The sequence below is a fragment of the Streptomyces puniciscabiei genome, assembly GCF_006715785.1.
Lineage (GTDB): Bacteria > Actinomycetota > Actinomycetes > Streptomycetales > Streptomycetaceae > Streptomyces > Streptomyces puniciscabiei.
Genome location: NZ_VFNX01000004.1, coordinates 57672 through 115342, shown reverse-complemented (window position 1 = coordinate 115342; position 57671 = coordinate 57672). Strand labels below are relative to the sequence as shown.

Here is a 57671-nt window from a genome sequence, read left to right as displayed (position 1 = left end):
ACCCGGCGAGCGTGGCCGTCGGTGATCTGCTCCTGCTCATGCTGTCGGTGAGCGACAACGCCGCGGCGGACACCCTGCTCGACCTGGTGCCGGTGGCGGACGTCGACGAGCGGCTGCGCGCCTGGGGATGCGGAGAGATCCGGATGCGGCACCGGATGAACCACATGTACGAGTGCGCCGCCGGTGCCGCCGGCAACGACTTCTCGCTCGCGCTGGAACTGGCGCTGCGGGACGAGCGGGCCGGCCGGTACACCATCGCGACCCTGGATCCGGCGCACGCCAACGCCGGGTCGGCGGCGGCGCTCGTCGATCTTCTGCGGCGGGTGTGGTGCGACGAGGTCTCCACCCCGACGGCGACGGCGGAGTTGCGCCGGCTGATGGGGCTGCAGGTCTTCACACACCGGCTGGCGAGCGAACTGCGGGCGGACTCGCTGCGCTGGAGCGGCAAGACCGGGACGTTTCTGCATCTGCGGCACGAGATCGGTGTGGTCGAGGCGGATTCCGGCCACCGGGTGGCCATGGCCGCGCTCACCCTTGCCGGGCGTCGGGCGGGGCTCGCCCCGGACATCGACCTCGCGATCGGGATCGCGGGGCGGGAGGCGTTCGAGGCGCTGCGGAGGTGAAGTCGCCGTGCGCGGCAGCGCCGTCGGGGTGGAGGTCGTGGGGCATCCGCGGGTACGTCGTGGCAGCTGCCCGCGCCCACGCGGCGCCAGCCGCACATCGGACAGAGCCCCGCGCCCCCTCGCGGGGCGGTCCGGGTCGCAGTCCGCGTCCCGGCCGCCCAGTGGTCACCTGCCGGTCAGGAAGGCTTCGCCGCCGAGACCGCGGTCGCGGCGACGGTGTTGTCGCACTCGGCGAACTCGCCGTCGTTCAGGGCGACTTGGTGCGCGCCGGCGCCGGGCAGGCCGACCACGAGCGTCGGGAAGACGGCGGGCTTCGCGCCGGACTTGCAGTAGCCGTCGCCCTCGCCCTGTACCTGGTGGAAGGTCAGCTTCACCCACGCCTTGCCGCCCGGCGCGAGGCGTACGGGGAAGGCGGTGCCCGTGGGGGTCACCTTCAGGGGGAGGTTGTGCTCGGGGGAACCGTTGCCCGCTCCGGCCACCGACGGATGCCCCCGCAGGACGCAGGCGTGCCCGGAGACGTTGGTGAACTCGACTATCGCCGCGCCCGTGCCGGTGCCCTCCGGACGGTTGGCCGCCTGGTAGGCCTTCGCCTCCACGGCCGACACCGAGCAGGCCGGCGCCGTACCGGCCGAGGTGGCGGACGCAGGAGAGGCCGGGGTGCTCGGGGCGGTCGACGTGCCGCCGCCGGAGGACCCCGGGGCCGACGGGGCCGTACTGGCGGGGCTCGTGGTGGCGGGGGCGGTGCGGGAGGGGGTGGCGGAGGCCGGTGCCGGGGAGGAGGTCTTGGCCGTCCCGTCGCCGTTGTCCGGCCCGCACGCCGTCAGTGACAGCGCGGCGGCGATCACGGCCGTAGCCGATGCGGCGAGGCGGATGGTGTTGCGGTGGTGCATGAGGTCCCCCGATTCCGGTGGTCGGACCGGCTCCGTGCCGGTGCTCGCCGAGGGAGACAGAGCCGGGAGACCTCGGGTTTCCGCTGTGGATCGTCTGTGACGGTTGTGGATCTCCTGTGACGTTCCGGTGACAGAAGGCCCGGCCCCCGCCCCACGACGAGGGCGTCCGGCTCGACCCGTGCGGGCCGGGCCGGACGCCCTCACAGCCCTACTCAGACCAGGTCGAACCGGTCCAGGTTCATGACCTTGTCCCACGCGGCGACGAAGTCCTGCACGAACTTCTCCTTCGCGTCGTCGCTGGCGTAGACCTCGGCGAGGGCGCGCAGCTCGGAGTTGGAGCCGAAGACCAGGTCGGCGCGGCTGCCGGCCCACTTCAGCTCGCCCGTGACGGCGTCCCGGCCCTCGAACGTGGTCTGGTCCTCGGAGGTCGACTTCCAGGCCGTGCCCATGTCGAGCAGGTTGACGAAGAAGTCGTTGGTGAGGACGCCGGGCGTCTTGGTGAGGACGCCGAGCTGCGACTGCTGGTGGTTGGCGCCGAGGACGCGCAGACCACCCACGAGCACCGTCATCTCGGGGGCGCTCAGGGTCAGCAGGTTCGCCTTGTCGACCAGCAGGTACTCGGCCGGCAGGCGGTTGCCCTTGCCGAGGTAGTTGCGGAAGCCGTCCGCGGTGGGCTCCAGCGCCTCGAAGGACTCGGCGTCGGTGTGCTCCTCGGTCGCGTCCACACGGCCCGGGGTGAAGGGCACCCGCACCTCGAAACCGCCTTCCTTGGCGGCCTTCTCGACCGCGGCGACACCGCCGAGGACGATCAGGTCGGCCAGGGAGACCTTCTTGGCGCCGGAGGAGGCGTTGAAGTTCTGCTGGATGCCCTCGAGGGTGCGCAGCACCTGGGCCAGCTCGTCGGGCTCGTTGACCTCCCAGCCGCGCTGCGGCTGCAGCCGGATGCGGGCGCCGTTGGCACCGCCGCGCTTGTCGCTGCCACGGAAGGTGGAGGCGGACGCCCATGCGGTGGTGACCAGTTGCGAGACGGAGAGACCGGAGTCGAGCAGCTTGGTCTTCAGGGCCGCGATGTCGGCCTCGTCGATCAGCTCGCCCTCGCGCTCCGGCAGCGGGTCCTGCCAGATCAGGGTCTCCTCCGGGACCTCCGGGCCGAGGTACAGCGACTTCGGGCCCATGTCACGGTGGGTGAGCTTGTACCAGGCGCGGGCGAAGGCGTCGGCGAACTCCTGCGGGTTCTCGTGGAACCGGCGCGAGATCGGCTCGTAGATCGGGTCGAAGCGCAGCGCCAGGTCGGTCGTGAGCATGGTGGGCAGGCGCTTCTTCGACGGGTCCTGCGGGTCGGGGACGATCGCCTCGGCGTCCTTGGCCACCCACTGCTTGGCGCCGGCCGGGGACTCGGTCAGCTCCCACTCGTAGCCGAAGAGGATGTCGAAGAAGCCGTTGTCCCACTGGGTCGGCGTGGCGGTCCAGGTCACCTCCAGGCCGGAGGTGATGGCGTCCGCTCCCTTGCCGGTGCCGTACGTGCTCTTCCAGCCGAGTCCCTGCTGCTCGAGGCCGGCGGCCTCGGGGTCGGCACCGACCGCGTCGGCGGGGCCGGCGCCGTGGGTCTTGCCGAAGGTGTGGCCACCGGCGATGAGGGCGACGGTCTCCTCGTCGTTCATGGCCATGCGGCCGAAGGTCTCACGGATGTCGCGGGCCGCGGCCAGCGGGTCCGGGTTGCCGTTCGGGCCCTCGGGGTTGACGTAGATGAGGCCCATCTGTACGGCGCCGAGCGGGTTCTCCAGCTCACGGTCGCCGGTGTAGCGCTTGTCGTCCAGCCAGGTGGTCTCGGGACCCCAGTAGACGTCCTCCTCCGGCTCCCAGACGTCCGCGCGGCCGCCGCCGAAGCCGAAGGTGTCGAAGCCCATGGTCTCCAGCGCCACGTTGCCGGCGAGGATCATCAGGTCGGCCCAGGAGATCTTCTGGCCGTACTTCTTCTTCACCGGCCACAGCAGGCGGCGGGCCTTGTCCAGGTTGGCGTTGTCCGGCCAGCTGTTCAGCGGCGCGAAGCGCTGCTGGCCGGCGCCGGCGCCGCCGCGGCCGTCGCTGACGCGGTAGGTGCCCGCGCTGTGCCAGGCCATACGGATGATCAGCGGGCCGTAGTGGCCGAAGTCGGCCGGCCACCAGTCCTGGGAGGTCGTGAGCACCTCGGCGATGTCCCGCTTCACGGCCGGAAGGTCGAGGCTCTGGAACGCCTCGGCGTAGTCGAACTCCTCACCCAGCGGGTTCGTCGCGGGCGGGTTCTTGGCAAGGATCTTCAGGTTGAGCCGCTCCGGCCACCACTGGCGGTTGCCACCTCCCTGGGTGGGGTGCAGGGCCCGGTCATGGGCGACGGGGCAGCCGCCGCTCGCCCCCTCCGCCTTCGCGTCTGTGACGATCGCGTCGTGGTTCTCAGTCATGGCAATCCTTCCGAACTGTGCGGAACTCGGTGCTCAGGAACTGCGGCCGGTGGAACAGTCGGGGCACAGGCCCCAGTAGACGACCTCGGCCTCGTCGATGGCGAAGCCGCGGTCGTCGGATGCGGTCAGGCAGGGCGCGTCGCCGACCGCGCAGTCGACGTCGGCGACGGCACCGCAGGACCGGCACACGATGTGGTGGTGGTTGTCCCCCACGCGTCCCTCGTACCGGGCCGGGTGACCGGCCGGCTCGATACGGCGGAGGAGACCCGCCGCGGTGAGGGCGTGAAGGGCCTCGTAGACGGCTTGCAGGGAGATGTGGCCCACGCGGTCGCGCACCCCGGAGGCGATCGCCTCGACGCCGAGGTGGTCGCCCGCCCGGACGGTCTCCAGCAGCGCGACGCGGGCTGCCGTCACGCGCAGGCCGGCACCGCGCAGCTCCTCGGCGGTGGTCGGGGGCGGGGAGGCGGTCATGAGGGCGAACCTACCGTCACAAACACGAGTGATTCAAGAAAACGAACCATGCAATTTTGGTCGCGTCCCGGCGGCCGCCGTTCACCTCCGCGTCCGCCTCGGCGCCCGCCCGGGTGTTTGCGCTCGTCCCTGCCGTCGCATGGCCCCGCCTCCCGTGCACGCGACGCCGCCCTGCGCGGCGGGCGGGGCGTGGGGTGGGCCGGGAGCATGCCCGCATCATGCGGCCCGGTATCGGCGACGGGGGCGCGCCAAGCCGGACAGCCCTCCGAACGGGTGAGCCGGAACGCACGCGGACCGGCGTACATCCGTCGGCGGTAGGGGTTGCGGCCCCGCCCTCACCGGACGCCGGTCACGGGCGAGGGACACCGACGCGACGCACGCCCCTGCGTTTCCGATGCCCACCCGGTCACGTCGATGGCCGGGGAGATCATCGCGGTCGCCCGCCGGGTCAGTGGCCGGGCCGACGGCCGGGCCGGGCGTGACCGTAGCGGCGGGCCAGGGCATGGAACGCCTCCTTGGGCTCCCAGTGCCAGCCCGAGCAGGGGTCGTCCGGGCGGTCCTTGATGGCCTTGGTGATGGCGTAGCTCGCCATGTCGAGGTCGTGGCGCGGATCGCCCGGGCGGTGCGGGGCGTCGGGGGTCACGAACTCGAAGGCCATCGCCGCGTAGAGGCCCATCCGGGAGAAGACGTCCAGGAGCCGCATCAGGTACGCCGCCTGGGTGCGCTCGCTGCGGACCAGGTCGCCCTTGATCTCCGGGGGCTGCTTGTCGCGGTCGACGACGTCCCAGCCCATGCCGGCGGTCCTGGGCGCCCCGACGTAGGCGCAGGTGCCGAACTCGGTGACGGCCAGCGGCTTGCCCCACCGCAGATGGCGGCTCAGCTCCCTGATGTAGCCGGACGCGTGGGGGAAGTACGAGTAGTAGTCGATGCCCACGATGTCGAAGAGGCGCCAGTCGACCTCGTCGTCCTGGGCGGCGGCGTAGCTCAGCCGGCCGTGGAAGACGGACCGGCCGACCGCGGCCGCCTTCGCCGTGAACCGGTCCAGACGCCGCTGCACCGCGACGGGGTCCACCGTGCCGTCGTTCAGGTTCCGGATGCGTTCGAAGACGGTGTCCCCGGGGACGATCCCGGGCACGAACAGCCAGAACTCGCAGCCCACACTGAGCTCCACGGCCGCCCCGTGCCGGCGCAGCCGCTCCGCGAACCGGCCGGTCTCGGCCAGGTGTTCCAGGATGTCGCCCTCCGGGACGTCGCCGAGGGTCGGTTGCAGCCAGACGCGCAGTCCCCGTTCGGCCGCCTCGGCAGCCGTGGCCGTGAGCCGTTCGACGCCGTCCCCCGTCACATCGACGGTGTCGGCGTGCAGTTCGTCGCGGATGACCCGGATGTCCTCCCGCATCCGGGCCGCACTGAACGCCGTACCCGGTGTCTCCCCCGCACCCACCGTGTACACGACCCCGTGGTGGCGCAGCGCGCCCCGCGCGCCATGTGTCCGGCGTGAGCTCCCCCGCGCGGTGTGCGGCTGCGCGGCGCGGGCCTCCCCCGACGGCAGCACGGCCGCGCCGAGCCCCGCGGACGCCAGGCCGACCAGGAACTGTGCGCGCTTGATCCCCTCGGTCCTCTGCATACGGCCACCCTGCCGGGCCCGGCCGCACCGGCGCCGTCCGCCGCCGGTCTACACGGCGGGGCCGAAGGGCGGGAATCCGGCGCCGATGGGTGGAGCTGCGGCGCCGAAAGTCGCACCGGTCCTCCCGTGCCCCGCCTCAGTCGCCCCGCTGTGATCAACCGACCCGGATGAAAGCCGCCATAAGGCACATAAACGCCCTGGGCTGAGAAACTCGGACCACGTCACCCAGTGGCCGTCGAGAGGGACGCCGGTGGACCTGGACACCGTCGCCGACGAGCTGTACGGGCTGCGGCCGGAGGAGTTCGTCGCCGCCCGTGACCGCCGCGCCCTGGACGCCCGCAAGGCCGGTGATCAGGCCCTCGCCAAGGAGATCGGTGCGTTGCGGCGACCGAGTCTGGCCGCATGGGCCGGCAATCTGCTCGTGCGCCGGCAGCCGGAGGAGGTCCAGCCGCTCCTGGACCTCGGCGAGTCGCTGCGCCGGGCACATCGCGAACTGGACGGTCCGCAGCTGCGCAAGCTCGTCCGCCGCCAGAGCGAGGTGATCGGCGCGCTCGGGCGCCAGGCGCGGCGGCTGGCGGCCGAGGCCGGGCGTCCCGTGGGTGAGGCGGTCCAGCGAGAGGTCGAGGAGACGCTGCACGCCGTTCTCGCCGATCCGGAGGCCGCCCGGGAGTGGGCGGCAGGGCGGCTCGTGAAGCCGCTCAGCGCCAGGTTCGGGTTTCCCGAGGCGGACGAGGCCGTCCTCGATCTCCGCCCTGCCGCCCCGGCGGCGGCCAGGGCGAAGAGCCGCGACGAAGGGCCGCCCGGCGGGCGCGGGGCGGAGCGGAAGCGGGGCGAGGCCCACGAGCGCGAGGACGAGCTGGCACACCGGCGCCGGCTCAATGAGGTCCGCAGGGCCGCCCGGGACGCGGAGCGGGACCTGCACGCCCGCGAGGCGGAGGCCGGGGCCGCCGGCCGGGAGGCCGAGGAGGCCCGCGACCGGCTGGCCGAGGCGGAAGAGCGCGTGCGTGAGCTGCGCGCGCGGCTGCGCGACGCCGAGGAGGAGCAGCAGCGGTCCCGTGACGACGAGCGGGAGGCACGGGACCGGGCCCGGCAGGCCGACCACGCCGCCCGGGAGGCCCGGCGCCACGCCGAGGCGGCCGCGGCCGAGGCGAGCGCGGCCGAGGCCGACCGGCCGGCCGGCCCCCGCGCCGGGCGCGCCTCCCCGGGCCTGGCGCGCCGGCGGTGACCGCACGGCAGCACGACGGACGGCTGACCCACGACGGAGGCGAGGAGCCATGGCGAGACCCATCTGGACCGGTGTCCTGACCTTCGGGCTGGTCACCCTGCCCGTGGGGCTGTACACCGCCACCGAGGACCACACCGTGCACTTCCACCAGCTTCAGCGCGGCACCTCGGACCGGATCCGCAACAAGCGGGTCAACGAGCGCACCGGCAAGGAGGTCGACACCGACCGGATCGTCAAGGGCTACGAGATCGACGAGGGTGAGTACGTCGTCGTGGAGCCGGAGGAGCTGGAGCAGATCGCGCCCGGGCGGTCGAAGGTGATCGACCTGGCCGGGTTCGTCGATCTGCACCAGATCGAACCGGTGTACTTCGCCCGCACCTACTACGTCGGCCCGCGCGGCAAGGAGTACGTGAAGGTCTACGAGCTGATGCGGGCGGCACTGGACCGCGCGGACAAGGCCGGGATCGCCACGCTCACCATGCGCGGCAAGGAGTATCTGACCGCGTTGCGTGCGCAGCCCCGCGTCCTCGTCCTGCACACCCTGCACTGGGCCGACGAGGTGCGCGACCCCGCCGACGTGGTGCCCGAGCTGCCGGAGCGGCGCACGAAGAGCGACAGCAGGGAGTTGCGGACGGCCGAGCAGCTGATCGACGCCCTCACCATCGACTGGGACCCCACCGAGTACCACGACACCTACGAGGAACGCGTCAAGAGGCTTGTGGCCGCGAAGCGCGAGGGCGAGGAGGTCGTCGGCGAACCCCAGCCGCCGGAGGCGACCAATGTCATCGACCTCATGGACGCGCTCAGCCGGAGCGTCGAGCAGAGCCGGTCCCGGGGCCGCAAGGGCGGCGGCGGGAAACCGGCCACCGGCAAGAAGCGGGCCACCGGCAAGAAGCAGGCTGCGGGGCGGAGGGAGTCCGAGGACCTGGGTGACCTGTCCAAGGCGGAGCTGTACGAGCGGGCGAGCGCCGCGGGCGTACCGGGGCGGTCGAGAATGACGCGGGATCAGCTCGTCAAGGCCCTTGCGGGGCAAGCGGCTTGAGCGTCGCAGCCACCGGAATCAGACCGGCGGCGGGCCACTTGTCTTCCGCACGACCAGCCTAGGGTCCAACTCAACCTACTCCCGCTCCAGTTCCGGAATCGGCCGGGCGTCCTGGCGTACGGTCGTCAGGCCGATCGGCATCAGATGGGAGAGATGGCTGGTAGCCGACGACGGAGAGGTCGCGGGGCACCTCCACACCGCCCCGGGTCAGCTCCATCAACAGGCCCATGGCACTGCGGTCGTTGCCGGCGAGGACGGCCGTCGGCAGAGGCGTGCCGGCGTCCCGTTCGGCGAGCAGGAGGCGGCCGGCCTCGATCCCGGACCGCTCGGTGTGATCACCGGGGATGACGCGCTGCTCGGCCTCCAGCCCGTGCCGGCGCATCGCGGCCCGGCAGGCGCGGCGGCGCTCGGCGGAACCGGGCCCGCGTCCGCCGTCGATGTGCACGATCCGGCGGTGGCGGCGATGATGCGCTGCGCGGGCGACAACCCGCAACACGTGCACATCGCGGCCTTCTTCAGCCACAAGGGGTCCTCCGGCCTGCGGTACAGCCTCAACCCGCCCGGCACCCAGGCCGGGATCCGCCAGCACCTGGACATCGGCCAGGGCGAGGGCGACTGAAAGGTGTTCTTCGACACATTGCGGGAGCCGAAGTTCGACGGCGTCGCCACCGTCTGTGTGTTCGCCTGGGAGGAACGGGCCCGGGAGTCCTCGGCGTTCATGCTGGAACGGATCACGAAGGAACCGACCGCGGGCTGATCAAGGAGGTGCGTGGGACATCACTCGTACGGGTGCACCCGGTCCGGCCGTCCGTGGCATACGGAGCAGTCCCTCGTTCGGCAGCGAGTGTGACGTTTGCCATGTGACGTGATGGACTCGGGGTGAGCGGGCAAGGTACCCCTTCATGCCCCACGCCAATCCTCTGCGGCAGGTGATTCGATGACAACGGCGACGACCCGGACGTTCCGGACGACGCCGCCCACCAGTTCCGGCGACACGACCGCCAGGGACTCCCCAGCCGCCGCCATGCCCTCGCTGCCCTCCCTCACGGGGCTGCGGTGGATGGCGGCCCTGCTGGTGTTCGGACTTCACGTGAACAACTTCGGCTACTTCGGAGGCACCGGTGGCCGCCTCGTGTACTGGGGTTTCGGTGCCGGCGCCACCGGCGTGTCGTTCTTCTTCGTGCTGTCCGGGTTCGTTCTGACCTGGTCGGCGCGGCCCCGTGACCGCGTGCTCTCCTTCTGGAGACGGCGCATCGCCCGCATCTACCCGGTGCACCTGGTCACCCTGGCCATCGCCCTGCTCATGGCCTACACGCTGGCCGGCCAGCCGCGGCCGACACCGAAGCAGGCCCTGTCCAATGCGCTGCTGCTGCACCCCTGGTGGCGTCCGTGGTGGCAGACGCTGAACCCGGTCAGCTGGTCCCTCGGCTGCGAGGCGTTCTTCTACGCCGCCTTCCCGCTGCTGTTCCTGGTGCTGCGCCGGCTCGGCGCACGCGCCTCGGCCGCGCTGGGCGTTGTGTCGCTGGTGGCGGTCGTGGTGCTGGCCTGGGCGGACGCCCACCACTGGTGGACGTACGCGCTGTACTCGTTCCCGGCGGCCCGGCTGCCCGAGTTCGTCCTGGGGGCGGTCACCGCGCGGCTGGTGCTGCTCGGCCGGTGGCGCGGGCCCGGTCTCGAGGCCTCGCTCGCCCTGGCGATCATCGGCTACTTCCTCGTGCCGCAGGTCGCACCCGGCTACTCCGCCACCGTGTGCACCATCGCCGGGTTCACGCTGCTCATCCCGGCCGCGGCCGTCGCGGACATGCAGGGGCTGCCCTCGCTGTGGCGGCGCCGGCGGCTGGTGCGGCTCGGCGAGCTGTCGTTCGCCTTCTACATGGTCCATCTGCTGGTGATCCGGTCCGCAACGCAGTTGCTCGGGACGAAGCCGCACTTCGGTCTGCTGGCGGGGACCGCCGTCACCACGACCGTGTTCACGGTGTCGCTCGGGCTGTCCTGGCTCCTGTACGAGGCGGTGGAGCGCCCGGCGAGACGCCTGCTGCTGCGCCGGCGCCGCCGCCCGGCCGCCCAGCCGGACGCGGCCGAGGCCCGCCCCGAGGCGCCGGCCGCCGCACGCGACTGAGCCGCTTCCCGGACCCGGGAGAGGAGCGCGCTCGGGCACGCGGCCGAAAAAAGTGCCCTCGGCTCGATCGAGAAAGGCCGCGTGCCGGGCCGCCGTGGGGCCAGGAAGGCCTGTCGGCCGACCTCCGAGCGGGGATCCCCACCCCCCCTCGCCGGTCCGCCCGGACGCCCACCCGTGCCCCCGGGCCGAGCCCTGCCGCCTGGTGCCGCGCCGCCCCCTTCCCTAGGTTGTGCGCAGCGGGAAAGGGGGCGGCCGGATGGACCGGGACATCCGCACGGTGGAAGACGTACTACGGCTCCTGGACGGGCTGTTCGCGCCGGAGGCCGACCGGTGGACACGGGGCGCGGCCCAGTGGTGGGACGATTTCTATACGGCCCGGGACAAATCCGTGCCGTTCTTCGCGGCGAAGCCGGACGAGAACCTGGTGTCCTACCTGGAGCGCGGTCTCATCAGGCCGGGGCGGGTCCTGGACCTGGGCTGCGGCCCCGGCCGTAACGCGTTGTACCTCGCCGCGCGGGGCTTCGACGTGGACGCCGTCGATCTCTCGCCCGCCGCGATCGCCTGGGCCGAGGAGCGGGCCCGGCAGGCCCGGGGCGCAGGGGGCGCCGTGCGGTTCCACTGTGGTGACGCCTTCGCCCTGACCACGGGCCCCGAGGCGGCGCTGCACGGCCCCTACGACCTCGTCTACGACTCCGGCTGCTTTCACCACCTGCCACCGCACCGCCGGGTCAGCCACCTCGCGCTGCTGGAACGCGTCCTGGCGCCGGGCGGGCACTTCGCGCTCACCTGCTTCGCCGCCGGCCGGATGGGCTCCGAACTCCCCGACGCGGCCTTCTACCGCGAGCCCGGCCTGCACGGCGGGCTCGCCTACACCCCCGAGTCACTGCGCCGGATCTTCCGCGATCTCCACGAGGTCGAACTGCGCGCCATGCGGCAGGAACCGGCGGACTCCGCGCTGTTCGGCCAGGACTTCCTGTGGACGGCCCTGTTCCGCCGTCCGGGCCCGTAGGTGTCGCGTCGGGGCGTCAGGCGGAGGACGGGAAGCGGTCCCAGACGCGGTGCGAGCCGAGCAGCCGGGTGAGCTGCTGGAGGACCGTGGTGGCGCCGTCCCCGGCGATCACACCGGGCGCGTCGAGGGAGATGCCGGCCGCCTCCAGCGCGGTCTCGCCGCCCTTGGCCGCCCCGATGGCCTTGCCGTGCCGGTACGCCTCCGCGAGCAGCAGGCCCACGCGCGGGTCGGGAGTGCCGTCGCGGCCGGTGGGCACGCCCGCCTTGGCGTCGCGGGCGCCGTAGGCATCGACGCCGATTCCAGGGGCGCCGGCCACGAGCACCGCGTCGAACTCCACGGAACGTGCCGTCGCGTAGGTCCGCTGAACGGCCGGCGCGTCGGGGCCGTCGCCGAGGGTGCCGCCCGCCGGTGCGACGACGAGCGGCACCATGCCCCCGTCCAGCACCTCCTGGCGTACGGCCCGTACGCCGTCCAGGTCGCCGTCGGGCCCGGTGATGATGCCGATGGTCCGGCCGTCGGTCGGCCAGGTGCGCCCGACCTGGGACAGGGCGGGGCTGGGCGCGACGTCGGCCAGGGGCACGGTGGGTTCGGGGGCGGGCAGGCCGAGGCCAATGGCGACACCCGCGCACAGCTCGGGGTCGATGTTCGCCAGCACCTGCAACGCCCTTTCCTTGATGGCCTGTTCGTAGCATTTACCGAGTTCGAAGGTGTAGGCGCCGATGATGTGCTCGCGCTCCACCGGGGTCATGCTGAGCCAGAACCGGCGCGGCTGGCTGAAGTGGTCGTCGAACGACGCCGGTGCCTCGCGGACCTTGGTCGCCTCCGGCACCCGCACCGGAGCCTCGACGAACGCGCCCGCGTCGGCGCCCGCCGTGAACGGGCAGCCGCCGTCGAGGGAGTTGGGGCGGTAGGGGGCCACGCCCTGGTGCACGGCCGTCTGGTGCATGCCGTCGCGCAGCATGTCGTTGACGGGCGCGTGCGGGCGGTTGATCGGGATCTGTGCGAAGTTGGGGCCGCCCAGCCGGGTGATCTGGGTGTCCAGGTAGGAGAAGAGCCGGCCGGCGAGCAGCGGGTCGTCGGTGATGTCGATGCCGGGGACGAGGTGGCCGGGGTGGAAGGCGACCTGCTCGGTCTCGGCGAAGAAGTTGAACGGGTTGCGGTCGAGGGTGAGCAGGCCGATGGGCTGCACGGGGGCCAGTTCCTCGGGGACGATGTTCGTCGGGTCCAGCAGGTCGATGCCCTCGAACGTCTGCTCGGGCGTGTCGGGGAAGGTCTGGATCCCGAACTCCCACTCGGGGAAGGCGCCCGCCTCGATCGCGTCGGCGAGGTCCCGGCGGTGGAAGTCCGGGTCGACGCCGCCCATGATCTGGGCCTCCTCCCACACCAGCGAGTGCACGCCCAGCTTCGGCTTCCAGTGGAACTTCACCAGGGTGGTCCCGCCGTCGGCGTCGACCAGGCGGAAGGTGTGGATCCCGAAGCCCTCCATGGTGCGGAACGAGCGCGGGATGCCCCGGTCGGACATGTTCCACAGGGTGTGGTGGGTGGCCTCGGTGTGCAGGGTGACGAAGTCCCAGAAGGTGTCGTGGGCGCTCTGGGCCTGCGGGATCTCCCGGTCGGGGTGCGGTTTGGCGGCGTGGACGACGTCCGGGAACTTGATCGCGTCCTGGATGAAGAACACCGGGATGTTGTTGCCGACCAGGTCGAAGACGCCCTCGCTGGTGTAGAACTTCGTCGCGAAGCCGCGGGTGTCCCGGACGGTGTCGGCGGAGCCCCGGGAGCCGAGCACGGTGGAGAAGCGGACGAACACGGGCGTCTCCACGCCCTCGGCGAGGAAGGCCGCCTTCGTCACGTTCGCCGCCGTGCCGTAGCTGCGGAACACCCCGTGCGCCGCGGCGCCGCGGGCGTGGACCACGCGCTCGGGGATGCGTTCGTGGTCGAAGTGCATGACCTTTTCCCGCAGGTGGTGGTCCTGCAGCAGCACCGGGCCACGGGGTCCCGCCTTGAGCGAGTGGTCCGTGTCGTACAGCCGGGTGCCCTGGGCGTTGGTCAGGAATCCGCCGCTCTGCGCCATCCGGGCCTGGTCGGCGCCGGTCGGCTGTCCGGTGGGGGAGACGGTCTCCGGGCCGGTCTGGTCGGGCTTGGGCGGGAGCGGCTCATGGGGTTCGGTCGGCTCGGCGACCGACGGGGGCCGGGAGCCCGGCTTTCCGGGGATGCCCTGCTCCGGGCCCGCGCCGTCGCCCCGCAGGACGTCCGCCGCCTTCTCCGCCGCTCGCTTCAGGGGGTTCGTCTCGCTCATCGCTGCGTTTCCTTCGCCGGGCATACGGCCGACAGACAGAACATAAATGTGCGGGCCTGATGAAATCTGTCGAAAGGGGTCATCGCGGCCTTCGTACCGAGGTCCCCGGGCCGGAGCGTCCGAAACCGGCAATCGCGGCGGATTCCCGGTCGGGGTGAAGTCGGGCCGTCTCCCATCGAGTTGCCGGAGCGGCAGGCCCGCCGGACGCGTCGTCCGGACCCGGGGACCGTCGAGCAGGGCCAAGCGCCCCCTGCCGGGGGGTGCCTCCGTCAGTGGGCCGGCTTCTTGACCCGGGCAGGCGCGAACGGCCGCCCGCACCGCCACCCTAGGTCCTGCGCCCGGCCGCCGCAGGTCGAGAGACCGTGGTCACGGCCGGGCCATGACGCGCAGGCTCTCCAGTGACGGGTCCGCCGCGTCGGCGATGAGGAAGCCGTGCGCCACTCCGCTGCGCAGGTAGTCCAGCACCTCCTTGGTGATCACCTCGCCGGGTGCCACGACGGGCACGCCGGGCGGATAGGGACTGATCATCTCGGCGGAGATCCGGCCCACGGCCCGCTCGGCGGGCACCTGTTCGGCGGGCCCGAAGAACGCCTCGCGTGGCAGGACGGCCTGTTCCAGTTCGAGGGCCCGGGGCTCGGGCAGCCGGACGGCGGGCCGCCGTTCGATCGAACCGGCGTTGTCGACCAGCGAGCGCATGGCGTCCAGCAGGACCTTCTCGGTCTCGTCGTCGTCGGCATGCGTGATGGAGGCGTTGATCCGGCAGGTGTCCGAGCCGCCCACGTCGACGTGCCGGTGCGTCCGCAGCCATTCGGCCGCCTGCATGCCGCTGATGCCGGTCCCGGACGTCCATGACGATCTTCATCGGGTCGAACTCGGCGGCCAGGCCCTCCTCGATCACCTCGCCGCCCATGATCCGCAGCCCCGGCAGTTCCCGCAGCTCGGCGCGGATGCGCTCGGCCCGGTGGACGGCCGCCCCCAGCAGCTCGCGGCCCCGCTCGACCATCTGCCGCCGCCAGCCGTCCAGGGCGCCGTAGACCAGACAGGAGGCGCTGGTGGTGCCGAGCAGGTCCTCGCGCTGCTTGAGCACCTCGGGCGCCACCCGGTCGTGCTGGAGGTGGAACACCGAGCTCTGCTCGATGGCACCGCCCATCTTGTGCACGCTGGTGACGACCAGGTCGGCGTCGGCGTCCATGCCCCAGGCCGGGAGGTCCGGGTGGAAGGGCAGATGGGCACCCCAGGCCTCGTCCACGATGAGCGGTACGTCGTAGGCGTGGCAGGCGTCCGCGACGCCCCGGATGTCGGCGCAGGTGCCCCAGTCGGTGGGGGTGATCAGCAGCATTCCCCTGGCGTCGGGGTGCTCCCGCAGGCGGTCGCGGACGTCGTCGGGCTCCGGCGGATGGGCCATGTGCCGCTCGGCGTCGAACTTCGGGTGGACCCAGATCGGCTCCACCCCGTTGATGATGACCGCCGCGATGACCGACTTGTGCGCGTTGCGCGACAGCAGCAGCTTCTCCCCAGGCCCCGCGACCGAGCACATCGCGGTCTTCACGGACAGGGAGCTGCCGCAGGTCGAGAAGAAGGCGTGCTCGGCACCGACCGCGTCGGCCATCAGCTCCTGCGCCTGTGACAGCACGCCCTGGGACTGCCGGCGGTCGTCCAGGCCGTTGAGGGTCAGCACGTCCGAGCGGAAGACGTCGATGCCGAGGACCTCGGCGACCCGGGGGTCGGTGCCGCGGCCCTGTTTGTGCCCGGGCGGTCCGAACACCACGTCTCCGCGGCGCCGGAACTCCTCCAGGGCTTCGAGTACGGGTGCGCGCGAGTGATCCATGAGTGTCCTCTTCCTCGGCGGACATGCGGAGGGTGCGGCACCGTCCGCACGGGCCGCACCGTCCGTGTTGCACTCGCGGCGCACTCGAAACCCGCGGGCACCTCCTCGGCCGACCGGACGGGCGGCTCATGACCTGCGCGGTCAGGAGCTGCCCGCCCAGGCGCGGGTCACGGGAACGACGTCACCTTGGAGGGGACGGTGCTGGTTCCCGAGGTGGGTGCGCCGGTGCTGTCGACCACGTGGGCGTACTGGCCCTTGCCGCCGAGGGAGATCACCAGCAGATCGTGCATCCTGATGCCCGGGCCAATCGGGACCTGGAAGCCGTGGGCCTGGACGATGGACGGGTCGGCCGTGTAGTTGCAGTAGCTGCCGAGTCCCCAGGCCTCGTGGGTGGTGACGGAGTCGGCGACCTTGTAGGCCGCGTAGCCGACCATGCCGTCATGAGTGATGGCGGCGGCGTCGGGGGCGTCGTACGCCTTCTCGTTCTGGAAGAAGATCGTCCGGCCGCGTTCTCCGTTCCAGTAGACGTCGTACTTGTTGAAGTGTTCGACGAACAGGCCGGTGGCGAGCACGTCGTCGCCGTTGACCCGCAGGCCGTAGTCGGCGCGGTTGGTGTCCCAGCCGACGCCGCTGCCGTGGTCGGCGCGCCAGATCCAGGTGTGGTCGATGATCGCGTCGTCGCTGTCGACCACGAGCGAGTTGGTGGCCAGACCGGGCCCCGCGCCGCCGATGCGGAAGAACACGTCCTGCACGGTGGTGGGGTCGGCCGCGTGGTCGGCGGTGGAGCCGGGCGTGCCGATGCGCAGCAGCGTGTCGGAGTTGACCGGTCCGGCATCGATGAGGAAGCCGGCCAGCCGTACGCCGTCGACGTCGGCGACGTGCATCGCGTCGATGCCGTTGTCCGGGACGAGCGTGGCCAGTCCCAGGCCGAGGACGACGGTGTCGGGGCGGGTGACGTCGATGGTCCGGTCGAGGTGGTAGACGCCGGGCGTGAAGAGCAGGTTGAGGCCCTGGGCGAGGGCCGTGTTGATGGTGGCGGCCGTCGCTCCCGGCTTGACGACGTAGAACCGGTCGAGCGGGAGGGAGGTGCCCGGCGTGTTCGGCCAGGAGACGCCGCGTGCGTTGGTGCGCTTGCCGGGGACGAACACCTTGTAGTCGTTGCCGTCCAGGTAGAGGAACGGCTTCTCGCGGGAGACCGGGGTGGTGTCCAGGGTGGTGTACGGGCCGCTGTCGAAGTCGGTCGCGGGGGCGCCCTGGACGCCGGAGAAGGTCATGTTCCAGACGCCGTTGGTCCAGCCGCCGACCGAGCTGTCACGGGTGTACCACTGCTGCTGGGAGTACGGGCCCACCGTGCCGTCGATCTTCGAGTCGGCGATGTAGCCGCCGGAGGCCCAGCCGTAGCCGGTCGGGGCGAGGTTCATGCCGCCCTTGACGTGGATGCGCCGGAAGGGCGCGGCCTGGGCGACGGCCCAGCGGTCGGTGCCGTTGGAGGGCGTGATCGCGAGGTTCTCCGCCGAACGCCAGAAGTTCTGCGTGGCGTTGCCGTTGAACCAGCCGGCGTCGACCGTGACGTCGCCGTTGATCTGCGTGTCGTCGGGGTTCAGGCCCAGTCCGGAGATGGAGGTGTAGAACCCGAGCTGGGCGTTGATGTTGTCGTACGTGCCCGGCTTGAGCAGGAACTGGTAGCGGCCGGTGCCGAACTGGGCGGACTCCTGCTGATGGAAGACGTCGTCGAACTTCTGCTGGAGGTGGGGCGTGGAGGGGTCCACGACGATGACGTTCGGGCCGAGGTCGCCGCCGCCCTGGATCGGGCCGGTCGCGTTGGTCGTGGTGTGCACGGCCATCTCCCAGAGGGAGTAGCCGTACCCGGTGCCGCGTGCGTTGCCGTACATGCGGACGTACCGGCCGGTGCCGCTGACGTCGTACGACGCCGTTCCTCCGCTCGCGCCGGTGACGGTCTTCAGGGTGGCCCAGTTCTGGCCGTCGGTCGAGGCCTGGAGCTGGAAGTCCTTGCCGTAGGCGGTCTCCCAGTGCAGGTCGATGCGGCACAGGTCCGTGACCGCGCCGAGGTCGACCTGGAGCCACTGCGGGTCGCTGAACCCGCTGGACCAGCGGGTGGAGGTGTCACCGTCGAAGGCGGCGGAGGCGGGGGTGCCGGCGTTCTCGGTGGAGGACGCCGTGGCCGGCCGTCCCTGGGCGGCGTCGGCCGTGTCGCAGGTCTGCGTCCCGGCCGCGGCGGCCGGGGTGTGGGCGAGGGGCAGGGTGATCAGCGCGGCCATGGCGGCCAGGGCGACACCCGGGTGTCTCGGTCTCGTGCGGCTTCCGTTCCGGCTTCTCATCTGGCGGCTCCCATGGAAGAACGGCTCAAGCGGCCGAAGTGGCCGCTTAGTTCATGTTTTGATTTAAGTGATGAAGCAAGTGGGCGGCAAGCCTTCGGAAGTCAAAACCTTCAGAACCGCAGACCGTGTCCGCGCGCCAGGACGAGATGCGGGTCGAAGCGCCGTTTCGCGGCGGCGAAGGCCGCCCGGCGGCTGCCGTAGTGGTCCCGCCAGTCGGCGTCCGACATGGGCAGGGCGTTGACGGGATAGGCGACGGCACCCCGGGAGCGGGCCCGCTCATACGCGGCGCGGTTGGCCGCCACCATCGCCGCGACCGCCTCGGGGTCGCCGGGCGGGGCCGTGCGCAACAGGGCGAACACATACAGGACTTCACCGGAAGGACGACGGAAGAAGGGTGCCTTCAGGCGGTCGGAGAGCAGCGGGTACAGCAGGACGAGGCCCGTGTCACGCAGATCCCGGAAGGCGGGGTCGGCGAGCACGGCGCCGACGACGGACTCGGCGCTGTCGTGCGGCAGCAGCAGATTGAGCCACGGATGCGGATACAGCCACTCCCCCGTCTCACGCAGGACCTCCTCGTCGGTGTCCACGCGGTGGGCGAACTCGCCGTATCCCAGGTCCTCCGTCTCCAGCGCGGCGCGGTCGTGCCCGAGTCCGTCGAGCAGGGCGGCGTCGTCGGGCGGGCAGGGGCCGTCGTACGGGGCCACGGCCTCGATCATGTACCGCCAGGCGTGCTCACCGGCCGGCCGGGCCTGGCCCTCCAGATAGGTGAAGCGCTGCTCCTCGGCGAGCCGTCGCTGGTCGGCGAGGTAGCGGGTCAGGCCGGTGTAGTAGAGGCAGTAGCGGCGGATCCGGGCGGGGGCCGGGACCAGGCGCAGCGTGGCGGTCACGATGACGGCGCACTGGCCGAGTCCGGCGAGCACCGCGTGGAACAGGTCGGGGTTCCGGCCTGGTGAGCAGACCCGGTGCTCCCCGGCCCCGGTCACCACCTCCAGCTCCAGGACCTGGTCCGCGACCAGGCCGTGCCGGTGACCGGCCCCGCCGAGTCCGCCCGCCGACAGGACTCCGCCCACTCCCGCGCCGAGGTAGTCGGTGAGGACCGGCGGGGTGCGGCCGTACGGCAGGGTGGCGGCCAGCACCTCCCGCCACAACGCGCCCGCCTGTACGGTCACTTGGCCGTCCGCCACGGGACCCACCCGGTTCATCGCCCGCAGGTCCAGCACGATCCCGCCGCCCGCCTGTCCCTGGCCGTGCATCGAGTGACCCCCGCCGCGCACGCTCACCGGGAGGTCCCGGGGTCCGGCGAACTGCAGCAGCTCCTGGATCTCGGCGGCGGACCGGGGACGCAGCACCGCCAGCGGCGGGGCCGACACGATGTGCCCGAAGTCCTGTGCCGCCTCGCGCAGGGCCTCCGGGCGGGTGTCCAGGCACCGTTCGAAGCGGGTGGCGAGGTCGGCGGCCAGGGTCATGCGGGCATCACACCAGACGAGCGGCGCCTGCGTCGAGAAGGCGGGCCGACTCGCTCCGCGCCAACTCGGCGCGTACTCAACGAACTTGGTTCTTGATGAGCCCCAGCAGTGCGGCATGGGTCGCCGCGTCGGCCGCCGCGACGAGCCCGCCCGCGCCGCTGAGCACGGGCTCGCCGTACAGGCCGGTCACCGTGCAGCCGGCCGCCCGGCACAGGGCGATCCCCGCCGCGAAGTGCACGCTGTCGCGCAGGTCGCCGTCGGTCACGTAGGCGGCCCGGCGCCCGGCGGCCACCCAGGCCACGGCGAGGGTGCTGGAGACGACCCGGGGCCGGAACCGTTCGGCGAAGCCGGGGTCGGCGAGGAGGCGGACCGCCTGGAAACCGGGGGCGCTGGGGAACGGCGGGTCGAGGTTGACGTCCACCAGCGCGGAACCCGACCAGGGCGTCAGCCGTTCGTCCGCGCCGTCCCCGCGGACCCAGGCCGCCTCGCCGTCGGTCCAGAACACCTCGCCGCTGAACGGGTCGGCGGTGGCGGCGGCCGTGACCTCAGCTCCTTCCCGCAGGGCGACGTTCACGCCGACGAGCATGTTCCGGACGGCGTAGTTGAGGGTGCCGCACAGCGGGTCGACGAGCCAGCGGCGGTGGGCGTCCGCGGCGCCGGAGCGTCCGCTCTCCTCGCCGGTCACGGCGTCGTCCGGGCGGGCGGCGCGCAGCACGTCCAGGATGGCCCGCTCGGCGGCGAGGTCCGCCTCGGTCGCGAAGTCCCCGGCGGACTTGTCGTGGCGTTCGAGCCGGCTGCCGTAGAGGTCACGGACCACGGCTGCGCCGGCCTGGGCCGCGCGCACGGCCAGCTGAGCGTCGGAATCCCCGTTGATGATCGACATGGGCGCAGGATAACGGGAAGTCTCCTGGTCCCTGAGGGGATTGGGCCCCGGCCCGTGCGGGTCGGGGCCGGTTCGGCTAGCGGCGTGCGAAGCCGGTCGCGGTGAGGGACAGGGTCTGTTCGGCGGCGGTGCGTCCGCCGCCGACGGAACTTCCGCTGTGGTCCGTCCAGGTGCGCAGCGGCGTGGTCTCGGCGAGCCGGCCGGAGGTGCCGGACAGGCCGAGCACGAGTCCGCTGTAGCGGTTGACCAGACGGTAGGTGCCGCCGGCGTTCGCGATCACGAACCACTGCTGCCCGGCCGACGGCCCGCCGGCCCGTGCCGCCGTGACAGTCGGCCTCGCGCCCCAGGCGCGGCCCGCGGCGGAGGACGAGTCGACGCCGAGCAGCCGGCCACTCGCGGCGTTGGTGACGGTGAAGGCGCCGTCGCCGGTCGGGGTGAAGAGCCAGATGTCACGACCGGACCGGGCGGGCCGCGCCAATGAGGTGGTGCCGTTGCCGCCGGCCGTCTGGGCGAGGATCCGGCCCGCGCCGCTCGCGATGCGGTGGCCGCGGCTCGTGTCCATCGGGGCGGGCGCGGGTGCGGTGGAGTCGACGGTGATGTCGACGTATTCACCGGAGGCGTCGTGCGAGCAGCCGAAGGCGCAGTAGGAGCGGAAGGACCGGCCGACGATCGTGGAGCTGGTGCGGTTGGCACTGTCGAGGAACCAGCGGTACCAGGAGGCGTTGGTGTAGCCGCCGGTGTCCCCGATCAGGCGCCACTTCTGGGTGCTCAGGTCGTCGGTGGCGTAGAGGTACTGCGGTGAGTCGCCGCTCTGGTCGACGGCCTGCGGTTCCCCGATGTACAGCCCGAGATGGGCGTCGTAGGCGATGTTCATGACGAACAGCGGCGAGGTCGGCGGCATCTTTCCGGCCGCGACCTGCTGGGCGGCGGTGCCGGTGTTGGCCGGGTCGTACTCGGCGGATGCGGGGGTGTAGCCGGTGGGGTGGTCGGCGTCGACGGGGACGATGTCGCTCTCCCTGCCGCCGGTGCCGGGCTGCGACCAGGCGCCGTCGTACCACTTCCGCCAGGAGCCGGGGGCCATCTTGGCGGAGATCGGGGCGCGGGCCACGTGCTCGTAGAACGCCTTCCAGCCGCCGCTCTTGTCGATGATCCGGGAGCCGTAATAGACGTAGAAGTAGCCGGAGGCGGTGTCGACGAAGAGGCGCTGGTCGCCGTCGCCGTAGGAGTACGTCTGGTTCGGGAAGGCCGTCGTGTCCCCGCGCCCGGTGCTGTACGGGGACGTGATCGCGTGGTCCTTGATGCTCCAGGTGCGGCCCCGGTCGGTGGAGACGGCGCAGTCGATGGCGTCGTAGTGCAGTCCGTCGCCGAAGGGCTGCGGGGTGAACTCGTTGTGCACCAGGCCGTACCAGTCGCCGGTGTCGGGGTCGACCCACACCCCGGACAGGTCGCAGTAGTTCTTCTGGGCGTAGCCCGAGCCGCTCGGCGCGTACGTCGCCCCGCGGCCGGTGGGGCTGTTGTTGCAGCGCCAGGTGGTGTCGTCGTTGCGGTCGGCGGGGTTGGCCGGGTTCACCGCCTTGCTCAGTGCCTTGTCGAAGGTCGCGGTGTCGAAGTCCGTGCCGGTGTAGAAGTCCCAGGTGCGCGGGTCCTTGGCCCCGTACAGGGCGGCGGACTGCTGGTAGTGGAAGGTGCCGTCCCGGTCGAGGTACGGGGTGGCGGGGGTGTCCGTGGGGTGGGTGAAGGGTACCGGGGTCCCCACGGTCACGGTGTAGCCGGCATCGCCGGGTGTGGCGGCCGGTGCCGGGGACGCGGTGCCGCCGCCCAGGACCAGGGCGACGGTCACGGCCGCGGCGCCGCCCGCTCTGCTCAAGAGTCGCAACTGTGCTCCTTGTTGCCGAAGGGCCGGTTGCACGGAACGATCCGGCCCCGGCGTCGGTCCGGCAATGGACTCCAGTGCTCCGCCTCTTGCACTTTCGCGCGCCCGCGACCGGCCGGAGCACCCGGTCAGGTCTCCTCGGGCGGGGCCGCCGGCAGCTGGGCGTCCCAGGCCAGTTGGCGGACGAGCGCCTCGTCCGGCTCGGCGGGGCGGGCCAGGAGGGGACCCGGACGGGAGGGGTTCCGGCCGCCGCGGGAGATGCCGCCGCTGACGGTGATGTTGTGCTCCACCCGGGGGCGGCGGTGCCGTTCGAAGGCGGCGAACGCGTCCGGTGCGCCGGGCAGGTCGCGCAGCGCCTTGGCGAGGACGACGGCGTCCTCCAGGGCCATCGAGGCCCCCTGGCCGGTCGCCGGGGAGGCCGCGTGGGCCGCGTCGCCGATGAGCAGGGCCCGTCCCCGGTGCCACACCGCACCGAGCGGCAGCTCGGTGGCGTTGGTGACCATGACGGGCCCCTGGGAGGCGGTGACGATGTCCGCGGCGGGTGTGGTGTCCTTGCGCAGCAGCGGCAGCAGCTCCTCGCGCCAGGGGGCACGGTGGGCGGAGCCGCCGGCGGGCAGCGGTTCGGTGCTCACGCGGGCGAACCAGTACGTCTGCCCGGCCGGCGACGCCGCGTATCCGAACGTGGTCTCGCTGCCCCGGACGAAGGTGATGACGCCGGTGCCGTCCACGCCGGCGGCGGCACCGCTGTACCCGTAGAAGATCCGCTGGCCCGCGTACACGGGCCGGACACCGGGGGTGAGGAGCCGGCGCACGGTGGAGTTCAGGCCGTCGGCGCCGATGAGGAGGGCCGCGTGGGCGGTGCTGCCGTCGGCGAACCGGGCGGTGACGCCGTGCGGGCCGTCCGTGACGCCGGCCAGGCGGGCGCCGTGGCGCAGGCGGATGCCGCGCCGGACCGCCTCGCCCTGCAGGGCCGCGTTCAGCTCGCCGCGGCGCAGACAGCGGTACTGCAGTCCCGGTTCGGCGACCTCGCCGAGCGGCGCGTGTGTCAGCTCAGTGCCGTCGCTGTCGAGCAGCCGCAGCGAAGTCAGCGGAAATCCGAGGGCCCGGACGGCGTCCGCGGCGTCGAGCTGGGCAAGAGCGCGCATGCCGTTGCTCGCCAGGGTCAGGAACGCCCCGGTGTCCTCGGCCGTGTCGGGGTGTGCCTCGTACACGGTGACGTCGCAGCCGGCCTTGTGCAGGCCGAGCGCGGCCGCGGTCCCCGCGATGCCGCCGCCGATCACCAGTACCCTCGTCGCGTCCGTCCCGCTCACGTGCCACTCCTCGCGCCGACAGTGGTGGTGACCATCTAAGGGCAGGGACGGGCCGGTACGGGGGCCGAGATCCGGACAGGATCAGGGCGGGCGCCGGTCCGTGCGCGGCGCGCGCCCGGTGTGCCACCGATCGCCGCGCGAGCCGCCCCTGAAGGGACCGCCGGCCGGTGCTGTGCACACAGGCGCCCCCCTGAATGACGGGTTCCTGGCTGGAAAGTGGGTACTCCCCGGCCATGCGGGTGAGCGTGCTGGATGCGGGGTCGAACACGGTTCGGTTGGTGATCGCGGATGCGGAGGGGGGCGTTCCGCTGCCGGTGCACACCGTCAAGTGGAAGCTGCGCCTGTCCGAACACGTCGGTCCGGACGGCAGCATCGCCGACGAGGCGGTGGAGCGGCTGGTGAAGGCGGTGGCCGCGGCGGGGGACACGGCCCGCGGATGGCATGCGTCGGGCCCGCTGGCCTTCGCGACCGCGGTGGTGCGCGGCGCCCCGAACCGGCAGGAGGTGATCCGCCGGGTGGCGGCGGAGACCGGTGTCCCCCTGTGCATCCTGCCGGGTGAGACCGAGGCGGAACTGACCTTCCTGGCGGCCCGGCGCTGGCTCGGCTGGCACGCCGGCCCGCTCGCGGTGCTGGACATCGGCGGCGGCTCCCTGGAGGTGGCCTTCGGCCGGGGCCGGCTGCCCGACTTCGCCGCTTCCCTGCCGCTCGGCGCGCGGCGTCTCACCCAGGAGTACCTCGCGGTTCAGGACCCTCCGGGGCCGGAGGAACTGAAGGAACTGCGCCGCCGGATCCGCCATGAGCTGCGGGACGTGGCCTCGCGGATCCGCTGGGAAGGGCCGCGCACCGCCGCGGTCACCTCCCGCACGTTCCAGCAGCTGGGCCGGCTGTGCGGGGCCGCGCCCGGGCGCCACGGCCCGTTCGTGCACCGGGAGATGCGCGGCCGGGATCTGCGCGAGGCGGTCCGCACTCTCGCGGCGCTGCCCGCCTCCGAACGCGTCCAGCTGCCCGGGATCTCCGCGCCACGCGCCGAGCAGAGCCTGGCCGGAGCGGTCGTCGGGCACACGGCGCTGAAGCTCATGGGGTTGCGCGGGGCCGTGGTCTGCCCCTGGGCGATCCGCGAGGGCGTGCTGCTGCGCTACATCGAGGACGGCGCCGACTGGTGGACGGACGCCACCGGCGCCACCGGCACCACGGCACCCCCCGCCGCGACACCCCTGCGGATCGCCGGCCCACGGGCCTGACCGGGCCTCGGCCGGCCCCGGAGTCCGGCCGGGGGCCGGCGAGGAGCCGGGCGCCGGGTTCGTCTTTTTCCAAACCGCTCGAAAGCCGCACCCGGGATGTAGCGATCATGACAAACGCAGGGTAGGCATGCCCGTATGCCTTTACGTCGATCACGACCGGGAATGACGGCAGTCAAACGCCTCGCCGCGCTCGTCGCCGCGGCGGCGCTGCTCCTCGTGGGCTGCGACAGTGGTGGGAAGGCGCATCCAGGTGACGGCCGGCAGCAGTTGACCGTCGCGGCGCTGCCCCTCACCGACTCCGCCGCCCTGTATCTGGCGCGGGACCGCGGGCTGTTCGCCAAGGAGGGCCTGGACGTACGCATCCAGCCCGTGCAGCAGAGCATCCAGGCGCTGCCCGCGCTGCTGAAGGGCCAGGTGGACGTGATCGCCAGCGCGAACTACGTCACCTACTTCCAGGCGTACGAGAAGGGCACCCTGGACCTGCGCATCGTCGCCGAGGGCGTCCGGATCGCCCCGCACATGATGGACGTCCTGGTGCCCAGGGACTCCGCCCTGAGGTCGCCCGCCGATCTGGCCGGCAAGAAGGTCGCCGTCGCCGTCCTCAACAACATCCAGTCCCTCACCCTGAACGCGATCCTCGACGCCCGGCATGCCGGGCGTCCCGTCTACCGGCAGATCCTGTTCCCGCAGATGGGCCCGGCCCTGCAGCGGGGCCAGGTGGACGCCGCCCACGTGGTCGAGCCCTTCGACACCGCCGTCCAGGGCGAGTTGGGCGCGCGGGTGCTGCTGGACGGCGGGTCGGGGCCCGCGCAGGGGCTGCCCGCCAGCGGGTACATCACCACGGCCGGCTTCGTGAAGCAGAACCCGAAGGCCGCAGCCGGTTTCCGGCGGGCCGTCGAGGCGGCCTCGAAGCTCGCCGCCGAGGACCCGGGAGCGGTCCGCACGGAACTGCCCAAGTACGCCAAGGTGACCGCTGAGCAGGCCAAGTCGATCCATCTGCCCGCCTATCCGGCGACCGCGGACCCGGCCGCCCTGCGCCGGCTCATCGCGCTCATGCGCACGCAGGGGCTGCTGAAGCAGGACGTCGATCCGACACCTCTGCTGGTGAAATGACGCGACGTCAGGACTTCCTGCTCGGCCTGCTCGGCGCGGCCGGAGCCTTCGGGATCTGCGAGGCGGTCACCCGCGCCGGGATCGTACGGCGCAGCTATCTGCCGCCCGCTTCCGAAGTCCTCGCGCGCGCCGTGCGGTTGGCGGGTGACCGGGCCTTTCTCGACGGGATCGGGGTGACCCTGCGCGCCTGGGCGCTGGGTCTCGGGCTCGCCTGTGCGATCGCCGTCCCGCTCGGCCTGCTGCTGGGCGCGGTGCCGGTGGTGGAGGCGGCCGTACGCGCGGTGATCGAGTTCCTGCGGCCCCTGCCGTCCGTCGCGCTCGTCCCGCTGGTGTCGCTGCTGCTCGGCTCCGGCACACGGACGGAGGTGACGCTGATCGCGTACGCCTCTCTCTGGCCGGTGCTGTTCAACACCGTCTACGGACTCGGCGAGACCGATCCGCTGGCCAAGGACACCCTGCGCGCCTTCGGGTTCGGGCGGCTCGCGGTGCTGCTGCGGGTGGAGTTGCCGGCCACCGCACCGTTCATCGCCGCAGGCGTGCGGATCTCGGCCGCGGTCGCGCTGATCCTCGCCGTCGCGACGGAGATCCTCTCCGGTTTCGGCCAGGGCCTCGGCATCTTCATCGCCCAGGCCCAGACGGAGACGGACGGCACACGGGACGTGCTGGCCGGGGTGGTGTGGGCGGGCGTGCTCGGGCTGGTGATCAACGGTGTACTGGTCGGCGCGGAGCGCCGGTTGTTCGCCTGGGCGCAGGAACCCCGGTCGGACGCGGGGAAGTCGCAGCGGGGCCGTCCATGACGGGGACGCAGGGCAGCGCGCGGCCCGGATCAGCACCCGGGCCGCCGCCCCGGGCCGCCGCCGTCCCCTTCCTGCTGCGCTGGTCGGTGCTCGTGGTGGCCGTCGGCTGCTGGGAGCTGGCCGCCCGTGCCCGGCGCAGCGTGTACTTCCCGCCGCCGCTGCGGATCGCCCGGCGCGCCCATGACCTGTGGTTCTCGGGACCGGCGGGACATCTGTTCCTCACCCCGGCCGCCGTCGACACCATCCTGCCGAGCCTGGGCCGGATGGCGGCCGGGTTCGCGCTCGCCGCCGTCGCCGGGATCACCCTCGGGATCGCGGTGGGCCGCTCCCGGCGGGCGTACGCGCTGTGCAACCCCGTGCTGCAGTTCGCGCGGGCCGTGCCGCCGCCCGCGCTGGTGCCGGTGTTCGTCGTCGTCTTCGACTTCGGTACGCCCATGCAGGTGGCGTCGATCGTGTTCAGCGCCGTGTGGCCCGTGCTGGTCAACTCGGCCGAGGGCGCCCGCGCCACCGACCCGTTGCGGCTCGAGGTGGCGGCCGTGCTGCGGCTGACGGCGCCCGAGCGGCTGTGGTTCCTGATCCTGCCCTCGGCGCTCCCCCGGATCTTCGCGGGACTCCGGCTCAGTCTCTCGCTGTGCCTGATCCTGATGGTGTTCTCGGAGCTGCTGCCGGGCAGTGACAACGGCATCGGCTTCACGCTCACCGACGCCCAGACGCGCTCCGACCTGCTCACGGTGTGGTCGGCGCTGTTGCTGCTCGGTGCGCTCGGGTATCTCCTCAACACCGGTCTGCTGACGGTCGAGAAGCGGCTCGTCGGCCCCCGATCGTCCGCAGGGAGGACGGCATGACCACGGCCACGGTCCGCGAGGCGGTCGTACGGTTTCTGCGCGACACCGGCATGACCACGGTCTTCGGCAATCCGGGCTCCACGGAACTGCGGATGTTCCGTGACTGGCCGGAGGACTTCACCTATGTGCTGGGCCTGCAGGAGTCCGTCGCCGTCGGCATGGCCGCCGGGCACGCGCTCGGCACCCGGCGGGCCGCGTTCGTCAGCCTGCACTCGGCCGGCGGGGTGGGGCACGCGCTCGGCGCGGTGTTCAACGCCTTCCGCGACCGCGTGCCGTTGGTGATCGTCGCGGGGCAGCAGGCGCGCTCGCTGATCCAGTTGCGGCCGTTTCTCGGCGCCGACGAACCGGCCCTCTTTCCGCGCCCGTACGTGAAGTCCGCCCGCCAGCCGGAGCGGGCCGAGGACGTGCCGGCCGCGGTCGCCGAGGCGTACCGGATCGCCATGACGCATCCACGCGGCCCGGTCTTCGTGTCCGTACCGGAGGACGACTGGGACCGTCCTGCCGAGCCCGTCATGCCCCGCACGGTGCACTCCGCGTTCACGGCCGACCCGGACGCCCTCGACGCGCTCGCCGCCCGGCTGGAGGCCTGCGCGCGCCCCGCGCTCGTGGTGGGGCCGGGTGTGGACGACGAGGACGCGCTGGACCGGGCCTTGGCGCTGGCCGAGCGGATCCGGGCCGGGGTGTGGATCAGCCCGCTCTCCGGCCGCTCCGGCTTCCCGGAGTCGCATCCGCTGTTCCAGGGGTTCCTGCCGCCGATCGCCCGTCAACTGGCCGCGCGCCTCGCGCCGTACGACGTGGTGGTCGCGCTCGGCGCGCCGGTGTTCACCTATCACGTGGCGGACGGCGGCCCGCCGCTCGCGCCCGGCACCGAGCTGTTCCACCTGGACTGCGACCCCGGCCAGGCCGCCTGGCTGCCCACCGGCACCAGCATCGTCACCACGCTGCGGCCCGCCCTGGAACGGCTCACCGCGCTGCTGAAGGACAGCGACCGCGACCCGCCGCCGCCCCGCCCGGCTCCCGTCCCGGCCCCCGTCGAGGGGCACGGAGGACACATCACCCCGGAGCTGTTCTTCGACCTGCTGCGCGCCCGGCTGCCGCGCGACCGGGTCCTCGTCGAGGAGGCCCCCAGCCACCGCGACACGCTGCACGCGCGCGTGCCCGTCGAGTCGGACGGCGGATTCCTCACCACGGGCAGCGGGGCGCTCGGCTGGGGCCTGCCCCTCGCGCTGGGCCGGGCGCTCGCCGACCGGCGCCGGGTGGTGTGCGTCGTCGGCGACGGCTCGGCGCTGTACTCGGTGCAGGCCCTGTGGAGCGCGGCCCGGCACGCGGCTCCGGTCACCTACGTCCTGCTGGACAACGGCGGTTACGCGGCCGTCCGCGCGCTGGGCCGCCGGATCGGCATCGCGCCCGTCCCCGGCACGGACATCACCGGCATCGACTTCGCGGCCCTGGCCGAGTCCTTCGGCTGCCCCGCGGCCCGCGTCGAACACCCCGAGGAGCTGCCGGCCGCGCTGGACCACGCCCTGGGCCGGGGCGACGACCGCGGCCCCTTCCTGCTGCACCTGCGGGTCGCCGGCAGCACGGGCACCCTGTACGAGCCCTGGGCCGGGTGAGGGATGCTGCGCCTCGACTCCGTCGGCCGGCACTTCGGCGACACCCGCGTCCTGGACGGCATCACCCTCACCGTGCCGGACGGACAGCTCCTCAGCGTGGTCGGCCCCTCCGGGTGCGGCAAGTCCACGCTGCTGCGCACCATCGCCGGGCTGCTGCCCGCACAGGAGGGGACGGTCACGATCGACGGGACGGCGGTGACGGGCGTACCGGAGCGGCTCGCCGTCGTCTTCCAGGAGTACGGCCGCTCGCTGCTGCCCTGGCTCACCGTCCGCGACAACGTGGCCCTGCCACTGCGCCGCCGGGGCCTGGCCCGCGCCGCCCGCCGGGCCGAGGCCGAGACGATCCTCGAACGGGTCGGCCTGCACGGGGTCGCCCGGCGCCGTCCCCGGGAGCTGTCCGGCGGCATGCAGCAGCGAGTCGCCATCGCCCGCGCCCTGGTCTGCCGGCCCTCCCTGCTGCTCATGGACGAGCCGTTCGGCTCGCTGGACGCGGGCACCCGCGAGGACCTGGAGGACCTGCTGCTTCAGGTCCACCGCACCAACGACACGACCATCGTGTTCGTCACCCACGACATCGACGAGAGTGTGTACGTCGGTGACCGCGTCGTCGTCCTCTCCCCCGGCCCCGGCTCGCGCGTCGTCCTGGACCTGCCGGTCGACCTGCCCCGCGAACGGGACCAGCTCACCACCCGGAGCCTGCCGGGGTTCGTGAAGCTGCGCACGGAGGTGGGGCAGGCCGTGCGGGGCGCTCCGCCGGGAGGGGCGGGATGAGGAGACGCGCGGAGGGGTGACCCCCGGGCCGGGAGTCACCCCTCCTCTTCGGATGCCGGTCAGCTCCTCTTCGGATGCCGGTCAGCTCCTCTTCGGATGCCGGTCAGCTCCTCTTCGGATGCCGGTCAGCGGAGGTCGCACACCTTGACGGTGTAGATCCCGCGGCCGTGCGTGGCGGCGTACAGGGTGCCGCCGTCGGGGCTCGCCTTGAGCTGGAGGACGGCGACGGCCGGCAGGCTGCCGATCCGCTGCCAGGTGGTGCGGCCCGGCGCGCGGTACACGACGCCGAGGTCGGTGGCGACGGCGAGGCCGCCGTCCGCCGTCACGAGCGCGGAGTTGGTGGGCACGTCGGGCAGGTTGGCCGAGATGTCCTTCCAGGTCGTCCCGCCGTCGGTGGACTCGAAGACGTGGCCGACGCCCGCGCCGGGTCCCTCGGTCCAGTGCCGGGAGAAGCCGTTGACCGCGAGGAAGACGTGGTCGGCGTTCTTCGGGTCGACGGCGAAGCCGCTGAGGTAGCGGTTGGGCACGGTGCCGTCGACGGGCAGGCTGATGTCGTGCCAGCCGGTGCCGTCCGCGTTGCCGACGGCGATGCCGCGGGCGAAGCCCTGGTTGTTGCAGGGGCCGCACCAGGCGGCGTAGATCTTCCCGCCGGAGGCGGCGACGGCGGTCGCGACCCGGCCGGCGCCGAAGTCGTGGACGCTGGTCCACTCCTTGCCGCTGCGGATGGCGTAGCCGTGGGTCTGCACCCAGATGTGCCGGCCGCCGGCGACCCAGGTGTTGCCGTCCTTCAGGTCCGCGGCGAGCGGGGCGATGAAGCGGGCCTCGCTGGTGGCGTTGTCGGGCGGGGCGACGGAGTACGAGGTGGCCTTGCCCGGGTCGGTGGCCCAGCTGCCGTCGTTCACCGCGCAGTTCTGGGTGACCTGGACGGCGAGGTAGACGTACTCCTCGGCGATGTTGCAGCCGTTCGCCGGGTCGGTGAGGGTGTCGCCGCCGTCGCCGCCGAAGTTCGAGCCCATCACCTTGTCGTCGCCGCGCAGGACGGACTGGCCGTTGTCCTGCAGGCCGCCGGTGACGGACAGGCCGCCGTGGTCGAGGTCCCGGCCGATGCCGACGGAGTAGTACTGGAGGGCGTCGATGGTCCCGTCGTTGAGGGACGTCCAGTCGGTGGCGTGTCCGGAGGCGTCCTGGGAGCCGTTCACCGGGCGCTTGTAGATGCCGCCGTCGTTGCCGACGTACACGAAGCTCTTGCCGTGGTAGCGGCCGATCGCGACACCGTGCTGGTCGGAGTGGGTGGTCGGGTTGCAGTCACCGGTCTGCTTGGCCGGGTCGATGCTCCAGCAGGAGAAGGGGAAGTTCCAGTACGGGCCGACCGTGGACCAGTTGGAGCCGCCGTCCTTGGACTCGTAGACCTCCTCGAGGCCGGCGTACACGTGCTGCGGGTCGCCCGGGTCGACGGCGAGGAACTGGTTGTACCAGGCCTGGACGCCGGGCATGTAACCGGCCGTGGTCAGTGCCGAGTTGTCGGCCGCCAGGCCCTTGTAGTCGGCGATCTTCGTCCAGGGGCCGGTGGGCGAGCCGGACTTCGAGACGTAGATGCCCTCCAGGCCGCTGTCCGGGTTGGTGTTCAGCTGCTCCGGGGACTGGTCGATGGCGTAGTAGCGGGAGCCGTCGGCGGCGCGTGCGAAGGTGACGTTGCCGACGTTGTCGGCGTCGGCCGGGAGGTCACCGAGACCGCTGGTGATGCGGGTCCAGGTGCCGTTCACCTTCGTGTAGAAGCCGTTGTAGTCGTCGCCGCTGCGCCAGCCGACGGCGAGGACCACCTTGGACGGGTCCTTGGGGTCGATGGCGATGTCGTTGGCGATGTTCTTGTACGGCGCGCTCGGGTCGTCGGCCTTGGAACCGCCGGGCAGGAAGTCCGGGTTGGGCGCGAACTCCAGCTTCCAGGGGCCGCTGAGCGTCTTCGTGGAGTGGCTCCACACGCCCTTGCCGGTGGCCGCCCACACCGTGTCGCCGCCGAAGCGCAGCTCGTGGATGGTGGTGCTCTCCAGCTCGTCGCCGCCGACCCGGCTGCGCGCGGAGAAGGTGCCGTGGTGGGGGTGGGTGAGGACGTAGACGCCGCTGCCGAGGTAGGCGTCGGCGTTGGTGGTCGCCTCACCCGTGCCCAGCCACAGCCGGCCGGTGCCGTCGAGGGCGAGGGCGCCGGTGGACTGGGCGGGCAGCCGGTCGCTGATGGGCTGCCAGTGGCCGCCTCCGCTGCGCGAGCGCCACACTCCGCCGCCGGCGCTGCCCGCGTAGACGTAACCGTCGTCGTCGGCGGCGACCGCCGCCATCCGGCCGGTGACGTTCCCGCTGCCGCCGCTGGAGTTGGAGTCGATGTCGCGGTAGCGCGGGTCGTCGGAGTTGTACGGCAGGTCGGTGGTGGTGCGCCAACGGCCGCCCGTGCTCCGGAGGTTGTTCAGGTCCTGCCAGGCGGCGCCGTACGCGCCCGGTGCGACCACACCCGGCGAGGTGCGGGCCTCGGCGTACTGGTCCGCGCCCTCGGCGATCTCGTCGGCCTCGTTGCCGTCGTCGTCCGCCGCCACGTGCGGCGACATGGCACCCACCGACTGCTCGCGCTCCTTGGCCAGTTGGCCGAGGGCACGGACACCGAAGGGGCTCACCGAGCGCCCGGAGGCGACGGACGGGGAAATCGCGACGAGCGCGGCGGACGCGGTGAGTGCGCAGACGGTGAACCACCGTCTTCTGCGGGTTGGTACGGACACCAGGGACCTCCCGGAGGGCATCGACACTGCCGACGCAGGAGACCCGATCACGATGGCGCGAAAACATCCGCCGCTTGGCCAAATTTTGACGAGAACCTGCCAGTCGCTACCGCTCCGGGAGGCGATTCCTCCGGGCGCCCGGGGGAGCCGCCACACCCTGGGTGCGCATCCTGCCCACCGTTCTCAGCAGCCGGTCGGCCGGCTCGCGCAGCCGCGGATGGGCGTTTACCGTGTTGCGCAGCCCGCGCACGGGTCTGCGCCACAGCCGCTGGGCGAGCGCCACCGGGTGGGGGCGGGCCGCGAAGCCCTCGGCGACCCGCAGTTCACGGGTCTTGAGCCAGTCCTTGTACTCCTTGTCGCCACGCCCCAGGTCCACGAGGGTGACCCCGTGCCGGGCCGCCGCCTCGGCGGTCCGCAGATGCATCATCAACCCCGGGGAGTAGTAGTGGAGTTCGGGATCGTAGGCGGTGAACCAGGCTGCCAGCACGGTGCTGGACCGGGGGCCGAAGTGGGCCGCGACCGGGCGGTCGCCCGCGTACAGCACGGACAGCACTCCGGTGAAGTGTTCCTCGCGGACACGGAAGAGGTGGTCGACCAGGCCGACGATCCACGGCCGGGAGAACCGGTCCATGCGGCCGGTCCTGCGGTACTGCGCGGACTTCCACCGCATGAGGGTGCGCAGCATCTCGGGGTCGCGCTCGTCGAACTCGAACCGCACCTCGCCGATGTCCCGGCCGAGCCGGCGCTCCTTCTTCAGCGTGGTCTTGGCCAGGCCCGGGTAGGTGCCGCGCAGCCACTCCGGGTAGCCGCCGTCGCCGGGCTTCACATCGATCACCGGTGAGGCGAAGGTGCCGGTGACGTGGGGTGCGAACGGTCGCTGCTCCTCGACCAGATGGTCGAACTCGAAGATGCTGAGGCCGCAGGCCCGCAGCAGTTCCTCCGCGTTCCAGGTGACCCCGGGCCGGTGCACGAGGGCCTGGCAGTCGGACAGCCCGAGCCCGATGGCCCGTCCGGTGCCGAACGGCCCCCGCTCGTACGGGAGGAACCCGGCGGGCTCCCCGTCCTGGTGCAGGACCGCCACCCGGGCCCCGCGCCGGTAGCGGCCGACACCGATCGCGAACTCCGGTGCGAGGAAGGGGTTGGAGTACTCGGGCGACTCGTCCATCGCGCGGTGCCAGGCCCGGCGCAGCTCGGGTGTCAGCTCGCCGGGTCTGTGGATGGTGATCTCCACCTCAGTTCGACCGTCCTTCCGCAGGCGCCGCGAGCGGCGTGCCCGAGGCGGCACAGGCCGGTGAGGCGTGTGGATCATGGCTCATGGATCGCATGGGCGACCGCTCCCCCCATGACGCGCCGGGCGCGTCCTGCCACTGGTTCCGATGTGCGCCGCATCCCCTCCGCGCGCGACTGCTCAAACGTCGCGAAACAGGGCGCACACTGTCAAGGGTGCCTCAGGCGACGGATGATCCGCCACGGGTCTGCCGACATCGTGACAAGTCCGGTGCCTTCCGGGGGCCGGCTCAGCGGGGCCGGCGCCCCGGCTCGTCCGGCGTGGCGCTCAGGTCCTGGGTGCCGATCACCTGGAGCAGCTCCAACTGGGCGGCTCCCTCGGTACCGGGCGGGGCGCTGAACCACAGCAGCCGCTGGCGGCCGTCCTCACTGAAGAGGCTGTGGCAGTCCAGCTCGATGACGCCGAGCAAGGGGTGCGCGATCCGCTTGTGGTCGGTGCGGCGCAGGGCCACCTCCCGCTCCTCCCACAGCTCGGCGAACTCCGTGCTGCGCCGGAGCAGTGTGGCCACCAGCCGGGTGACGTCGGAGTCCTTGGCGCGCCGGGCCGCGACCGCCCGGAGGTCGGCGGTGAAGACCCGCGAGTGGTGCGGATGGTCCTCGGCCGGGTAGATCCCGCGGGCGGCGGGGTCGGTGAACCAGCGGTGGACGAAGCTCCGGTGGATCCCGTGTCCGCCCGGCATCTCGCCGAGCAGCGCCACGGCGAGGGGGTTCTGCACGAGCGGCTCGTGCAGGTCGGTGATGACCTGGGCCGGGGTCGTGGTGAGCCGGTCCAGCAGGCCGAGCAGGGCGGGCTGGACGAGCGCGGTGGGCCCGGGCGTGCCGGCCGGCAGCGGGCGGTCGGCGAGATGGAAGAGGTGGTCGCGTTCGTCGCCGCCGAGCCGCAGGGCGCGGGCGAGGGCGGCCAGGACCTGTGCGGAGGGCTGTGCGCCGCGGCCCCGCTCCAGCTCGGTGTAGTAGTCGGCGGACAGCCCGGCCAGCTGGGCCACCTCCTCGCGGCGCAGGCCCGGGACCCGTCGGCGGGGGCCCGTGGGCAGGCCGACGTCGGCGGGGCGGACCCGGTCGCGCCGGGATTTCAGGAAGGCGGCCAGCTCGGCATGGTTCACGCCGTCCATGGTCGCGCCTCCGGGCGGGCGTAGCCAGGGGTTGCCGTCCCCAGGGTGGGCGCAGCCGTGGTTGGCCCGGGTACGGCGGCCCAGGCTGAAGTGGAACCTCCCGCACCGCCTCGTCCGCCAGGAGACCCCTCATGTCCGCTCGGGAAACGACCACCCAGGCATCGACCACCCAGGCATCGGCCGTCCAGGAATCGGCCACCCATGAATCGACCACCCCGGCCTCGGCCCCGCAGGAACCGGCCACGCAGGCACCGGCCACGCAGGATTCGGCCGCCCGGCCCCGCGTCGCCGTCGTCACCGGCGGTTCACGCGGCATCGGCCGGGCGACGGTGAGCCGGCTCGCCGCCGAGGGGTACGCCGTGGTGATCGGGTACGCCGGCAACCGCGACCTGGCCGAGGCCGCCGTCAAGGAGGTCACCGCGGCCGGCGGCAGCGCGGTCGCCGTGCGCGCCGACGTCGCCGACGAACAGCAGGTCGCCGAGTTGTTCCAGGCAGCGGCCGCGGAGTTCGGCGGAGTCGACGTGGTGGTCCACGCGGCGGGCCGGATGTACCTGGCGCCGATCGCCGAGCTGGACCTCACACAGCTGGACGCGATGCACCGCACCAACATCCGCGGCACGTTCGTGGTCGCCCGGCAGGCCGCCCGCACCCTGCGCCGGGGCGGCTCGTTCGTCGCCTTCTCCACGTCCGTGGTGGGCCTGGCCTTCCCCGCGTACGGCGCCTACAGCGCGAGCAAGGGCGCGGTCGAGGCCCTCACCCTGGTGCTGGCCCGCGAGCTGCGCGGCCGGGACGTCACCGTGAACACCGTGGCCCCCGGGCCCACGGCCACCGAACTCTTCCTGGACGGCAAGGACGAGGAGACCATCGCGCGCCTGGCCGCCCAGCCGCCCCTGGAGCGCCTCGGCACGCCGGACGACATCGCCGAGGTGGTGGCGTTCCTCGCCTCCCCGGCCGGCCACTGGGTCAACGGCCAGGTCGTGCGCGCCAACGGCGGCATCGTCTGACCCTCCCCCTCCCGATCCCCACCCCATGGAGTCGATCATGCCTGCGGACACCCCCCGGACGATCCTGGTCACCGGCGCGTCCAGCGGCTTCGGCGCGCTGACCGTGCGCGCCCTCGCCGACGCCGGGCACACCGTCTACACCGGGATCCGGCAGGCGGCCGGCCGCAACACGCCCGCCGTGACCGGGCTGGACCGGTACGCGGCCGAGCACGGCGTGTCCCTGCACGCCGTCGAACTCGACGTCACCTCCCAGGACTCCGCCGACGCGGCGGTGGCCCACCTGCTGTCCGGCGAGGGCCGGCTGGACGTCGTGGTGCACAACGCGGGCCACATGGCCACCGGGCCCGCCGAGGCCTTCACGCCCGAGCAGCTGGCGGGCCTGTACGACGTCAACGTGCTGGGCGCCCAGCGGGTGAACCGGGCCGCGCTGCCGCATCTGCGGGAGCGCGGCAAGGGGCTGCTGGTGTGGATCGGCAGCTCCAGCACGCGAGGCGGCTGCCCGCCGTTCCTGGGGCCTTACTTCGCGGCGAAGGCGGCGATGGACGCGCTGGCGGTCAGTTACGCCGGTGAGCTGGTCCGGTTCGGCATCGACACGGCGATCGTCGTCCCGGGCGCCTTCACCTCCGGCACGAACCACTTCCTGCACGCCGGCACCCCCGCCGACACCGGGCGCGCGGCGGCCTACGACGAGCGCTACGGCACCCTGCTGTCCGGGCTGGACCAACGCCTCGCGGCGCTGATCCCGCCGGACGCCGACCCGGCCGAGATCGCCGGGGCCGTCGTACGGCTGGTGGGCCTGCCCGCCGGCCGCCGCCCGCTGCGCACGCACGTGGACCCCGCCCGCGACGGCAGCGAGGTCGTCTCGGCGGTCGCCGACCGCGTCCGGGCGGACTTCTTCCACCGCGCCGGGCTCGACGATCTGCTCACCCCCGGCAGTTCACTCTGACACCCCGTCAATCAAGGAGAGCCATCATGCCGTTCGCGAATTTCAAGGTGCCCGCGGGAAGCCTGGACGAGGAGCAGAAGGAGCTGATCGTCACCCGCACGACCGAGTTGTACGTCGAGATCTACGGCGAGCGGGCCCGTGCCGCCACCATGGTCCTGGTGGAGGAGGTGACGGACGGCGGCTGGGGCATCGGCGGTGGTGTCCTGAAACTCGCCATGCTCCAGGAGTCGTCCGGGGACTGACTGGCACACTGCCTGGTCTCCGTGGCTCTCACGAAAGGCGGTACGCCATGTCGTCCCATTCCGAGCCCGCCGGGCTGCTGGCCGCGATGCCCTTCGCGGCCGGCCTGGGCGTCGAGCTGAAGGAGGCCGCCGCCGAGCGCACCGTCGGCTCGCTGGCCTGGTCCCCGCAGGCGTGCACGGCGGGCGGCGCCCTGCACGGTGGCGCCCTGATGGCGCTGGCGGACAGTGTCGGGGCGGTGTGCGCCCACCTCAATCTGCCCGAGGGGGCGACCGGTACGTCGACGGTGGAGTCCAAGACCAATTTCCTGCGGGCGGTCACCGCCGGGCACGTCCGTGCCACCGCCCGGCCGCTGCACGTCGGCGGCTCGCTCATCGTGGTGCAGACGGACCTGCGGGACGACCGGGACCGGCTGGTCGCCCAGACCACGCAGACCCAGATCGTGCTCCGGGCCAACGCGGGCTGAACGACCCGCGTCCGAAGGCCGGTCCCCGCCGCCGAGGGGGCCGGCCTTCGGCGTGTCCGGCCGGGTTCCGGCCCCCGCGCTCTTGACATGAACCTGCGTCAACCCCGAGGCTTCCTGCTTGAAGTTGCTCGATTCACGCGTCTTTCGAGCTCTTGTGAGCACAGGGAATGCAAGAACAGTCAGTCCGCAGTACTGCGAGGGGAGCTGTTCCGCCGTGCAAAGACCGCGAAGACTGCGCCACCGTGCGCCATGGCCGGCCCTGGTACCACTAGCGCTGGCGACGGCCCTTGCGGGAACCGCGCTCGCCGCCCCGGCGCCCGCCCGGGCCGCCACCGTCTCCGGCGCCGTACTCGACCCCGCCCACAGCAGCGTCGGCTGGCAGAGCCCGGTCTACGCCAAGGGCACCGGCGGGGACACCGAGAGCTGTCCCGCCCCGGCCGCCGACCCGGACGACAAGGTCTGCGACCGCTTCGACCTGACCGTCTCGGTGCCGGACGGCTACTGGGACGACAACCCCGAGGGCGGCGTCCCGCTGTCGATCAAGTGGGAGAAGCCCTCCGACGACTTCGACCTGTACGTCTACGACGATCACGGCACACAGGTGGCCTCCAGCGCGGGCACCGCCGACCCGGAGGCCACGCTGATCCCGCGGGCGTCGGGGACGTACCACGTGGTGGTCGTGCCGTACGACGTGCACGACGCCTCCTTCACCGGCAGCGCGTACCTGCCCGCCACCACGGACGCGGGCGACCTCACGTCCTTCTCCGGCGGCGACGGCAGCTACACCGTCAAGGCCGGTCAGCTCACCGCGCGGGCGGACTTCCTGACGGGAGGTCAGCTCCGGTTGCAGGCCGATCCGTCCGGCTCGCTGAGCGATCCCGCGGGCACGGCCATCGTGCGCGAGGAGCCCGCCCCGCAGCGGCACACCTCGTCCTTCGACGCGGGCGACTACTACGGCATCCGCTCCCCGCAGGCGGTTCTGCGCGTGTACAAGAAGCCGCTGCGCTTCGGGCTGTACAAGCCCGACAACCGCACCCGGATCTGGCAGGAGGACAAGCCGCTGCGCTGGTCGACCGGCGGAATGCGGCAGAGCCTGGTGCGGGGCACGGACGAGCAGTTCTTCGGCGGCGGCGAGCAGAACGGCAGCTTCTCGCACCGCGGGCGGACGATGTACGTGGCCAACAGCTTCGACTGGAACGAGGGCGGCTACAACAACTCGCAGCCGTTCTACCTCTCCAGCGCGGGCTACGGCGTCTTCCGCAACACCTTCGCACCCGGCGTGTACACCTTCGGCTCACCCGTGACCACCGGTCAGCAGGAACGGCGCCTGGACGCCTATTACTTCCTGGGTGACGCCAAGCAGGTCATCGGCAGGTACACGCAGTTGGTGGGCAGGCCCTTCATGCCTCCGGTCTACGGCCTCGAACCGGGCGACTCGGACTGCTACCTGCACAACGCCAACCGGGGCGAGCGGCACACCCTGGACGCGCTGAAGATCGCCGACGGCTACACCGAGCACGAGATGCCGCTCGGCTGGATGCTCGTCAACGACGGCTACGGCTGCGGGTACGAGAACCTTCAGCAGACCGCCCAGGGCCTGCAGGACCACCACGCCCAGCTCGGCCTGTGGACCCAGGACGGCATCGACAAGCTCGCCGACCAGGTCAGGGCGGGCCAGCGGGTGGCCAAGCTGGACGTGGCCTGGGTCGGCAACGGGTACAAGTTCGCGCTCGACGCGTGCGACGCGGCGAAGAAGGGGATCGAGGACAACAGCGACGCGCGCGGTTTCGTGTGGCTGCCGGTGTCCTGGGCGGGCGCCCAGCGCTGCGGCGTGCTGTGGAGCGGCGACCAGAAGCTGTCCTGGGACTACATCCGCTGGCAGATCCCCACCTATGCCGGGGCGACGATGTCCGGGATCGCGTACAACACCGGTGACGTGGGCAGCATCTACCGCCACGACGCCCAGATGTACGCCCGTGACCTGCAGTGGAAGGCGTTCCTGCCGGCCATCATGACGATGGACGGCTGGGCGAGCGACATCACCACGGGCAAGCCCGCCGACCAGCAGCCCTGGCTCGACGGCGAGCCGTACACCTCCGTCAACCGCAAGTACCTGCAGCTGAAGGAGCGGCTGCTGCCGTACATGTACACGCTCTCCGCCGAGGCGGCGAAGACTGGCGTGGGCGCGGTGCGTCCGCTGTGGCTGGAGTATCCGGACGACCCGGGGACCCTCTCGGACCAGGCGAAGTACGAGTTCCTGTCCGGCCCCGACTTCCTCGTGGCCCCGGTCTACCAGGACTCCGACACCCGGGACGGCATCTATCTGCCGAAGGGCACCTGGACCGACTACTGGACCGGTCGCACCTACCAGGGCCCGACCACGGTCAACGGCTACCACGCCCCGCTCGACACGCTCCCGCTGTTCGTGCGCGAGGGCGCGATCGTGCCGATGTGGCCCAAGGGAACGACGAGTTGGCAGACCCGGGACCGGCACGAGCTGGACTGGGACCTGTATCCGGCGGCCCATGGCACCAGTCACTACACGCTGTACGAGGACGACGGGGTGACCCGCGACTTCACCAGGGGCGCCGCCGCCACCCAGCGGGTGTCCCTGCACGCCGACGGCGACGGGACGACCGTCTCGGTGGGCGCGAGCAGGGGCGACTATGCCGGCAAGCCGGCCGCCCGCGCGTACCGGTTCACCGTGCACGGCGAGGCGGCACCCGCACGGGTCCTCCTGGACGGCCGTCAACTGCCCGCCTCCGCCTGGTCGTACGACTCCGGCACCCATGTCACGACCATCACCACCGCGAGGCTGTCGCTGGACCGGGGATTCACGGTGCGACTGGTCGACGGGAGGTAAAGGGATCGTATGGTCTAGTCCAAAGAGTGCATTGGTCTAGTCCAAGCTGTTGACGTGGTCGCAACAGCTCCCGGAGGGTGGGGCTCCCCACCCCGGGCAGGTCCCGGGAAACCCCACCCTCTGGAGGCACGCAGTGAGACGTCTTCGGGCATGTCTGGGCGCGGCGGCGGCCGTCACGCTCGCCGCCGCCGGCACGACCGCGCTCGTCGCGAGCAACGCCTCGGGCGCGACCACCGCACTGAGCAACCGCTGGTACGCCGCCGCCCCCTATCTGATGCCGCTGGACAACGATCCGCCTGACCCGGCCGCCATCATGGACGCCACCGGCCTGAAGGCGTTCCAGCTGGCCTTCGTCCTCGCGCCCAACGGCGGCGGCTGCACACCGACCTGGGGCGGTACCGCCGCCGTCTCCTCGGACACGGCCGTGCAGTCGATGATCAGCACGATCCGCGCCAAGGGCGGTGACGTGTCGGTCTCCATCGGCGGCTACGGCGGCACGAAGCTCGGCCAGGCCTGCGCCGACGCCGCGTCCACGGCGGCGGCCTACCAGCAGGTCATCACCAAGTACGGGCTGCACGCCATCGACTTCGACCTGGAGGAGCCGGAGTACGAGAACAGCGCGGCCATCAAGAACGAGATCGGCGCGGCCAGGATCCTCCAGCAGAACAACCCCGGCCTGTACGTCTCGGTGACGACGGCCGGCACCGCGGACGGCACCGGCTGGTTCGGCAAGCAGATGCTGCTGGAGGCCAAGTCCCAGGGGTTCACCCCGAACAACTTCTCCATCATGCCGTTCGACGGCGGCTTCAACGGCGGGGCGAGCCAGACCAGCGCGCTGACCAACTTCAACTCGATCCTGCAGTCGACCTTCGGCTGGGACCAGGCGACCGCGTACGTGCACGAGGGCTTCTCCGGCATGAACGGCCGCAGCGACACGGGCGAGTACTTCACCCAGGCCGACTTCCAGACGGTGCTGGACTACGCGACGAGCCACAACATGGACCGCTTCACCTTCTGGTCCCTGAACCGCGACCGGCAGTGCAGCCCGCCCGACAACGGCGGCCGCACGTCCGGGACATGCTCCAGCGTGGCACAGAACGACTGGGACTTCGCCAAGTACTCGGTGAAGTTCGCCGGTGTCACGCCGCCCACCACCCCGCCGACGCCGACCCCCACCCCGACGCCGACCTCCTGCAAGCCCGCGTGGAGTTCCACGGCGGTGTACACACAGGGGAACGAGGTCTCGTACAACAAGCACAACTGGAAGGCCAAGTGGTGGACCCAGAACGAGGTGCCGGGCGCCTCGGAATGGGGGCCGTGGCAGGACGAGGGCACCTGCTGAACCCCTGCCGGACCACTTGACGTGTTTGGTTCAGACCTCTAGCTTCTCGGGTCACCAGCGACCAAGGATGCGTTCAGCGTTCACCATGCTGAACGCATCCGCCGGTCCGGCCTTCGCTTCGAAGAAGGGACCCCCACATGACCCGATCCCGGCTTCTCGCGGTGCCGGCCACCGCGGCCCTCACCCTCGCCCTCACCCTCCTCGCCAGCACCGGCGCGATCGCCGCCGATCCGCGTGTCGCGCCCGGCGGCAACTTCGACCTGTCGGTCTGGGACCTGCAGGAGCCCGTCGGCTCCCCCGGCAGCCCCACCACCATCCCGTCGTCCCGGCTCCAGGGCCCGAACGGCTACCAGGACGCGTACTTCTACACCGACACCCGCGACGGAGCGATGACCTTCTGGGCGCCCGAGAAGGGCGTCACCACGCCGAACTCGAACTACGCCCGCTCCGAGCTGCGCGAGATGAACCGCGACGGCAGCCCCGCCGACTGGTCGCTGTCCGGCTCGCACAGGCTGAGCGCGACCCTGCGCGTGGTGTCCGTGACGAAGAACGTCTGCGTCGGGCAGATCCACCTGGGCAGCGGCGGCTCCTCCACCAAGCCGCTGCTGGAGCTGTACTACCACGCGAACGGCGACATCGTCCTCGGCACGGAGAACTCGCCGTCCGGCGGGCAGACCTCGCACAGCGTGGGACACGTGTCCCTCGGCAAGACCTGGAGCTACACCATCGCCGTCTCGGGCGGGAACACCATCGACCTGACCGTCAACGGCACCACCACCCACTACGGCATTCCGTCGTCGTTCCAGCAGTACAAGCAGTACTTCAAGGCCGGCTCCTACAACCAGTCCTCTTCGGACAGTACGACCAACGGCGCCCGCGTCGCGTTCTACGGCCTGACTGTCAAACACGGATGACACGCCCTGCGACCTGCGCGATTGGTGCAAACCGCCGCAGGGTCGTAGCGTCGAGTGGACGGTCGAACACAGCACAACGTGGGAGCGGCCATGCGTGGAGGACTGGTGGGAACGGCGGTCACCCTGGCGGCAGGAGCCCTGCTGACCACGGCGTTGACGACGGCCTCGGCCAGTCCCCCGACCCCTCCCGGGACCGGTGCGCAGGCCGGTCCGGCCCGGCCCGTGCTGGTCGACTGCTTCTTCCACCGGAACGTCCGCCCGGCCGACTTCATCCTGGCCTGCGGCGACGGCAACAGCCGCCTCACCGGACTCCAATGGTCCCAGTGGAGTCCGGACGGGGCGAAGGCCGTAGGCGTGAACTGGGTCAACGACTGCGACCCGTACTGCGCCGCCGGCACCTTCCACCAGTACCCGGTGGTCATCCGGCTCACCGGCGAGCAGCAGTGGAAGAAGCATCCGTCCTTCGAGCGCTACGCGCAGATCAGCCTGACCTACACCGGCGCCCGGCCGAAGGGCTTCAACCAGGTCATGACCTACCCGCTCTGGGACTGAGTGCCCGGACCGGGTAGGTCCCGACCGCGTGGTCAGGCGAGCTCCACCAGGAGGTCGCCGCCCTCCACCTGCTGGATGCGGTTGATGGCCAGGCGGGACACCCGGCCCGCCTTCGGCGCGGTGATGGTGGCCTCCATCTTCATCGCCTCGATGGTGGCCACGGTGGCGCCGGCCGCGACCTCATCGCCCTCGGCCACCGCCAGGGTCACCACACCGGCGAACGGCGCCGCCACATGGCCGGGGTTGGCGCGGTCGGCCTTCTCCGTCACCGGCACCTCCGAGGCCGCGTTCCGGTCGCGGACCTGGATGGGCCGCAGCTGGCCGTTGAGCGTGGACATCACCGTGCGCATACCCCGCTCGTCGGCCTCGCCGATCGCCTGCAGCTCGATCAGCAGCCGGACGCCCGGCTCCAGGTCGACGGCGTACTCCTTGGCGGGCCGCAGTCCGTAGAAGAACGCCTTGCTGTCCAGCACACTGGTGTCGCCGAAGGCCTGCCGGTGGGTGTCGAACTCCCGCGTCGGGCCGGGGAACAGCAGCCGGTTGAGGGTGGCCCGGCGGTCCTTGGCCAGCCCCTCGCGGTCCTCGGCCGACAGCTCGGGCGCGGGCTTGGCAGCGGCCCGGCCCTGCAGCGCCTTGGTGCGGAACGGCTCGGGCCAGCCGCCGGGCGGGGTGCCCAGCTCGCCGCGCAGGAAGCCGATCACCGAGTCCGGGATGTCGAACCGGTCGGGCGTCTCCTCGAAGTCCTTCGGGGAGACCCCGGCGCCGACCAGGTGCAGGGCGAGGTCGCCGACCACCTTGGAGGACGGGGTGACCTTGACCAGGCGGCCGAGGATGCGGTCGGCGGCGGCGTACATGGCCTCGATGTCCTCGAAGCGGTCGCCGAGGCCGAGGGCGACGGCCTGGGTGCGCAGGTTGGACAGCTGGCCGCCGGGGATCTCGTGGTGGTAGACGCGGCCGGTCGGCGAGGCGAGGCCCGCCTCGAACGGGGCGTAGATCTTCCGCACGCCCTCCCAGTACGGCTCCAGGTCACCGACGGCCCCGAGGTCCAGGCCGGTGGGACGGTCGGAGTGGTCGGTGGCGGCGACCAGCGCCGACAGGGACGGCTGGGACGTCGTACCGGCCATCGAGGCCACCGCGCCGTCCACCGCGTCCGCGCCCGCCTGGATCGCGGCGAGGTAGGTGGCGAGCTGGCCGCCGGCCGTGTCGTGCGTGTGCAGATGCACGGGCAGGTCGAACTCGCGGCGCAGCGCGGAGACCAGCTTGGCGGCGGCCGGGGCGCGCAGCAGTCCGGCCATGTCCTTGATCGCGAGGACGTGCGCGCCGGCCTCGACGATCTGCTCGGCCAGGCGCAGGTAGTAGTCGAGGGTGTAGAGCCGCTCGGCCGGGTCGTTGAGGTCGGCGGTGTAGCAGAGGGCGACCTCGGCGATCGCGGTGCCGGTCTCCCGTACCGCGTCGATGGCGGGGCGCATCTGGCCGACGTCGTTCAGGGCGTCGAAGATGCGGAAGATGTCGATGCCGGTGGCGGCCGCCTCCTGTACGAAGGCGTCGGTCACCTCGGTCGGGTACGGCGTGTAGCCGACGGTGTTGCGGCCGCGCAGCAGCATCTGCAGGCAGATGTTGGGCACCGCCTCGCGCAGGGCGGCCAGCCGCTCCCAGGGGTCCTCGGCCAGGAAGCGGAGCGCGACGTCGTAGGTGGCGCCGCCCCAGCACTCCAGGGACAGCAGCTGCGGCAGGGTGCGGGCGACGACCGGGGCGACGGCGAGGAGGTCCTTGGTGCGCACCCGGGTGGCGAGCAGGGACTGGTGCGCGTCGCGGAAGGTGGTGTCGGTGACGCCGATGGTCGGCGACTCGCGCAGCCGGCGGGCGAAGCCCTCGGGGCCGAGGTCGACCAGCAGCTGGCGGGAGCCGGCGGGCGGCTCGCCGGTGGGCAGCGGCGGCAGCTTGGTGACGGGGTCGAGCAGGTCGGGGCGTTCGCCGTGCGGCTTGTTGACCGTGACGTCGGCGAGGTAGGTGAGCAGCTTGGTGCCGCGGTCGGCGGAGGAGCGCGCGGTCAGCAGGTACGGGCGCTGCTCGATGAAGGAGGTGGTGACGCGCCCCGCCTGGAAGTCGGGATCGTCCAACACCGCCTGCAGGAACGGGATGTTGGTGGCCACACCGCGGATGCGGAACTCGGCGACGGCACGCCGGGCCCGGCCGACGGCCGCCTTGAAGTCCCGGCCCCGGCAGGTGAGTTTGACCAGCATCGAGTCGAAGTGCGCGCTGATCTCCGTACCGGCGTGGGTCGTTCCGCCGTCCAGGCGGATACCCGAGCCGCCCGGGGAGCGGTAGGCGCTGATCCGGCCGGTGTCGGGGCGGAAGCCGTTGGCGGGGTCCTCGGTGGTGATACGGCACTGCAGGGCGGCACCGCGCAGGGTGATGGTGTCCTGGGCGAGGCCGAGGTCGGCGAGGGTCTCGCCGGAGGCGATCCGCAGCTGGGCCTGGACCAGGTCGACGTCGGTGACCTCCTCGGTCACGGTGTGCTCGACCTGGATGCGCGGGTTCATCTCGATGAAGACGTGGTTGCCCGCGGGGTCGAGCAGGAACTCGACGGTGCCCGCGTTGCGGTAGCCGATCTCGCGGGCGAAGCGCACCGCGTCGTCGCAGATCCGCGCCCGCACCCCCGGGTCGAGATTGGGGGCGGGGGCGAGCTCGATGACCTTCTGGTGGCGGCGCTGGAGGGAGCAGTCGCGCTCGTAGAGGTGGATGACGTTGCCCTCGCCGTCGGCGAGGATCTGCACCTCGATGTGGCGCGGGTCGACGACGGCCTTCTCCAGGAAGACGGTCGGGTCGCCGAACGCGGCGTCGGCCTCGCGGGAGGCCGCCTCGATGGACTCGCGCAGCAGGGCGGGGTCCTCCACCCGGCGCATGCCGCGCCCGCCGCCGCCCGCGACGGCCTTGACGAAGACGGGGAAGCCGATCTCCTCGGCCGCGCGCACCAGTTCGTCCACGTCGGTGGACGGCTGGGACGAGCCGAGCACGGGCACTCCGGCCGCCCGGGCGGCCGCGACCGCGCGGGCCTTGTTGCCGGTCAGCTCCAGGGTGGCGGCGCTCGGACCGACGAACGTGATGCCCGCCTCCTCGCAGGCACGCGCCAGCTCCGGGTTCTCGGACAGAAAGCCGTAACCGGGGTAGACGGCGTCGGCACCGGCCCGGCGGGCGGCCCCCACGATCTCCTCGACGGAGAGATAGGCCCGCACCGGATGCCCCGGCTCCCCGATCTCGTACGCCTCGTCGGCCTTCAGCCGGTGCAGTGAGTTGCGGTCCTCGTGCGGGAACACGGCGACGGTGCGCGCGCCGAGTTCGTAGCCCGCCCGGAACGCGCGGATCGCGATCTCTCCACGGTTGGCGACCAGCACCTTGCGGAACATCCTGGATTCCCTTCAGCTGCCCTGCCGGCGACGAACACCATGGTGTCAGCCCCGCCCTGCCGTACATCGCGGCCACCTTAGGGGGTGCTCGCGCGTGTCGACGTGCGACAACCATCACACCGGCCGGGTGGGCCACGCCACAGGCACGCGCGGCGGGCTCAGCACTCCAGCGAGCTCATCGCCGTCTCCTGGGACCGCTCCCGCGACCGCTCCGCGCTCGCCGACGCGGGCGCGGGCGCGGTCGCGCTCCGGGAGGGCGAGGGCGAGGGCGCGGGGATCACGGGTGGTTCCGTGGGTGCGGGCCCGCGGTCCCGGACGGACAGCAGGGCCCACATCCGGGCCCGCAGTCGTGCGCGGCGGCCGTGCAGCAGGCCGAGGACGATCGCCGAGGCCACCGCGATCAGGTGCTCGCGGCCGGCCAGGTTGGGGACGGCGATGGACTCCCACACCATCGAGCCGCCGGTCAGCGTGAACACCACGGGCGCGCGTTTGACCACCGAGAGGTAGGTGAACAGGCCGACGACGGCAGCGGACGGTCCGGTGTCGAGCACGTGCGCGTACGCGTGCGGCGCCCCCAAGCCCCACCAGCCGGGGCCCAGCGCGATCATCACGCGGGCGGTGAGCGTGCCGGCCACAGTGGTGGCGTAGGCGATCGCCAGTGTCCGGGCCCGGCCCAGGGCCAGTTCGGCCCAGGCGAAGGCGAGGAACAGCTGGGTGATGCCCGCCCACACCGGCAGATCGAGCGCCGGGACGTACAGCGACACGGGCGTGCGCAGTAACGACAGCCACAGCGGCAGGTCGGCCCGGACGCCGCCGAGCCGCGTCACCCACAGCGCGCCGAGCGGGTACTGGGCGATGTCGTGGAAGAAGACGACGCCGAAAGAGGCGACGAAGGCCAGCAGCAGCCCGGACAGTCCGCGCCGGATGAGCCGCCGTACCGGTTCGACGACGATGGCGTGCCACTCGCCCCGCAGGGTGCGCCCGGTGAACCGGGCCAGCCGTGCGAGCAGTGCGCGGCACCACTCGATGCGCGCTTCAGTCGTCATGAGGCACGGCAGCCCATCGCCTTCGGCTCCCCCGTCATGTCCATCGCCCCCTTCACCCCGAGCCCGGTGTTCCCGTTTCGGGGCGTTTCTCCGCCGTCCACCCGTTTCAGTGCGCCGCTATCGTTCCGCCATGCGCCCGGTCCCTCCCCCGGTGTGGGTCTCTGTGGTGGTGAGACCCGATCGGTGACAGTTCAGCGAGCCGGGAGGCAGTCGTCAAGATCCTTTACGGATGCGGGGGGGTGTGGGAAGACCCACAGGCCCCCAGCGGCGGAATCCGGGCCCGAGAGGCAACCCGCACCCCCTCGGATCCGTCCTCCCGTGCAGGCCCCTTGAACGGCTCGGTGGGCTGGATTCCCGGCCGGGCCCGGTGCGTTGCTTGACTTGGAGAGCGCTCGAACTCGTAGCGTCGCAGACGTACGGCACGCGAGGGCTCCGCACGGGCTCCGGCTGCGTGGCGTACGGAGCGACCACCGAGTGTGCAGGAAAGGCTGGGACATCACATGCAGAAGCGCAGTCTGCGGGACCTCGAGGTATCGGCCCTCGGCCTCGGATGTATGGGCATGTCCGCCTTCTACGGCTCGGCCGACCAGGACGAGGGCATCGCGACCATCCGGCGGGCCCTGGAACTGGGGATCGACTTCCTCGACACCGCGCAGGTGTACGGCCCGCTGACCAACGAGTCACTGGTCGGCGAGGCGATCCGGGGGCACCGCGACGAGTACGTGATCGCCACCAAGTTCAACTACCGGATGGACGACGCCGTACCCGGCGACATGAGCACGGTCGGCCGGCAGGACGGCTCCGCCGAGCACGTGCGCGAGTCGATCCACGGCTCGCTGCAGCGGCTGGGCACCGACCACATCGACCTGTACTACCAGCACCGGGTCGACCCGGACGTGCCCATCGAGGAGACGGTCGGCGCGCTCGGCGAGCTGGTCGCCGAGGGCAAGGTGCGGCACATCGGCCTGAGCGAGGCGAGCGCGGAGACCATCCGCCGGGCGCACGCCGTGCACCCGATCACGGCCGTGCAGAGCGAGTACTCGCTGTGGACGCGGGACGTGGAGGCGGAGGTGCTGCCGGCCTGCCGGGAGCTCGGCATCGGGTTCGTGCCGTACTCCCCGCTCGGCCGCGGTTTCCTGGCCGGCCGCTTCAGCTCCCCGGACGAGCTGGACGCGAACGACTGGCGCCGTGCGAACCCCCGCTTCACGGACGCCAATCTGGAGGCGAACCTGCGGCTGGCGGCGAAGGTGAAGGAGATCGCCGCCGAGAAGGACGTGACGCCGGCCCAGCTCGCCATCGCCTGGGTGCTGGCCCAGGGCGAGGACCTGGTACCGATCCCGGGCACCAAGCGGCGCAGCTACCTGGAGCAGAACGCCGGCGCTGTCGACATCACGCTCAGCAAGGAGGACTTGGCCCGCATCGACGCGGAGCTGCCCCGGGCCGCGGGTGAGCGCTACGACGAGGCGGGTATGCGGGCCGTCGATCGCTGACGGCTTCAGGCGGTTCCGCGGCAGCCGCATGTCGACACCGCCCGGCACCCCTTCACGGCGTCGTTCGTGCCGCGCCAGGCCGGCGACTCGATGCCGTGATCGGCGCGGTCGTGCGGTGGAACTACGCGCCGCTGATAGCCGGTTGGAAGCTGGGCCCGGCGCTCGCCACCGGCAACAGTGTGTGCTGAAGCCCGCCGAGCAGACCTCGCTCGCCGCGGAGGCGGGGCTGTCAGCTGACGCTCGGCCTGCCGCCGGCTGCGACGGCTGCGACGGCTGCGACGGCTGCGACGGCTGCGACGGCTGCGACGGCTGCGACCAGCATCGACGCGCTCGTCCACGGCATCGAGTCGCCGGCCTCGCGCGGCGCGAACGCCTTCTCCGGGGCGTACGCCCCCGGGCGGTGGGCATGGTCGGCCATGCGCCGCCGGCCGCCCACCGGAACGGCTCGGACCTCGACGCACGCGCCGAGCTGATGCTGGGCGCGCGCCTGGCCGGCCAGGCGCTGACCCTGTCCGGGCTCGGCCTGGTCCAGGGCATCGGCCACACTCGCACCGCCCGTACCGGCACCACGCACGGCGTCGCCCTCGCCGCCGTCCTGGAGGAGGTCATGGAGTTCAGCGCGCCGGCGGCACGGGAGGCGTACGAGCGGGCCGCACGGGCGACGCGTGTCCCGGCGCCCGCCGACGGCGACTGGGCGCGGACGGCCGTCGCGGCGGTACGGGAGCTGTCCGGGGCGCTGGACATCAAGCGGCCCCTGCGCGAGCCGGGCGCCGACCGCGCCCTGCTGCCGGCCATCGCGGCGGGCCCGGCGGAGGTGCTGGATCTGCTGACGCGCGTGTACTGAGAGTGCGCGTCGCGCGCACCTGCGCACCGTCAGCGCCCCTCAACGATGCGTGTCCCGGGCTTCGCGGTGTCGAGGTCCAGTGCCGTCACCGAACGCTCCGGAGGGTGACCGGGAGTCCGGAGCGGGTGCGCGCCCGTGGCGCTCGTCACGCATGAGGGCCTGCCTCGGCAGGGCGTGAGGAGGGCTGTGAGGAAGCACACGCGCGGCTCAAGTGGCGTACGCCCATGGGCCTTTGGCCCTTTCGCCCGCGGTCGGCAGGTGCCGTCGCGACCACTGCGCCCTCCCGTCTGCCACGATGGACGGCGCCCTGACCGGGCGGCCCGGCCGTGCAGCGCAGCCGGTCCGACGGGTTCCGCCGGTCCCTCTCCCCGACCACCTGGTTGTCGAGTACCCCCCTGTGTCTGCTGCCCCCTCCCTGATCACACCTGTGCCCGGTTCCGCGCCCGCCTCGCGGTCGCCGTGGCGATCCCTGCGACACCGCGGCATGCGCTGGTGGTCGGCCGCGAACTTCGTCTCCAACGCCGGCACCTGGATGCAGCTCACGGTGCAGAACCTGCTCGTGCTGCAGATCACCGGTTCCGCGGCGGCCACCGGGCTGTCGATCTCCGTACAGGCCGCGCCGGCGCTGTTCGTGAGCCTGCTCGGCGGCGCCGCCGTGGACCGCTGGCCCCGGAAGCTGACGGTCGCGGTGAGCCAGGCGCTGCTCGGCGCCGTCGCGTTCACCACGGCGCTGTTGGTGGCGCTCGACCGGATCGACATGACGGCGCTGCTGGTGCTGGCCGCCGTCACCGGCATCATCGCCACCGTCGACGGGCCGGCGTGTGCGCTGCTCGGCAACGACCTCGTGCCCCGGGAGGATGTGCCGTCGGCGATCGGTGTCGGTGCCCTCGTGCACAGCGCGGGACGGCTGGCCGGCACCGCGCTCGCCGGGGTGACCGTCGGCTTCCTCGGCACGGGGGCCGCGTACGCCGCCAACGGAGTGTCGTTCCTTTTCGTGGCGTCGGTCGTGCCCTTCCTGCGGCCCGTTCACGGGGCGGTGGCCGAGCACAGGGCGGGGGCCGAGCCGGCGGCCGAGGCGCGTGTCGTCCCGGCGCCCGCGGAGATGGGCGTGCGGGAGGGGCTGCGGTTCTTCGTGCGCCGGCCCCGTCTGATGGCCCTCGCCGGGATCACCGGGATCAGCTCGGTCTTCGGCCGGAACTACGGTCTCACCCTCGCCGTCCTCGTCACCGGGCCGCTCGCGGGCGGTGCCGGGTCGTTCGGCACCGTCTCCACAGTGCTGGCGGTCGGCGGGATCATCGGTGCGATCCTCGGCGCCCGGCTGCGCAAGCCCTCCGTACGGACCGTGGGACTGCTCGCGGCGGCGGGCGCCCTCCTGCAGGTCGTCGCGGGACTGTCGCCCTCGCTGGCCGTGCTGATGGTGCTGGTGCTGCCCATGGCCGTGGTGGAGTCGATCTCCGACACCGCGGGCACGGCCGTCCTGCAGACCGACCCGCCGGCCCATCTGCGCGGCCGGGTCCTCGGCGTGTGGAGCAGCATCGGCACGGTGTGGAGCCTCGGCGGACCGCCCCTGCTGGGTCTCCTCATGGAGTGGGCCGGCGCGCGCGGCGCCCTGGTCGCCGGCGGCCTCCTCATCGCCGGGTCGATCGGCGCGGGCCTGCTGGTCCGGCGGCGCGGCGGACCGACGCCGGTCACCGTGCCCACGAAGGACGGCGACGTGACCGGCCGCGAGGCGCTGGGCACGGCCGCCTGACCGACCGGAAGACACTCGGCATCGGCGTCGGCATCGGCCCTGACCGGCCGCAAGGCACTCGGTATCAGCATCAGCCCCTGACCGGGCCGGAAGCCGCTCGCTCGGTGGCACCCCCGACCCGCCGGAAGCCGCGCGCTCGGCAGCACCCCCGACCCACCGCGAAAGGCCGGGCACGCCCGCCCGAGCCGCAGGGGGCACTGGGCACACCCGCTCGAGCCCCGAGAAACGCTGGGCACATCCCCTGACCCAGCGGTGAGGCACTCGGCATCGCCCCTGACCGGCCGGGAGCGGCTCGGTCGGTATCAGCGCGGACCAGCCGGGAAGCACCGGTTACGCCCGCCCGACCGCCCGGAGGCCGTGGAAACCCCCGACCCGACCGCCGAGAAGGCAGAGCACAGCCCCCAGGCCGCCGAAGCGCGCCGGACACTCGCCCCGCGACCGGCCCGGAAGCACTCGGCATCGGCCCCTGCACCGGCCGGGAGCGGCTCGGTCGGTACCGGCGCGGACCAGCCGGGAAGCACCGGTTACGCCCGCCCGACCGCCCGGAGGCCGTGGAAACCCCCGACCCGACCGCCGAGAAGGCAGAGCACAGCCCCCAGGCCGCCGAAACGCGCCGGACACCGCCCCGCGACCGCCACGGAAGCACTCGGCATCGCCCCTGACCGGCCGGGAAGCCGGGCCGGGATTGACCCCGGTACTGCCGGGGGGCGCGCCGGGTGGGCGGCGGGCGGGGTCACTTCGGTCCGTGCTCCTCGTGGCCCGGCAGGTTGTACACGTGGAAGGCCTGGCCGATGACCGGCTGGGCCACGTTCCGCACGCGGACGCCGCCGCTGGTCATGCCGTGCTCCGTGCCGGCGTGGGCGTGGCCGTGGACGGCGAGGTCGGCTCCGGCGGTGTCGATGGCCTCCGCGAGCAGATAGCTGCCGAGGAACGGGTAGATCTCCGGCGGCTCCCCGGCCAGGGTGTCCGGCACGGGCGAGAAGTGCGTGAGGGCGATCCGCACGTCGCAGTTCCAGTCGGCCAGGTCCTTCAGGGCGCCGTGCAGGCCGTCGGCGCACCGGCGGCTGTAGCGGACGAACTCCTTCATGATCGGTTCGCCGAACTCGCCGGCGCAGCGCCCGACGAATCCGCCGCCGAAGCCCTTGGTCCCGGCGACCCCGATCCGGGCCTCACCGGCGCTGACGACGGCGGCCTGGCCCTCCAGGACGTGGGCGCCGGCGTCGCGCAGGATCGCGGTGACGTCGTCGGGCCGCTCGTCGTGGTGGTCGTGGTTGCCCAGGACGGCGACGACCGGCACCCCCAGGTCCTTGATCTCCCGCGCGACGACCGCCGCCTCCTCGGGAGTGCCGTGCCGGGTGAGGTCGCCGGCCAGCAGCAGGACGTCGGCGCACCCGGGCAGGGTTTCGAACGAGGGGCGCAGCATGCCCTGGCTCTCGGGGCCCATGTGGATGTCCCCGACGGCCGCGACGCGGATCATGTCAGGTCCTCCCCGTGATCGGGCGAGGAGGTCCCGGCGACGAGGATGTCGCAGTGGACCGGATGTCCCGCCAGCTCCTCGCGGGCCGTGTGGCAGATCTCGTCGCGGCACTGGGCGGACGGCACGGTGCCGGTCAGCAGGATGGCGTCGCCGCGCAGCTCCAGCCGTACGCCCAGTTCTCCAAGGTCCCCGGCGGCCAGGCGCTCGGCGAGGTGCGCGACGCGGTAGTCCAGGTTGCCGGCCGCCGGCGGGGGCGGCGGGCTCGTGTCGGTCATGGCTGCCCCTCCTGGGGGTCGATCACGTTCAGCCGTTCGAGGAGGAAGAGGAAGGCGGCCGGCATTGGCTGGTCGCCGCAGGCCGCCCGGAGCGCGTCCCAGTCGACCTTCTCCCGGACGGCGCGGGCCACCGGCAGGACGGCCCCGAAATCGCAGTAGTGCTCCGAGAACGCGCTGACCAGGCTGTGGATCAGGTCGGTCGGAGCGAGGACGGGCATCAGCACCGAGTCGACCGGCAGCACGTGGGCGCGGTCGAGCATCTCCGCGGTGACGGGCTGGTGCGCGAGGGCGAAGATGATGTCGATGTTCTGCCCGCGGCAGGTGGTCTTCAGCAACCAGTCCTCGGGCGGGGTCCGGACGGGCAGCCCGGCCTCGCGCAGGCTGGCCGCCACCGCCTCGGCGTCGTCGGGCAGCACACAGAAGTCGGCGTCGTGCTGGAGGTAGCGGCTGCCGCCGTGTGCGTAGACGGCCACGCTGCCGGCGAGCGCGAAGCGATGGCCGGCGCGTTTGAGCAGGGCGCCGACCTCCTTGGTGGCCTCCAGGATCGCCTGGCTGCGGTCCTGCGGCAGCTCCGCCTGGCCCGGTGCGGGGGTGGTGACGGACTCGTCCGGTCCGCCCCCGGCGAGGCGCAGCTCGGCGACCTCCGGTCGCCGGAGTGGGGCGGTGCCCTCCCCGTTCTGCGTCATGACGTCTCCGTTCGCGGCCCCGGCACCCCCGGATCGGCCGGTCCGGACCCGGGGGTCGTACGGGTACCCGGCGCGACCACACCGACACGCGGCCCGGTCCCCACCACCAGCGCCGGAGTGCCGGGACCAGGGAGTGTCCCCCCGGAGCAGGACGGTGCTGCGACGCCGGGTCGTGATCGGCATCCCTCGGCCCTTGCCTCGTACCCTTCACCGAGGGCGGACGGCCGGCCGTACCGACACGTTGGCGTGCGTCGCGTGCGGCCCGGGAGCACGCTGTAGGCATGGGTCTCAGGCTCAGGGCGGGTTCGCGGCAGCCGTGGCAGTCGGTACACGCTCTGCTGCTGCTCCCCGTCGTGCTCATCGTGGTGATCACGGTGGTGGACATGCAGACGCCCACCAATGTCCACCTGGGGCCGGCCCTGGTGATCGCGCCGGCGCTCACGGTGTCCTTCGCCGGGCCACGGACCACGGCGGCCATCGGAGGGCTGGCCCTGGCCGCCCAGGTGGTCATCGGTGTGACGCACGGCGGGCTCGGCACCACGAACCACGTCGTGCAGATCATCACCCTCGCGGTGCTGACGGTGCTGCTGGTGCTCTACAGCGCGCTGCGGGAGCGGCGGCAGGCCCAGCTGGCCCAGGTCCGCACGGTCGCCGAGGCCGCGCAGCACGTGCTGATGTGGCCCCTGCCCGAGCAGATCGGCCCGCTGCGGATCGCCTCGCTGTACCTGGCCGCGGAGGACGAGGCACAGATCGGCGGCGACCTGTACGCGGCGACCCGGTACGACGGCGGAGTACGAGTGATGATCGGCGATGTGCGCGGCAAGGGCCTGTCCGCCATCGGCGAGGCCGCGCTGCTGCTCGGCGCGTTCCGGGAGAGCGCGCACCGGCACATCCCGCTGGCCGAGCTGGCCGCCCTGCTGGAGCAGAGCGTCACCCGGTACGCCGAGGACCTGGACCCGCCGGAGGAGGCGGGCGAGCGGTTCGCCACCGCGCTGCTGGTGGAGATCCCGGACCGGGATCCGGTGACCCGGATGACCAGTTGCGGCCACCCGCCGCCTTTGCTGCTGAGCCCCGGGCACGCCGTCACGGTCCCGAGCCTGCACCCGTCCCCGCCGCTCGGGGTGCACGGCGGCACCGACCACACGCTGGACGTGTTCTCCTTCGAGCCCGGTGACACCCTGCTCCTGTACACCGACGGTGTGGTGGAGGCCCGGGACGCTAACGGCCGGTTCTATCCGCTGTCCGAGCGGGTCGCGCACTGGACCGACGACAGCCCCGAGGCGCTGATGCACCATGTGCGGCGGGATCTGCTGGCCCATGCGGGCGGCCGGCTGGGCGACGATGCCGCGCTCATCGCCGTGCACCGCACGAGCGTCGACCGCCGGCGCCACCACGTGCGGGCTGCCGGCTCGGACACCGTCCAGCACCGGTGAGGGCGGCCGGCCACCGGCCGGCCCGGCGGGCGTGAGCCCCGCCCCGAGTGGGGCGGGGCGGGACCGCACGCCCCCCGGTCAGCGGACCGACTTGAGGTCGGTGATCTTCAGGGTCTTCAGGTCCGACTGGACGTCGATCCGGCTGACCTCGGCGTGCGCCCCGTCGCTCCAGGTGAGCGTGACCCGGCTGGTGGCGTGGCCGGCGCCGGAACCGGTGTAGGTCACCTTCCACTTCACCGGCACGTTCTGCGCGAAGAGGATGCCGTCGGCGTGCTCCTTCTTCTCGAAGGCGGCGACCTTCTTCTGTGCGGCGGCGGAGAGGTAGAAGGCGCGCAGCGCCTTGGCGGCGTCCCCGGCGGACTTGTCGTCGGTGGACCAGACGGCGTCGATGTAGGCGCCGTAGAAGTCGGCCACGTGCTGGGTGACGTTGCGCGGGTCGCCCTGGGCGGAGGACACGACGGTGGCACGGGTGGTGTGGCTCGTGCGGGCGCCCGCGAGGGCGGGCGTCACGGCGGCCAGGGTGAGGCCGCCGGTGAGGGCGACGGCGGTGATGAGGGTCTTGCGACTGCGGACGGACATAGGTCTTATTCCCCCGTTTTCTGTACGACCGGACTGATCCCGGCCGTCGACGGCCTTTAAGACCTCATTTCTCTCGCGCCGGTTCCGCTTTCTCTCGGCTTTTTCCCATTCCGCTCCCGGAACATGAGGCAGCCGGATGGTTGTGCCGAATTCCGGTCGTATTTCCGCGTGCTTTCGGTCATTCGCCTCGGATGGCCGGGGTGCGCTGTCTCCGGCGAGCCGGGCGAGGTTGTCGAGGGCTCGGGTGGTGTACATGGGCTCACGCTGAGAGATGGGGAGCCGCCCGGCCCGCCGTACGAGAAGGGGCGGGGCCGGGGTCCGGGAGGTGGGTGCGGACCCCGGCCCCTGGTCTGTCACGGCGCGCGGCCGGTCACGGCTTGCGGGCGACCGCGCCGTACATCGCGATGTCCTCGTCGCGGATGTCCTGCTCGCCGGTGCCGTCGGGATGCCACTTGTGGACCTGGACGATGCCCGGCTCGACCAGCTCGAGTCCCTCGAAGAACTCATGGGCCTCGTCGAGGGTGCGCAGCCGCATCGGCATGTTGCGGGCCGCGTACTCGCGGGCGACCCGGCCCACCTCCTCGGGTGCGAACTCGGCGGTGCCGATGGACATCGCCAGATGGCTGCCCGAGGGCAGCGGCTCCAGCAGCCGGCGTACGACACCGACCGCGTCGTCCTCGTCGAGCATGAAGTGGACGATGGCGATGACGGTGAGCGCGACCGGCTTGCCCAGGTCCAGGGTCTCGCGCACCTCGGGTGCGTCGAGGATGGCCGCCGGATCCCGGAAGTCGGCTTCCAGGTACGCGGTCCGGCCCTCGGGGGCACTGGCCAGCAGCCCCTGGGAGAGGGTGAGGACGATCGGGTCGTTGTCGACGTAGACCACCCGGGACTCGGGGGCCACGGCCTGGGCGATCTCGTGCAGGTTGGGCGAGGTGGGGATGCCGGTGCCGATGTCCAGGAACTGGCGCATGCCCGCCTCCTCGGCGAGCCAGCGCACGGCGCGGTTCATCCAGTCGCGGTTGGCGCGCATGTGGACCGGGAGCGCGGGCCACTCCCGGGCCATGGCGTCACCGGCCTCCTGGTCGGCGGGATAGTAGTCCTTGCCGCCGAGGATGTAGTCGTAGATGCGGGCGGAGTGGGCGTTCTCGGTGTCGATACGGTCGGCCGGCCATCCGTTGTCGGGCAACGCCGTGTCTCCCATTCTGGTCGGGGGGTGCGGGGATTGCGTACGAACAGGTGGGTGCGTCACAGCTCCTTGCGGATCGCGCCGAGCAGGGCCTCGGTCTTCCGGGCGGGCGCCGCCTGGGCGCCGAGCCGGTCCAGCGCCTCCCGGTACACCACGACGTCGTCGGCCTTGTCGAGGTAGACGGCCCCGACCAG

45 protein-coding genes and 3 pseudogenes (2 of these 48 cut by a window edge) are annotated in these 57671 nt (G+C 72.4%); 24 read left to right on the top strand and 24 right to left on the bottom strand.

The features are described from left to right. On the top strand, positions 1-623 hold the 3' portion of the coding sequence (locus FB563_RS38420) for a serine hydrolase (RefSeq protein WP_055710417.1). The gene continues 313 nt to the left of window position 1, outside the view; 623 of the gene's 936 nt are visible here — the last part of the coding sequence; the start codon falls outside the window, past its left edge; the stop codon is at positions 621-623. Between the two features lie 176 nt (positions 624-799). Here FB563_RS38420 and FB563_RS38415 read toward each other — a convergent pair whose 3' ends face one another. From FB563_RS38415 to FB563_RS38400, 4 genes are all read right to left on the bottom strand, one after another. After that, complete coding sequence (locus FB563_RS38415; protein WP_142219219.1) at positions 800-1513, bottom strand: DUF4232 domain-containing protein; 714 nt, start codon at positions 1511-1513, stop codon at positions 800-802. Positions 1514-1725: 212 nt separating this feature from the next. After that, positions 1726-3951, bottom strand: a complete 2226-nt coding sequence (gene katG, locus FB563_RS38410; RefSeq protein ID WP_055703707.1) for a catalase/peroxidase HPI — start codon at positions 3949-3951, stop codon at positions 1726-1728. Positions 3952-3984: 33 nt separating this feature from the next. Further along, positions 3985-4422, bottom strand: a complete 438-nt coding sequence (locus tag FB563_RS38405) for a Fur family transcriptional regulator (RefSeq protein ID WP_055703706.1) — start codon at positions 4420-4422, stop codon at positions 3985-3987. A 448-nt stretch (positions 4423-4870) separates the two neighbouring features. Beyond that, on the bottom strand, positions 4871-6046 hold the full coding sequence (locus FB563_RS38400) for a hypothetical protein (RefSeq protein ID WP_055703705.1): 1176 nt from the start codon (positions 6044-6046) through the stop codon (positions 4871-4873). A 250-nt stretch (positions 6047-6296) separates the two neighbouring features. Between FB563_RS38400 and FB563_RS38395 the strand changes: the two genes are divergently transcribed. Together FB563_RS38395 and ku are read left to right on the top strand one after the other, a co-directional pair. Next, the gene (locus FB563_RS38395) at positions 6297-7271 is read left to right on the top strand and encodes a hypothetical protein (protein ID WP_055703704.1); all 975 of its coding nucleotides are present in this window, start codon (positions 6297-6299) and stop codon (positions 7269-7271) included. A gap of 49 nt (positions 7272-7320) precedes the next feature. After that, complete coding sequence (gene ku / locus FB563_RS38390) at positions 7321-8313, top strand: non-homologous end joining protein Ku (RefSeq protein ID WP_055703703.1); 993 nt, start codon at positions 7321-7323, stop codon at positions 8311-8313. A 75-nt stretch (positions 8314-8388) separates the two neighbouring features. Here ku and FB563_RS38385 read toward each other — a convergent pair. Beyond that, positions 8389-8770: pseudogene (locus FB563_RS38385) on the bottom strand (substrate-binding domain-containing protein); the annotation flags it as partial. On the opposite strand from FB563_RS38385, the pseudogene FB563_RS38380 reads away from it, so the two are divergent. The 3 genes and pseudogenes from FB563_RS38380 to FB563_RS38370 all read left to right on the top strand — a co-directional run. Continuing rightward, positions 8768-9070 (top strand): annotated as a pseudogene (locus FB563_RS38380) (TIM barrel protein); the annotation flags it as partial. The pseudogenes FB563_RS38385 and FB563_RS38380 overlap by 3 nt on opposite strands. A gap of 180 nt (positions 9071-9250) precedes the next feature. Further along, positions 9251-10432, top strand: a complete 1182-nt coding sequence (locus tag FB563_RS38375) for an acyltransferase family protein (protein WP_142219218.1) — start codon at positions 9251-9253, stop codon at positions 10430-10432. Between the two features lie 256 nt (positions 10433-10688). Next, positions 10689-11441: a class I SAM-dependent methyltransferase gene (locus FB563_RS38370; protein WP_055709496.1), complete on the top strand. Its 753-nt coding sequence runs from the start codon at positions 10689-10691 to the stop codon at positions 11439-11441. 16 nt (positions 11442-11457) lie between these two features. On the opposite strand, the gene FB563_RS38365 is transcribed toward FB563_RS38370, so the two are convergent. The 7 genes and pseudogenes from FB563_RS38365 to FB563_RS38335 form a co-directional block, all read right to left on the bottom strand. Then, entirely contained in the window at positions 11458-13737 is a 2280-nt protein-coding gene (locus tag FB563_RS38365; protein ID WP_142219217.1) for a catalase, read from the bottom strand. Between the two features lie 366 nt (positions 13738-14103). Beyond that, positions 14104-15565, bottom strand: a pseudogene (locus FB563_RS45040) (aminotransferase class I/II-fold pyridoxal phosphate-dependent enzyme). A 167-nt stretch (positions 15566-15732) separates the two neighbouring features. Then, a complete protein-coding gene (locus FB563_RS38355; RefSeq protein WP_234357862.1) occupies positions 15733-17844 on the bottom strand; it encodes a discoidin domain-containing protein in 2112 nt (703 codons plus the stop codon). A 170-nt stretch (positions 17845-18014) separates the two neighbouring features. Next, the gene (locus tag FB563_RS38350) at positions 18015-19370 is read right to left on the bottom strand and encodes an FAD-binding protein (protein ID WP_079048931.1); all 1356 of its coding nucleotides are present in this window, start codon (positions 19368-19370) and stop codon (positions 18015-18017) included. Positions 19371-19446: 76 nt separating this feature from the next. Further along, complete coding sequence (locus FB563_RS38345) at positions 19447-20253, bottom strand: inositol monophosphatase family protein (RefSeq protein WP_055707992.1); 807 nt, start codon at positions 20251-20253, stop codon at positions 19447-19449. A gap of 76 nt (positions 20254-20329) precedes the next feature. After that, entirely contained in the window at positions 20330-22120 is a 1791-nt protein-coding gene (locus tag FB563_RS38340) for an RICIN domain-containing protein (RefSeq protein WP_324615859.1), read from the bottom strand. 134 nt (positions 22121-22254) lie between these two features. Beyond that, positions 22255-23436, bottom strand: a complete 1182-nt coding sequence (locus FB563_RS38335) for an FAD-dependent oxidoreductase (RefSeq protein ID WP_107100707.1) — start codon at positions 23434-23436, stop codon at positions 22255-22257. Between the two features lie 233 nt (positions 23437-23669). Here FB563_RS38335 and FB563_RS38330 point away from each other — a divergent pair, with 233 nt between their 5' ends. From FB563_RS38330 to FB563_RS38305, 6 genes are all read left to right on the top strand, one after another. Beyond that, a complete protein-coding gene (locus FB563_RS38330) occupies positions 23670-24677 on the top strand; it encodes a Ppx/GppA family phosphatase (RefSeq protein ID WP_055707993.1) in 1008 nt (335 codons plus the stop codon). A 162-nt stretch (positions 24678-24839) separates the two neighbouring features. Further along, the gene (locus FB563_RS38325) at positions 24840-25790 is read left to right on the top strand and encodes an ABC transporter substrate-binding protein (protein WP_142219216.1); all 951 of its coding nucleotides are present in this window, start codon (positions 24840-24842) and stop codon (positions 25788-25790) included. Then, complete coding sequence (locus tag FB563_RS38320) at positions 25787-26587, top strand: ABC transporter permease (protein WP_055709738.1); 801 nt, start codon at positions 25787-25789, stop codon at positions 26585-26587. Before FB563_RS38325 ends, FB563_RS38320 begins: the two co-directional genes overlap by 4 nt. Continuing rightward, positions 26584-27432, top strand: a complete 849-nt coding sequence (locus FB563_RS38315) for an ABC transporter permease (RefSeq protein WP_079049076.1) — start codon at positions 26584-26586, stop codon at positions 27430-27432. The genes FB563_RS38320 and FB563_RS38315 overlap by 4 nt, the downstream gene beginning before the upstream one ends. Further along, complete coding sequence (gene mdlC, locus FB563_RS38310) at positions 27429-29045, top strand: benzoylformate decarboxylase (RefSeq protein ID WP_055709737.1); 1617 nt, start codon at positions 27429-27431, stop codon at positions 29043-29045. Before FB563_RS38315 ends, mdlC begins: the two co-directional genes overlap by 4 nt. A 3-nt stretch (positions 29046-29048) precedes the next feature. After that, positions 29049-29816, top strand: coding sequence for an ABC transporter ATP-binding protein (locus FB563_RS38305; protein WP_055709736.1), 768 nt, complete (start codon positions 29049-29051; stop codon positions 29814-29816). 125 nt (positions 29817-29941) lie between these two features. Here FB563_RS38305 and FB563_RS38300 read toward each other — a convergent pair whose 3' ends face one another. The 3 genes from FB563_RS38300 to FB563_RS38290 all read right to left on the bottom strand — a co-directional run bounded on the left by FB563_RS38300 (position 29942) and on the right by FB563_RS38290 (position 34968). Further along, positions 29942-32578, bottom strand: a complete 2637-nt coding sequence (locus FB563_RS38300) for a beta propeller repeat protein (RefSeq protein ID WP_055710570.1) — start codon at positions 32576-32578, stop codon at positions 29942-29944. Between the two features lie 106 nt (positions 32579-32684). After that, positions 32685-33809 carry a GNAT family N-acetyltransferase gene (locus FB563_RS38295; protein ID WP_234358106.1) on the bottom strand — a complete coding sequence of 375 codons (1125 nt, stop codon included), beginning with the start codon at positions 33807-33809 and terminating at the stop codon, positions 32685-32687. A 286-nt stretch (positions 33810-34095) separates the two neighbouring features. Continuing rightward, positions 34096-34968 carry a helix-turn-helix transcriptional regulator gene (locus tag FB563_RS38290; protein WP_055710571.1) on the bottom strand — a complete coding sequence of 291 codons (873 nt, stop codon included), beginning with the start codon at positions 34966-34968 and terminating at the stop codon, positions 34096-34098. 140 nt (positions 34969-35108) lie between these two features. On the opposite strand from FB563_RS38290, the gene FB563_RS38285 reads away from it, so the two are divergent. The 8 genes from FB563_RS38285 to FB563_RS38250 all read left to right on the top strand — a co-directional run bounded on the left by FB563_RS38285 (position 35109) and on the right by FB563_RS38250 (position 43304). After that, positions 35109-35981, top strand: coding sequence for an SDR family oxidoreductase (locus FB563_RS38285; protein ID WP_142219215.1), 873 nt, complete (start codon positions 35109-35111; stop codon positions 35979-35981). Positions 35982-36018: 37 nt separating this feature from the next. Beyond that, positions 36019-36927: an SDR family NAD(P)-dependent oxidoreductase gene (locus FB563_RS38280; RefSeq protein WP_055708156.1), complete on the top strand. Its 909-nt coding sequence runs from the start codon at positions 36019-36021 to the stop codon at positions 36925-36927. 26 nt (positions 36928-36953) lie between these two features. Then, positions 36954-37169, top strand: coding sequence for a tautomerase family protein (locus tag FB563_RS38275; protein ID WP_055708152.1), 216 nt, complete (start codon positions 36954-36956; stop codon positions 37167-37169). Between the two features lie 47 nt (positions 37170-37216). Continuing rightward, on the top strand, positions 37217-37633 hold the full coding sequence (locus FB563_RS38270) for a PaaI family thioesterase (protein ID WP_055708153.1): 417 nt from the start codon (positions 37217-37219) through the stop codon (positions 37631-37633). 214 nt (positions 37634-37847) lie between these two features. Continuing rightward, the gene (locus FB563_RS38265; protein ID WP_055708154.1) at positions 37848-40496 is read left to right on the top strand and encodes a glycoside hydrolase family 31 protein; all 2649 of its coding nucleotides are present in this window, start codon (positions 37848-37850) and stop codon (positions 40494-40496) included. 133 nt (positions 40497-40629) lie between these two features. Then, the gene (locus FB563_RS38260) at positions 40630-41838 is read left to right on the top strand and encodes a carbohydrate-binding protein (RefSeq protein ID WP_142219214.1); all 1209 of its coding nucleotides are present in this window, start codon (positions 40630-40632) and stop codon (positions 41836-41838) included. Between the two features lie 137 nt (positions 41839-41975). Next, on the top strand, positions 41976-42752 hold the full coding sequence (locus tag FB563_RS38255; protein WP_055708862.1) for a polysaccharide lyase family 7 protein: 777 nt from the start codon (positions 41976-41978) through the stop codon (positions 42750-42752). Between the two features lie 90 nt (positions 42753-42842). Beyond that, positions 42843-43304, top strand: a complete 462-nt coding sequence (locus tag FB563_RS38250; RefSeq protein WP_055708863.1) for a hypothetical protein — start codon at positions 42843-42845, stop codon at positions 43302-43304. A gap of 32 nt (positions 43305-43336) precedes the next feature. Here FB563_RS38250 and FB563_RS38245 read toward each other — a convergent pair whose 3' ends face one another. Further along, positions 43337-46711, bottom strand: coding sequence for a pyruvate carboxylase (locus FB563_RS38245; RefSeq protein WP_055708864.1), 3375 nt, complete (start codon positions 46709-46711; stop codon positions 43337-43339). A gap of 158 nt (positions 46712-46869) precedes the next feature. After that, complete coding sequence (locus FB563_RS38240; protein ID WP_055708865.1) at positions 46870-47757, bottom strand: hypothetical protein; 888 nt, start codon at positions 47755-47757, stop codon at positions 46870-46872. Between the two features lie 500 nt (positions 47758-48257). Here FB563_RS38240 and FB563_RS38235 point away from each other — a divergent pair, with 500 nt between their 5' ends. Beyond that, positions 48258-49247 (top strand): aldo/keto reductase, encoded by a 990-nt coding sequence (locus FB563_RS38235; RefSeq protein WP_055708866.1) that lies wholly within the window; start codon positions 48258-48260, stop codon positions 49245-49247. 229 nt (positions 49248-49476) lie between these two features. On the opposite strand, the gene FB563_RS44655 is transcribed toward FB563_RS38235, so the two are convergent. Continuing rightward, positions 49477-49665, bottom strand: a complete 189-nt coding sequence (locus FB563_RS44655) for a hypothetical protein (protein ID WP_234357920.1) — start codon at positions 49663-49665, stop codon at positions 49477-49479. On the opposite strand from FB563_RS44655, the gene FB563_RS38225 reads away from it, so the two are divergent. Both FB563_RS38225 and FB563_RS38220 read left to right on the top strand, forming a co-directional pair. Then, positions 49654-50091, top strand: coding sequence for a dehydroquinate synthase/iron-containing alcohol dehydrogenase family protein (locus tag FB563_RS38225; RefSeq protein WP_234357921.1), 438 nt, complete (start codon positions 49654-49656; stop codon positions 50089-50091). The genes FB563_RS44655 and FB563_RS38225 overlap by 12 nt on opposite strands. Before the next feature lie 484 nt (positions 50092-50575). Then, positions 50576-51841, top strand: coding sequence for an MFS transporter (locus tag FB563_RS38220; protein ID WP_055708867.1), 1266 nt, complete (start codon positions 50576-50578; stop codon positions 51839-51841). A gap of 733 nt (positions 51842-52574) precedes the next feature. On the opposite strand, the gene FB563_RS38215 is transcribed toward FB563_RS38220, so the two are convergent. From FB563_RS38215 to FB563_RS38205, 3 genes are read right to left on the bottom strand one after another with little or no spacing between them, the layout of a single operon-like run. Next, complete coding sequence (locus tag FB563_RS38215; protein ID WP_055708868.1) at positions 52575-53318, bottom strand: metallophosphoesterase family protein; 744 nt, start codon at positions 53316-53318, stop codon at positions 52575-52577. Beyond that, entirely contained in the window at positions 53315-53593 is a 279-nt protein-coding gene (locus tag FB563_RS38210; protein ID WP_055708869.1) for a BON domain-containing protein, read from the bottom strand. Before FB563_RS38210 ends, FB563_RS38215 begins: the two co-directional genes overlap by 4 nt. Continuing rightward, positions 53590-54279, bottom strand: coding sequence for a nucleotidyltransferase family protein (locus tag FB563_RS38205; protein ID WP_055708870.1), 690 nt, complete (start codon positions 54277-54279; stop codon positions 53590-53592). The genes FB563_RS38210 and FB563_RS38205 overlap by 4 nt, the downstream gene beginning before the upstream one ends. 281 nt (positions 54280-54560) lie before the next feature. On the opposite strand from FB563_RS38205, the gene FB563_RS38200 reads away from it, so the two are divergent. Further along, positions 54561-55712, top strand: coding sequence for a PP2C family protein-serine/threonine phosphatase (locus tag FB563_RS38200; protein WP_055708871.1), 1152 nt, complete (start codon positions 54561-54563; stop codon positions 55710-55712). 78 nt (positions 55713-55790) lie between these two features. Here FB563_RS38200 and FB563_RS38195 read toward each other — a convergent pair whose 3' ends face one another. The 3 genes from FB563_RS38195 to FB563_RS38185 all read right to left on the bottom strand — a co-directional run. Next, positions 55791-56291, bottom strand: a complete 501-nt coding sequence (locus tag FB563_RS38195; protein WP_055708872.1) for a hypothetical protein — start codon at positions 56289-56291, stop codon at positions 55791-55793. A 370-nt stretch (positions 56292-56661) separates the two neighbouring features. Continuing rightward, complete coding sequence (locus tag FB563_RS38190) at positions 56662-57477, bottom strand: SAM-dependent methyltransferase (RefSeq protein ID WP_055708873.1); 816 nt, start codon at positions 57475-57477, stop codon at positions 56662-56664. A 59-nt stretch (positions 57478-57536) separates the two neighbouring features. Then, positions 57537-57671 carry the end of a helix-turn-helix domain-containing protein gene (locus FB563_RS38185; protein ID WP_142219213.1) on the bottom strand. Its footprint extends 741 nt past the window's final position, so 135 of the gene's 876 nt are visible here — the last part of the coding sequence; its start codon lies beyond the right edge, outside the window — the gene reads right to left on this strand; the stop codon is at positions 57537-57539.

Coding starts and splice junctions, on each gene's coding strand:
- FB563_RS38200 (WP_055708871.1), top strand. CDS start 54,561: ATGGGTCTCAGGCTCAGGGCGGGTTCGCGGCAGCCGTGGCAGTCGGTA.
- FB563_RS38315 (WP_079049076.1), top strand. CDS start 26,584: ATGACGGGGACGCAGGGCAGCGCGCGGCCCGGATCAGCACCCGGGCCG.
- ku (WP_055703703.1), top strand. CDS start 7,321: ATGGCGAGACCCATCTGGACCGGTGTCCTGACCTTCGGGCTGGTCACC.
- katG (WP_055703707.1), bottom strand. CDS start 3,951: ATGACTGAGAACCACGACGCGATCGTCACAGACGCGAAGGCGGAGGGG.
- FB563_RS38250 (WP_055708863.1), top strand. CDS start 42,843: ATGCGTGGAGGACTGGTGGGAACGGCGGTCACCCTGGCGGCAGGAGCC.
- FB563_RS38240 (WP_055708865.1), bottom strand. CDS start 47,757: ATGACGACTGAAGCGCGCATCGAGTGGTGCCGCGCACTGCTCGCACGG.
- FB563_RS38370 (WP_055709496.1), top strand. CDS start 10,689: ATGGACCGGGACATCCGCACGGTGGAAGACGTACTACGGCTCCTGGAC.
- FB563_RS38365 (WP_142219217.1), bottom strand. CDS start 13,737: ATGAGCGAGACGAACCCCCTGAAGCGAGCGGCGGAGAAGGCGGCGGAC.
- FB563_RS38235 (WP_055708866.1), top strand. CDS start 48,258: ATGCAGAAGCGCAGTCTGCGGGACCTCGAGGTATCGGCCCTCGGCCTC.
- FB563_RS38195 (WP_055708872.1), bottom strand. CDS start 56,291: ATGTCCGTCCGCAGTCGCAAGACCCTCATCACCGCCGTCGCCCTCACC.
- FB563_RS38415 (WP_142219219.1), bottom strand. CDS start 1,513: ATGCACCACCGCAACACCATCCGCCTCGCCGCATCGGCTACGGCCGTG.
- FB563_RS38325 (WP_142219216.1), top strand. CDS start 24,840: ATGACGGCAGTCAAACGCCTCGCCGCGCTCGTCGCCGCGGCGGCGCTG.
- FB563_RS38215 (WP_055708868.1), bottom strand. CDS start 53,318: ATGATCCGCGTCGCGGCCGTCGGGGACATCCACATGGGCCCCGAGAGC.
- FB563_RS38355 (WP_234357862.1), bottom strand. CDS start 17,844: ATGGCCGCGCTGATCACCCTGCCCCTCGCCCACACCCCGGCCGCCGCG.
- FB563_RS38350 (WP_079048931.1), bottom strand. CDS start 19,370: ATGACCCTGGCCGCCGACCTCGCCACCCGCTTCGAACGGTGCCTGGAC.
- FB563_RS38225 (WP_234357921.1), top strand. CDS start 49,654: ATGGTCGGCCATGCGCCGCCGGCCGCCCACCGGAACGGCTCGGACCTC.
- mdlC (WP_055709737.1), top strand. CDS start 27,429: ATGACCACGGCCACGGTCCGCGAGGCGGTCGTACGGTTTCTGCGCGAC.
- FB563_RS38210 (WP_055708869.1), bottom strand. CDS start 53,593: ATGACCGACACGAGCCCGCCGCCCCCGCCGGCGGCCGGCAACCTGGAC.
- FB563_RS44655 (WP_234357920.1), bottom strand. CDS start 49,665: ATGGCCGACCATGCCCACCGCCCGGGGGCGTACGCCCCGGAGAAGGCG.
- FB563_RS38320 (WP_055709738.1), top strand. CDS start 25,787: ATGACGCGACGTCAGGACTTCCTGCTCGGCCTGCTCGGCGCGGCCGGA.
- FB563_RS38220 (WP_055708867.1), top strand. CDS start 50,576: ATGCGCTGGTGGTCGGCCGCGAACTTCGTCTCCAACGCCGGCACCTGG.
- FB563_RS38275 (WP_055708152.1), top strand. CDS start 36,954: ATGCCGTTCGCGAATTTCAAGGTGCCCGCGGGAAGCCTGGACGAGGAG.
- FB563_RS38205 (WP_055708870.1), bottom strand. CDS start 54,279: ATGACGCAGAACGGGGAGGGCACCGCCCCACTCCGGCGACCGGAGGTC.
- FB563_RS38375 (WP_142219218.1), top strand. CDS start 9,251: ATGACAACGGCGACGACCCGGACGTTCCGGACGACGCCGCCCACCAGT.
- FB563_RS38305 (WP_055709736.1), top strand. CDS start 29,049: ATGCTGCGCCTCGACTCCGTCGGCCGGCACTTCGGCGACACCCGCGTC.
- FB563_RS38330 (WP_055707993.1), top strand. CDS start 23,670: ATGCGGGTGAGCGTGCTGGATGCGGGGTCGAACACGGTTCGGTTGGTG.
- FB563_RS38400 (WP_055703705.1), bottom strand. CDS start 6,046: ATGCAGAGGACCGAGGGGATCAAGCGCGCACAGTTCCTGGTCGGCCTG.
- FB563_RS38280 (WP_055708156.1), top strand. CDS start 36,019: ATGCCTGCGGACACCCCCCGGACGATCCTGGTCACCGGCGCGTCCAGC.
- FB563_RS38270 (WP_055708153.1), top strand. CDS start 37,217: ATGTCGTCCCATTCCGAGCCCGCCGGGCTGCTGGCCGCGATGCCCTTC.
- FB563_RS38255 (WP_055708862.1), top strand. CDS start 41,976: ATGACCCGATCCCGGCTTCTCGCGGTGCCGGCCACCGCGGCCCTCACC.
- FB563_RS38345 (WP_055707992.1), bottom strand. CDS start 20,253: ATGTCGATCATCAACGGGGATTCCGACGCTCAGCTGGCCGTGCGCGCG.
- FB563_RS38285 (WP_142219215.1), top strand. CDS start 35,109: ATGTCCGCTCGGGAAACGACCACCCAGGCATCGACCACCCAGGCATCG.
- FB563_RS38245 (WP_055708864.1), bottom strand. CDS start 46,711: ATGTTCCGCAAGGTGCTGGTCGCCAACCGTGGAGAGATCGCGATCCGC.
- FB563_RS38405 (WP_055703706.1), bottom strand. CDS start 4,422: ATGACCGCCTCCCCGCCCCCGACCACCGCCGAGGAGCTGCGCGGTGCC.